Annotated in this window: 49 protein-coding genes; 20 read left to right on the plus strand and 29 right to left on the minus strand. The window is 45.9% G+C overall.

The window, feature by feature from the left end; all coding sequences use genetic code 11:
* Positions 1 to 83 precede the first annotated feature (83 nt).
* Positions 84 to 401 (plus strand): cyclic nucleotide-binding domain-containing protein, encoded by a 318-nt coding sequence (locus QUA13_RS08360; RefSeq protein ID WP_333197893.1) that lies wholly within the window; start codon positions 84 to 86, stop codon positions 399 to 401.
* Between the two features lie 72 nt (positions 402 to 473).
* Here QUA13_RS08360 and rimI read toward each other — a convergent pair whose 3' ends face one another.
* Entirely contained in the window at positions 474 to 1151 is a 678-nt protein-coding gene (gene rimI, locus QUA13_RS08365; protein WP_333197894.1) for a ribosomal protein S18-alanine N-acetyltransferase, read from the minus strand.
* Between the two features lie 178 nt (positions 1152 to 1329).
* Here rimI and lysA point away from each other — a divergent pair, with 178 nt between their 5' ends.
* The 3 genes from lysA (at position 1330) to QUA13_RS08380 (ending at position 4632) form a co-directional block, all read left to right on the plus strand.
* Positions 1330 to 2763 (plus strand): diaminopimelate decarboxylase, encoded by a 1434-nt coding sequence (gene lysA, locus QUA13_RS08370; protein WP_333197895.1) that lies wholly within the window; start codon positions 1330 to 1332, stop codon positions 2761 to 2763.
* A gap of 208 nt (positions 2764 to 2971) precedes the next feature.
* The gene (gene cdaA, locus QUA13_RS08375; protein WP_172185478.1) at positions 2972 to 3865 is read left to right on the plus strand and encodes a diadenylate cyclase CdaA; all 894 of its coding nucleotides are present in this window, start codon (positions 2972 to 2974) and stop codon (positions 3863 to 3865) included.
* A 20-nt stretch (positions 3866 to 3885) separates the two neighbouring features.
* Positions 3886 to 4632, plus strand: a complete 747-nt coding sequence (locus QUA13_RS08380; RefSeq protein WP_333191354.1) for an isoprenyl transferase — start codon at positions 3886 to 3888, stop codon at positions 4630 to 4632.
* Between the two features lie 314 nt (positions 4633 to 4946).
* On the opposite strand, the gene QUA13_RS08385 is transcribed toward QUA13_RS08380, so the two are convergent.
* From QUA13_RS08385 to QUA13_RS08410, 6 genes are all read right to left on the minus strand, one after another.
* Positions 4947 to 5219, minus strand: a complete 273-nt coding sequence (locus QUA13_RS08385) for a DUF3143 domain-containing protein (RefSeq protein WP_333191356.1) — start codon at positions 5217 to 5219, stop codon at positions 4947 to 4949.
* Positions 5220 to 5392: 173 nt separating this feature from the next.
* Positions 5393 to 5872, minus strand: a complete 480-nt coding sequence (locus tag QUA13_RS08390; RefSeq protein WP_172185484.1) for a DnaJ domain-containing protein — start codon at positions 5870 to 5872, stop codon at positions 5393 to 5395.
* A gap of 158 nt (positions 5873 to 6030) precedes the next feature.
* Positions 6031 to 6633, minus strand: a complete 603-nt coding sequence (locus QUA13_RS08395) for an HAD family hydrolase (protein ID WP_333197897.1) — start codon at positions 6631 to 6633, stop codon at positions 6031 to 6033.
* Between the two features lie 57 nt (positions 6634 to 6690).
* On the minus strand, positions 6691 to 7566 hold the full coding sequence (locus QUA13_RS08400; protein ID WP_333197898.1) for an Rpn family recombination-promoting nuclease/putative transposase: 876 nt from the start codon (positions 7564 to 7566) through the stop codon (positions 6691 to 6693).
* Between the two features lie 62 nt (positions 7567 to 7628).
* Positions 7629 to 9212 carry a chloride channel protein gene (locus QUA13_RS08405; protein ID WP_333197900.1) on the minus strand — a complete coding sequence of 528 codons (1584 nt, stop codon included), beginning with the start codon at positions 9210 to 9212 and terminating at the stop codon, positions 7629 to 7631.
* Between the two features lie 389 nt (positions 9213 to 9601).
* Positions 9602 to 11035, minus strand: a complete 1434-nt coding sequence (locus QUA13_RS08410; RefSeq protein WP_333197901.1) for a hypothetical protein — start codon at positions 11033 to 11035, stop codon at positions 9602 to 9604.
* Positions 11036 to 11108: 73 nt separating this feature from the next.
* Here QUA13_RS08410 and QUA13_RS08415 point away from each other — a divergent pair, with 73 nt between their 5' ends.
* Positions 11109 to 11723 carry a pentapeptide repeat-containing protein gene (locus QUA13_RS08415; RefSeq protein ID WP_333197903.1) on the plus strand — a complete coding sequence of 205 codons (615 nt, stop codon included), beginning with the start codon at positions 11109 to 11111 and terminating at the stop codon, positions 11721 to 11723.
* A gap of 632 nt (positions 11724 to 12355) precedes the next feature.
* Here the strand turns inward: QUA13_RS08415 and QUA13_RS08420 are convergent.
* Positions 12356 to 12748 carry a hypothetical protein gene (locus QUA13_RS08420; protein WP_333197904.1) on the minus strand — a complete coding sequence of 131 codons (393 nt, stop codon included), beginning with the start codon at positions 12746 to 12748 and terminating at the stop codon, positions 12356 to 12358.
* A 125-nt stretch (positions 12749 to 12873) separates the two neighbouring features.
* Positions 12874 to 14241: a glycoside hydrolase family protein gene (locus tag QUA13_RS08425; protein ID WP_333197905.1), complete on the minus strand. Its 1368-nt coding sequence runs from the start codon at positions 14239 to 14241 to the stop codon at positions 12874 to 12876.
* 499 nt (positions 14242 to 14740) lie between these two features.
* Here QUA13_RS08425 and QUA13_RS08430 point away from each other — a divergent pair, with 499 nt between their 5' ends.
* Positions 14741 to 18244 carry a WD40 domain-containing protein gene (locus QUA13_RS08430; protein ID WP_333197906.1) on the plus strand — a complete coding sequence of 1168 codons (3504 nt, stop codon included), beginning with the start codon at positions 14741 to 14743 and terminating at the stop codon, positions 18242 to 18244.
* Positions 18241 to 20646, plus strand: coding sequence for a carotenoid oxygenase family protein (locus tag QUA13_RS08435; protein WP_333197907.1), 2406 nt, complete (start codon positions 18241 to 18243; stop codon positions 20644 to 20646). Before QUA13_RS08430 ends, QUA13_RS08435 begins: the two co-directional genes overlap by 4 nt.
* 145 nt (positions 20647 to 20791) lie before the next feature.
* Here QUA13_RS08435 and QUA13_RS08440 read toward each other — a convergent pair whose 3' ends face one another.
* The gene (locus tag QUA13_RS08440; protein WP_333197908.1) at positions 20792 to 21307 is read right to left on the minus strand and encodes an isoprenylcysteine carboxylmethyltransferase family protein; all 516 of its coding nucleotides are present in this window, start codon (positions 21305 to 21307) and stop codon (positions 20792 to 20794) included.
* A gap of 2 nt (positions 21308 to 21309) precedes the next feature.
* Between QUA13_RS08440 and QUA13_RS08445 the strand changes: the two genes are divergently transcribed.
* Positions 21310 to 21435, plus strand: a complete 126-nt coding sequence (locus QUA13_RS08445; RefSeq protein WP_333197909.1) for a hypothetical protein — start codon at positions 21310 to 21312, stop codon at positions 21433 to 21435.
* 91 nt (positions 21436 to 21526) lie between these two features.
* Here QUA13_RS08445 and QUA13_RS08450 read toward each other — a convergent pair whose 3' ends face one another.
* A complete protein-coding gene (locus QUA13_RS08450; protein WP_333197971.1) occupies positions 21527 to 22471 on the minus strand; it encodes an aldo/keto reductase in 945 nt (314 codons plus the stop codon).
* Positions 22472 to 22621: 150 nt separating this feature from the next.
* Between QUA13_RS08450 and QUA13_RS08455 the strand changes: the two genes are divergently transcribed.
* From QUA13_RS08455 to QUA13_RS08465, 3 genes are all read left to right on the plus strand, one after another.
* Positions 22622 to 24055: a BCD family MFS transporter gene (locus QUA13_RS08455; protein ID WP_333197910.1), complete on the plus strand. Its 1434-nt coding sequence runs from the start codon at positions 22622 to 22624 to the stop codon at positions 24053 to 24055.
* 93 nt (positions 24056 to 24148) lie between these two features.
* Positions 24149 to 24979: an inositol monophosphatase family protein gene (locus QUA13_RS08460; protein WP_333197911.1), complete on the plus strand. Its 831-nt coding sequence runs from the start codon at positions 24149 to 24151 to the stop codon at positions 24977 to 24979.
* Between the two features lie 65 nt (positions 24980 to 25044).
* A complete protein-coding gene (locus QUA13_RS08465) occupies positions 25045 to 25209 on the plus strand; it encodes a hypothetical protein (RefSeq protein ID WP_333197912.1) in 165 nt (54 codons plus the stop codon).
* Between the two features lie 462 nt (positions 25210 to 25671).
* Here QUA13_RS08465 and QUA13_RS08470 read toward each other — a convergent pair whose 3' ends face one another.
* The 6 genes from QUA13_RS08470 to QUA13_RS08495 all read right to left on the minus strand — a co-directional run bounded on the left by QUA13_RS08470 (position 25672) and on the right by QUA13_RS08495 (position 30702).
* Positions 25672 to 26253, minus strand: coding sequence for an NAD(P)H-dependent oxidoreductase (locus QUA13_RS08470; RefSeq protein WP_333197913.1), 582 nt, complete (start codon positions 26251 to 26253; stop codon positions 25672 to 25674).
* 337 nt (positions 26254 to 26590) lie between these two features.
* Positions 26591 to 27238 (minus strand): retron system putative HNH endonuclease, encoded by a 648-nt coding sequence (locus tag QUA13_RS08475; RefSeq protein WP_333197915.1) that lies wholly within the window; start codon positions 27236 to 27238, stop codon positions 26591 to 26593.
* Positions 27235 to 28491: an AAA family ATPase gene (locus QUA13_RS08480; protein ID WP_333197916.1), complete on the minus strand. Its 1257-nt coding sequence runs from the start codon at positions 28489 to 28491 to the stop codon at positions 27235 to 27237. Before QUA13_RS08480 ends, QUA13_RS08475 begins: the two co-directional genes overlap by 4 nt.
* Before the next feature lie 52 nt (positions 28492 to 28543).
* Positions 28544 to 29419: a ChaN family lipoprotein gene (locus QUA13_RS08485; protein WP_333197917.1), complete on the minus strand. Its 876-nt coding sequence runs from the start codon at positions 29417 to 29419 to the stop codon at positions 28544 to 28546.
* Between the two features lie 549 nt (positions 29420 to 29968).
* Positions 29969 to 30331 (minus strand): cupin domain-containing protein, encoded by a 363-nt coding sequence (locus QUA13_RS08490; protein WP_333197918.1) that lies wholly within the window; start codon positions 30329 to 30331, stop codon positions 29969 to 29971.
* 95 nt (positions 30332 to 30426) lie between these two features.
* Positions 30427 to 30702: a hypothetical protein gene (locus QUA13_RS08495; RefSeq protein WP_333197920.1), complete on the minus strand. Its 276-nt coding sequence runs from the start codon at positions 30700 to 30702 to the stop codon at positions 30427 to 30429.
* Between the two features lie 160 nt (positions 30703 to 30862).
* Between QUA13_RS08495 and QUA13_RS08500 the strand changes: the two genes are divergently transcribed.
* From QUA13_RS08500 to QUA13_RS08520, 5 genes are all read left to right on the plus strand, one after another.
* Positions 30863 to 31501, plus strand: coding sequence for a peroxiredoxin (locus QUA13_RS08500; RefSeq protein WP_172185516.1), 639 nt, complete (start codon positions 30863 to 30865; stop codon positions 31499 to 31501).
* Between the two features lie 127 nt (positions 31502 to 31628).
* Entirely contained in the window at positions 31629 to 32213 is a 585-nt protein-coding gene (locus QUA13_RS08505; protein WP_333197921.1) for a Uma2 family endonuclease, read from the plus strand.
* Positions 32214 to 32248: 35 nt separating this feature from the next.
* The gene (locus QUA13_RS08510; RefSeq protein ID WP_333197923.1) at positions 32249 to 32833 is read left to right on the plus strand and encodes a Uma2 family endonuclease; all 585 of its coding nucleotides are present in this window, start codon (positions 32249 to 32251) and stop codon (positions 32831 to 32833) included.
* A 65-nt stretch (positions 32834 to 32898) separates the two neighbouring features.
* The gene (locus QUA13_RS08515) at positions 32899 to 33873 is read left to right on the plus strand and encodes a cysteine synthase A (RefSeq protein ID WP_333197925.1); all 975 of its coding nucleotides are present in this window, start codon (positions 32899 to 32901) and stop codon (positions 33871 to 33873) included.
* Between the two features lie 134 nt (positions 33874 to 34007).
* The gene (locus QUA13_RS08520) at positions 34008 to 34307 is read left to right on the plus strand and encodes a (2Fe-2S) ferredoxin domain-containing protein (protein WP_333197926.1); all 300 of its coding nucleotides are present in this window, start codon (positions 34008 to 34010) and stop codon (positions 34305 to 34307) included.
* A 14-nt stretch (positions 34308 to 34321) separates the two neighbouring features.
* Here QUA13_RS08520 and QUA13_RS08525 read toward each other — a convergent pair whose 3' ends face one another.
* The 3 genes from QUA13_RS08525 to QUA13_RS08535 all read right to left on the minus strand — a co-directional run bounded on the left by QUA13_RS08525 (position 34322) and on the right by QUA13_RS08535 (position 36791).
* Positions 34322 to 35554 (minus strand): hypothetical protein, encoded by a 1233-nt coding sequence (locus QUA13_RS08525; RefSeq protein ID WP_333197927.1) that lies wholly within the window; start codon positions 35552 to 35554, stop codon positions 34322 to 34324.
* Between the two features lie 170 nt (positions 35555 to 35724).
* A complete protein-coding gene (locus QUA13_RS08530) occupies positions 35725 to 36006 on the minus strand; it encodes an HNH endonuclease (RefSeq protein WP_333197929.1) in 282 nt (93 codons plus the stop codon).
* A gap of 161 nt (positions 36007 to 36167) precedes the next feature.
* A complete protein-coding gene (locus tag QUA13_RS08535) occupies positions 36168 to 36791 on the minus strand; it encodes a cytochrome c oxidase subunit 3 (RefSeq protein WP_172185526.1) in 624 nt (207 codons plus the stop codon).
* A 6-nt stretch (positions 36792 to 36797) separates the two neighbouring features.
* Between QUA13_RS08535 and QUA13_RS08540 the strand changes: the two genes are divergently transcribed.
* Positions 36798 to 36995 carry a hypothetical protein gene (locus tag QUA13_RS08540; protein ID WP_333197931.1) on the plus strand — a complete coding sequence of 66 codons (198 nt, stop codon included), beginning with the start codon at positions 36798 to 36800 and terminating at the stop codon, positions 36993 to 36995.
* Between the two features lie 49 nt (positions 36996 to 37044).
* Here QUA13_RS08540 and ctaD read toward each other — a convergent pair whose 3' ends face one another.
* The 4 genes from ctaD to QUA13_RS08560 all read right to left on the minus strand — a co-directional run bounded on the left by ctaD (position 37045) and on the right by QUA13_RS08560 (position 42010).
* Positions 37045 to 38850, minus strand: a complete 1806-nt coding sequence (ctaD, locus tag QUA13_RS08545) for a cytochrome c oxidase subunit I (RefSeq protein ID WP_333197932.1) — start codon at positions 38848 to 38850, stop codon at positions 37045 to 37047.
* Positions 38851 to 38928: 78 nt separating this feature from the next.
* Entirely contained in the window at positions 38929 to 39930 is a 1002-nt protein-coding gene (locus QUA13_RS08550; protein WP_333197933.1) for a cytochrome c oxidase subunit II, read from the minus strand.
* 222 nt (positions 39931 to 40152) lie between these two features.
* The gene (locus QUA13_RS08555; protein ID WP_333197935.1) at positions 40153 to 40914 is read right to left on the minus strand and encodes a class I SAM-dependent methyltransferase; all 762 of its coding nucleotides are present in this window, start codon (positions 40912 to 40914) and stop codon (positions 40153 to 40155) included.
* A gap of 82 nt (positions 40915 to 40996) precedes the next feature.
* Entirely contained in the window at positions 40997 to 42010 is a 1014-nt protein-coding gene (locus QUA13_RS08560; protein ID WP_333197936.1) for an LD-carboxypeptidase, read from the minus strand.
* A 73-nt stretch (positions 42011 to 42083) separates the two neighbouring features.
* Here QUA13_RS08560 and QUA13_RS08565 point away from each other — a divergent pair, with 73 nt between their 5' ends.
* The 3 genes from QUA13_RS08565 to QUA13_RS08575 all read left to right on the plus strand — a co-directional run bounded on the left by QUA13_RS08565 (position 42084) and on the right by QUA13_RS08575 (position 46944).
* Positions 42084 to 43517 carry a carotenoid oxygenase family protein gene (locus QUA13_RS08565; RefSeq protein WP_333197937.1) on the plus strand — a complete coding sequence of 478 codons (1434 nt, stop codon included), beginning with the start codon at positions 42084 to 42086 and terminating at the stop codon, positions 43515 to 43517.
* Between the two features lie 713 nt (positions 43518 to 44230).
* The gene (locus QUA13_RS08570; RefSeq protein ID WP_333197938.1) at positions 44231 to 45052 is read left to right on the plus strand and encodes an SDR family NAD(P)-dependent oxidoreductase; all 822 of its coding nucleotides are present in this window, start codon (positions 44231 to 44233) and stop codon (positions 45050 to 45052) included.
* A 137-nt stretch (positions 45053 to 45189) separates the two neighbouring features.
* A complete protein-coding gene (locus QUA13_RS08575) occupies positions 45190 to 46944 on the plus strand; it encodes an asparagine synthase-related protein (protein WP_333197939.1) in 1755 nt (584 codons plus the stop codon).
* Between the two features lie 139 nt (positions 46945 to 47083).
* Here QUA13_RS08575 and QUA13_RS08580 read toward each other — a convergent pair whose 3' ends face one another.
* From QUA13_RS08580 to QUA13_RS08600, 5 genes are all read right to left on the minus strand, one after another.
* Positions 47084 to 48388, minus strand: a complete 1305-nt coding sequence (locus QUA13_RS08580) for a hypothetical protein (RefSeq protein ID WP_333197940.1) — start codon at positions 48386 to 48388, stop codon at positions 47084 to 47086.
* Between the two features lie 20 nt (positions 48389 to 48408).
* Positions 48409 to 49638, minus strand: a complete 1230-nt coding sequence (locus QUA13_RS08585; protein ID WP_333197942.1) for a decarboxylase — start codon at positions 49636 to 49638, stop codon at positions 48409 to 48411.
* 138 nt (positions 49639 to 49776) lie between these two features.
* Entirely contained in the window at positions 49777 to 51636 is a 1860-nt protein-coding gene (locus tag QUA13_RS08590; protein ID WP_333197944.1) for an asparagine synthetase B family protein, read from the minus strand.
* A gap of 33 nt (positions 51637 to 51669) precedes the next feature.
* A complete protein-coding gene (locus QUA13_RS08595; protein ID WP_333197946.1) occupies positions 51670 to 52293 on the minus strand; it encodes a DUF3859 domain-containing protein in 624 nt (207 codons plus the stop codon).
* 239 nt (positions 52294 to 52532) lie between these two features.
* Positions 52533 to 54602: CHAT domain-containing protein (locus QUA13_RS08600; RefSeq protein ID WP_333197947.1), on the minus strand; the 2070-nt coding region annotated here is incomplete at its 5' end.

Consider the following 54602-nt stretch of genomic DNA (forward strand, 5'->3'; position numbering starts at 1 on the left):
GAAGAAGTTTTATCCCTCTGTGGTTGGGACTATATCCTTGAAGCTATATTAAGTGCAACTTCATAGTAAATTGGTATAATGCTTTGTACATTATCATTGCGGGTCAGGCTAAGGTCACAGTCACGAACAAGTTGGGCATGGAGTTGGAGGTAATGAATATTTTGCGCGGTGAGTTTTTTGGCGAGATGGCACTGTTTAGTGGGGAACCGAGTCCGGTATCAATCGTCGCCGTTGACGATTTGCAAGTTATTGTCATCTACTCAGATGCTGTAAATACGATGATTGAACGTCAACCCAGCTTAGGGCGCGAGATAGGTCAAATTATCGAAGCGCGGAGCAAAGCGGTAAGTATGGCCGTGCAGGCAGATGTTTCTTCCCATGCTGAAGTTGATTCCCTATGAGAATTTTGAACTAAATTGATATCGAGCAACCAATTATTGGTCAATGCAAGTTAAAGGCCCAATAAATTACATTCAAAACTCAAAACCATCGATCGCCAAATGCCAGTTTTTCTGATGGAGCCGATCGCAAATTTGCACTTTTTCAACCGCTAAATATTGCTGGAATTCTGGTTTCTCTATGTTGTTGCGCCACATTACCAGAGCATCTTCTCCGGTGTCTTCGTAGTATCGTTTCCGCCGTCCAGCCTCTTTAAAACCAAATTTTTGGTAAAGAGACACTGCGGCTAAATTAGATTCACGCACTTCTAAGGTTGCCCGTTCTAATTGTCTGTAGTGAGCCTTTTTTAGTAAATCCCAAAGCAGAGCTTGTCCTAAACCCTGACCTTGAAAGCGAGGATGAATTGCCAAAATTGTAATGTGAGCTTCTTCTAAAATTGCCCACAGGCAACCCAAACCGATGAGAGTTGGGGTAAGTTTTGAGTTGGGAGGTACTGGCGAGGAACTCTCAACACTGAGCGGTTTTGAGTTGAGAATGCTGTTGGGTTCGATCGACTCGAATTCGCTGTCGAATCTTTCTGATTTGCCGACCTCGGTTTCCGATGCCCACAAACCCAGTAAATCACTGTTAGGACTGTCTAACTCGCGTCTGTAGCCTTCGATCGTCCAAAGTCCGCCAAAACAGAGCCGATCGAGTTCTACTGCACTGTTGAGCTGTTCGGCGGCGAGATGTTTAATTTGTAGAAAACGCACGGCTGTAAATTGTACACTGGAAAACACGGTAGCGATTAGCTGTTTGTTGCTAGTTGTGAGTCATGACTCACAAGTCTCCAGACATTAGTCTACTGCCAACGACTGCTGATTAATGACTGCCGACTGCTGACTGCTGATTAATGACTGCTGACTAATAACCTAGGATAGTTATTGCGCGATGGTATCAACTCAATCTTTCGGGGTGGAATCGGGACTTAAGTATCTGTCTGAGTCTCAACAAGCCCTGCAACATCGATCGCCAAATCAAGAACTGTTACCGCTGACAGCCAGCGTTAACAGCAGCGATCGGTTGGAAATCGGAGGCTGCGAGGTGACAGCCTTGGTGGAGCAATTTGGCTCGCCGTTGTACATTTTAGACGAAGAAACGCTGCGGGCGGCTTGCACCCAGTACCGGGACGCTTTCGGGCGTTACTATCCGGGCGCATCTCAAGTGATCTATGCTTCTAAAGCTTGGAGTTGTTTGGCAGTTTGCGCGATCGCAGCTTCGGAAGGTTTAGGCATAGATGTCGTATCCGCCGGAGAAATCCACACAGCACTGCAAGCCGGTGTCAGTCCCGACAAAATCTACTTCCACGGTAACAACAAGTCCCGCGAGGAACTCCAGCTAGCTGTCGAAAACGGCTGCATTACCGTAGCCGACAATTGGCGGGATTTAGAGACTCTAGCAGAGTTGGGACAATTGGGTGTCAGCAGCCTCACAGGTGGGCCGACACGAATTATGGTGCGGTTTACTCCTGGAATTGAGTGTCACACCCACGAGTACATTCAGACGGGTCAAATCGATAGTAAATTTGGCTTCGATCCCAACTCGCTCGATCGAGTATTTACTTTCATCAGCCAACAGCCGTCATTATTTTGCGTGGGGGTGCACGCTCACATCGGCTCTCAGATTTTTGAACTGCAACCCCATGACGATTTAGCCGAAGTCATTGTTCAGGCCTTGACTAAAGCACAGAGCTATGGTCTGCCAGCAACAGAAATTAATATTGGCGGCGGGTTGGGCATTCGCTATACTGAAGCGGACGATCCTCCCAGCATTGAAGATTGGGCTCGTACAATTTGCTCCGCAGTGGTAGCAGCTTGCGAGCGGCAGCAATTGCCATTACCAAAATTGCTTTGCGAACCGGGTCGATCGCTCGTCGGTACAGCCTGCGTCACTGCTTATACCGTTGGCTCTCAAAAAGTCATTCCGGGAATGCGGACGTATTTAGCTGTAGATGGAGGGATGTCGGACAATCCGCGTCCTATTACCTATCAATCAGTTTATCGAGTCCTCGCAGCCGGTAAAATGTCTGCTCCCTTAACGGAAACAGTGACAATTGCTGGGAAACACTGCGAATCAGGCGATGTTCTGATTAAAGATGCCAAATTGCCAGAGTGTCGGGCCGGAGATGTCCTCGCGGTTACGGCTACAGGGGCATACAATTACAGCATGGCTTCTAACTACAACCGAGTACCCCGACCGGCAGCAGTTTTAGTGAGAAATGGGGAAGTTAACACGATTATACAGCGGGAAACTTACCAGGATTTGCTAAGGCTTGACCGCCTTCCTGAACGACTCGGAGCTCAAAAGTTAAAAGTTAAAAGTTAAAAGTTAAAAGAAAGACAATCCATCTTTACTTAATGATGATTGCTTTTTCACTTTTAAATTTTGCCTTGTTCAGTCACGCGATTGGATTGACACTCCCCGGTCTAAAAACACGGGGATTTTCAGCATATTCCTTATAACAACTGTTCATGGTTCACGGGTTCGAGTGCATCACGGTTCGCGGTTCACAGGCGGTAGCGTTCGATGAACCATGAACAATCAACAATCTGGCTTTGACTTTGCCCTGGTTCAGTCCTTATTGATTCAAGGGATCGATATTGGACTGGTTTTTGCCCTTGCGTATTTGGTGCTCGTCATTGTGGGCGAGCGCAGAACGCTGTGGATGGTACGGGGATTTATCATTTTGATGCTGGCGGCGGCGGTGAGCAACTGGGCTGGATTGAGGCTGTTGCACGTTGCCCTCAACAGCTTGGTGACTGGTTCGGCTGTGGCAATGGCGGTAATATTGCAGTCGGAGTTTCGCCGATTTCTAGAACAATTGGGTCGGGGGGAATTTCGGCAATTGTTTGGACGCGATCGCCGACCAAATCCCGAACCGGACAGCGTAATAGATGAAATTGTGGACGCTGTAAAAGAACTTTCGCAAAACCGCACGGGCGCTTTACTAATTATAGAAACAGATTCTCCGATCGACGATCGAGATTTTTCGGTGCCGGGATTAAAGCTAAATGCAGAAGTTTCTAAAGAATTGTTGCAGACAATCTTTCAGCCGCAAACTTTGCTGCATGACGGAGCTGTTTTGATTCGAGGTTCGCGGATCGTGTCGGCGGGGGTAATTTTGCCTTTGTCCGATCGCAGCGCGTCGCGGCAGTTGGGAACCCGCCACCGGGCGGCGATGGGGATTACGGAACGGGTGCAAGCTTGCGTGTGCGTGGTGGTGTCCGAAGAAACGGGTTCTATTTCTTTAGCCCAGATGGGAATGTTAAATCGACCTTTGACTAGCAGCAAACTTAAGGAATTGCTGGAAGCAAAGCTGTTTCCGTCGGAGGGAGAAAGAGCTGTGGCTCCAATTCCGATCGGCAATCTCGGACGCCAGATAGGATTGAAGGGAGTGACGCTATTAAAACGGATACTGCGCCGTTAGTCGGGTAATCGGGAGAAACCATGAGTCAAGGAATTTGCTTGGAAAAGTTGCCGGAGGATCTGCAACAAGAACTACTGCCTAAGCACATAGCAGTGATTATGGACGGGAACGGGCGCTGGGCTAAGAATAAGGGGTTGCCGCGGATTGCGGGACACCGCCGAGGAGCTAGCACTCTGAAGGAACTGCTGCGGTGCTGCAAAGATTGGGGGATTCCTGCTTTAACGGCCTATGCTTTTTCGACGGAGAATTGGGGGCGGCCGGCTGGGGAGGTGGATTTTTTAATGAGTTTGTTTGAGGGTAAGCTGCGCCAAGAATTGCGGGAGATGGTGGACGAGGACGTGCAAATTCAATTTATGGGGAATTTGCAGGCTTTGCCGAAGTCTTTGCAGGCGGAAATCGAGCGTTCTGTGACGGCAACTCAGCACAATCAGGGAATTCTATTCACTGTGGCGACGAATTACGGGGGGCGTCAGGAGATTGTACAAGCTTGTCGGGCGATCGCCACTCAGGTGAAAGAGGGGAAGCTGCAGCCGGAGGAGATTGATGAGGTTTTATTTAAACGCTATTTGTATACTGCTGATGTTTGTGACCCGGATTTGCTGATCCGGACGAGCGGGGAAATGCGGTTGAGCAATTTTCTGCTATGGCAAATGGCTTATTCGGAAATTTACATTACTGAGACGCTGTGGCCGGATTTTGATCGATCGGAGTTTCACCGCGCTTTGTCTGATTATCAGCAGCGCAGCCGCCGATTTGGCAAAGTGTAACGATTTGGGATTTGGGATTTTAGATTTTTTGGTTGATTTTTCAGTTTTCAAGTAGGTGTGGATTCTGAGGGAGCATCTCCATGAAAGTAAAAAACGTTTTTACGACCGGCGAGCGTCCCGCACAGCAAAATACAGCAAGCGTCCCACTCGCAATCCCATGTAAATGCTTGCACGGTTGATGCTTCTTACCTGGATTCCCTATCTAAAATCTAATACCAATTCCACTCATCTCCCGCTCAACATAACGATTTTAGATTTGAGATTGGAGGACAAATCTAAAATCTAAAATCTAAAATCTAAAATCTAAAATCTAATTACGGGCCGGAGAAAACGGCAGATTCAATGTCCTGACGCGAGAGGGAGTATTTGAAGGCTCGCTGAATATCTTGGCCGTCTGCTCCAGCATTGATATAACGGATGGTGAGTTGGTCGATATCGAGGGAGAGTTCTGCTTTCCAGGTAGGTCGATCGATCTGCCAGGAGTGGAGTTCTTGCCGGTCTTGCTGGCAGCCGCGGCTGATGAGCCACTGCTCGATTTCCGGTAGCGGATGGTTGTACAAAGGAGTGTCAGCGGAAGGAAGAGTCATGGGATTTTAGATTTTAGATTTTAGATTGAGGATTGAGGATTGAGGATTTTAGGCTTGGGATTGGGGATTTGGGATTTTAGATTTTAGATTTTAGATTTTAGATTGAGGATTGGGGATGGGGATTTTAGGCTTGGGATTGGGGATTGAGGATTGGGGATTTGGGATTTGAGGCTTTAATTGCCGCGAATTAAGCCGATCGCGATCGCCAGTACCAAACATCCGATTAAGCTAGCTCCCATGATAAACAGAGCGAACATTTCTCCGGGGGAAAGAGGTCGATCCGTGGGATCTAGGTAAGCGGAGTTGTAAGTTTTTTTGCCCGAGCCCGAAACCGGAGTATTGAAGCCTGGGGGCGGCGCAATCACGTTCAGGCGAGAATAGCCTATTTTGAGGTCGTAGGCGAGGCGACGTTCTGGGTTGCTGAGGGTGGCGTAGGCGTTGTTGAGCTGCTGAAATTTGGCGGTGGCGACTGCGGGCGACAGGTCGGTGGTATCGGGATGGTAGAGTTTGCTCAGTTCCCGGTACGATCGCCGAATTTCGATCGCAGAGGCTGAAGGATGCAGCCCTAACAAGCTGTAATGAGTGGAACCCAAGGGGGTTTTTTCGGGTATTTTTTGACTTTTGTTTTTTGCAGTTGCCTCGTTTCCTGCCACCGAAGCCCCTCTCTGCCTATTGTTTATAATTTTCTATCTATTTTAGCCCAGAGTTGAGGGTAGCGCCACTGTCTGCGATGTCGAGGGGTTGAGGGCGGGCGAGATCGGCGACGGCAAGTAACATCAAACTCAGCACCAAGATATTCATGCCGTCCGCTTCATCGATTTGTTATGCGACTTGACGAAGTGTTTGAGATATCTGACTCACCGATCGATTGGGTAAGCCGATTTCGCCAGAACCTTTTCTCGACACTGCGGATATTTTCTTCATATCTGAGTTGATCCAAGTAAAGCAGCAAATACTTCAATTCATTATCCGTCTCATCCCCCTCAAAGGGATTTACTCGCACCAGATTGCCATAGCTGCGCTCCCACTTTTGAGGCGTATCATCTACTGCAATGATTGATTCTAGACGATACCCTTTGCGCTTGACCTTTTTTAGATTTTTGCGATTGTAATATTCAAACCATTCAATATCGTAAGCAACTGTGCAGCGATCGCTTGCCCACACAAACGATAAAGTTTTAGGATTTTTAAAGATGGCTGACACAATTGCGATCGCATAAGACGGCGTAGAAGATGTCCAAACTGCCACCTCAAACCAGTCTAAGCAATTTTTCAAAAAGACATCAAGAAACGGTCGTTTGTAAATGTGATAGGGCTCTACTAAAAAGTCAGCTTGCCGATGGAGAGATGCTTCGGTAGCATAAATTAAAGTTTCATCAAGATCGAGGATCAATAGTTTTTTGGGAGCATCCATAATCAAAAATTGTTCATCACTATGTCTGACGCCAATCCTGTACCCAATTACTTTAAGCTATGAATCGCCCGAGCGCAAATTTTGCACATCCTCAACGCTAAGCCCGGTAACTTTGCCGATCGTGGCATTATCTAGCTGTGAAATTAATTGTCTGGCGATCGCGATCGCCTTTTCTCGCATTCCTTCTTCTCGTCCTTGTTCTATGCCTTGTTCTATGCCGTCCTGAACAGCTTTAATAATTGCTCCCTGTTGGTCATAAATAAACTGTTCTCTTCTGTCCAAATCTTCCACTTCCTCTCTGCTCAAACTGGCTTGATTCGCAATATTAAAAGCTTCATGTATTTCTGGTATGCTATCCATTGTTTCTGGAACCGATGTCAGACTTCTCGCATTTTTCATAAAATAAATCCATTTGTCTGCTAAAGTTTCAAGTTCCTCCTGTCCTTTGGTAAACTTTGGCAACTCTACAAACACTAAATCCAGCTCGTTTTCGGGATAAGTCAAATTTGTATTGACTTCTTTGAACACAAACCTGGAAATAAATTCTGGGCTGTTAGGAAACATTTCAAAATCAGTAATTGTCAGAGCAATTACTGGCTTCAGCATTCGATATCCTTGGGCTGCTTCCAATTGAAAAGCGTAAGTCTTCGCTGCATTGTACAAAACTCGTTTCCCAAAAGACTGGACGTTGAGCACTTGCATTTCAATAATTACTAAAGTGCCATCGTTGAGTTTTGCTTTCACATCCAGATAAGTATCTTTCAAACCTTCAAGTTTTGGAGGAAGATTCGGGTTGATAATTTCTAAGTCTTCAATGGTGGGATTGCCTTCATAAATTAGAGCGTTGAGAAAGCTAATTAGAATGTCTTTGCTTTCTGAGGAACCGAATATTTTTTTGAATGCGTAATCGGTTTTAGGGTTGATAAATATCATAGTTGTCAGATTTAGCTTTGAGGTTATTGGTTTTGTGACGAACCAACGGGATTGGATCAGGGTCAAACTGCTGATTTTGTTTCAGGTAATGGTTTGACATTTTCCGCCAAATGTGCATTGGCGATCGCCAGCACAGGCTCATCGTCCCTGTGTTCGTCATCAATGGGAATTTGGCAAGAAATCAGTTCTGTGACGATGCGATCGCCCAGAACATCTTCCCAATCCTGCAACTGTTCTCTGGCTTTGATCGGTGTATTGATAGCCACGTCTACGCCCATTTGCTGAAGGTTGAGGCTGTGGGCTGTCGATCGGCGGTTGACACACTCCACCAGCCAAACGCTCAATCCGACTGCTGCCATCAAAGGCAAGACAATTCGATAATCGCGGGTTAATTCAAACATCAATAGGATGGCTGTCAGCGGTGCTCTGGCACTGCCGGCGAGCACGGCGGCCATTCCCACCATTGCGTAGGCGGGAGGGCCGGCGACTCGATCGCTCATTGCCGGCAGCATTTCCAAAAAGAGGCCGTAAGCCGAACCCAGGGAAGCTCCCAAAAACATCGCCGGAGCGAAGATACCGCCCACTAAACCACTGCCGAGGCTGATTGCTGTCATCGCCAGTTTGACAAACAGCAGCAGCAGCAGCAAAGGCAAGGAAAATTTAACATCTTGGAGCATTGCTTGGACTGTTTCGTAGCCGACACCCAAAATTTGAGGAAATTGCAGGGCGACTAAGCCGACGCAGGCCCCGCCGATGATGGGCTGAAGCGGCCGGGGCAGTCGTCCGAGCCAAGCAAATCCTCGGATTTTGCCTTGAAAACAGCGATCGGCTAATTGAATTGCTTCTGTGTAGGCTAGAGACACTCCGCTCGCCAAAAGTCCCAATCCCATGTACAGAGGCAGTTCTAGGGGGCTGCGGACATCGTATATCGGCAAAGAAAAAGCAGGCTGAGCTCCCAAGCAGATTTGAGCGATGAGCGCCGAAACTACGGCGGAGAGCAAAACAACGCTGACTGACGAAGTGGCAAAGGTGCTGCCGAGCACGACTTCTAAGGCAAAGAATACTCCGGCGATGGGAGAGTTAAACCCGGCGGATAAACCTGCTGCTGCTCCGGCACCGAGGAGCAAGCGCTGCCGTTCTGGGGAGAGCTGCAAAACTTGAGCCAGCAGCATTCCGAAGTTGGCGCCGATTTCGACGCTGGGGGCTTCCGGGCCGAGGGAGGCGCCGGTGCCGAGAGAAACTGAGGCTGCCACCATTTTGGTGATGGGTTTGAGGGGGGAGAGTTCTTGCAGGCCGCGGGTGGCTGCAATTAAGGAAGACATATTCGGGCCAAAGTCCCGAAACCGCCACCGCATCAGCCCGATCATGACTCCGCCGAGGGTGGGAATGCAGGCTAGCGTCCAAGAGCCTTTCGAGGCGATCGCCCCCATGAAGTCTTCCAGCATCAGGCTGTGGATGAAGTGGATGAGATAGTGAAAGGTGACGACGCCTGCGCCCGTAACTCCCCCTATGACTAGGGAGAGGATGAGCAGGAGGGTTTCTGGGCTGGGGTGCAGGCGGTTGAATAGCGGGCTTAGGCGGGAGGTTTGGGGAGTTGCTGCGGTTGGCCCGGGTGGCGGCAGATCCACAGGAGGGGTGACTCTCATTTAGCGGTTAATTCTTCTGTGAGAAGTTAGATAAATATTACATTTTATTTCTTTTTTTAATTTTGAGTGATTTTACGGGAATTGACAAGTTAATTAAGGCGTATTTTAGGGGGGGAATTTTTGGGGCTGGCGGCTGGGGTGGAATGACCGATTAAGAGAGTCAGCACATTTGGCGCGATTGTATTCTGAGTTACATTCAAACTTAGATAGACTCTCGCGATCGTGCTAATTAAGTATATTTACAGTGTTGGCGCTTAGGGCGATCGCATCAGTGAACTTGTAATATCGTATAACTCAGTGAAACACAACATTCCGATTAAAGAATTGGTGATTTGAGATTTTACCTTAAAACCACAAATCTCAAATTTCAAATCCCTCGCGCATAATATTCAGATCGGTTGTTGAGTGGGCGGAATTCTTGGTCTGGATTTGGCGATCGACATTAGCGGATCGCCGATGGTGGTGACTTTCCAGGGAGGGGATTCTAGCTGGCGTGCTGCGATTAAAAAGGGTGCCCCTCGCTTCAGGCGATCGACCATTAATTTAGGTGGAATAAATGCAGATAAAAGAGGTTCGTTGACGCTGCCAATATATGCGTAAGCACCATTTTGTAGCCACCTTGCGGCAACGGTGTTTGTGTCATCTGGGGCTGCTGCTGACCAACTGTGGATCATGTGGATTGCTGCGGGAAATTGGAGTTTTGGTATGTCCTCGACAGAAGCGTCGCCGTTGCCGACTTGAAATGATTTTGGATAGCCTTTGGAATTCATTAATATTAAGTCAAATGTCCACGGTTTTGAGGCTAAACTCCGCCACTTTTCCAAGCTAGATTCTGGTTTCTGCACTATTTCGACATTCAAACCTATGGTATTTAGTCCGCTAGCTGCTTCCTCCATTTCATATTTTCCCCAATTTCCTTCCTTGGGGTAACTGTCATAAAGCATGGCGGTTTCGGTATCGAGAAATAACGCGCACATGGCTTGATAGATCGATCGTACTTCCGAGCCGTAAATCCAGCCGACAGCCGCCCAGCGTTCGCCGTTCGGGTGCCGTCCCAAACCGTCGGTAACGGCTAGTTGTTCGTCTGGTTTTTCAGGGGATTGATATTTTACGGCTAGTTGGCGTACAATGGTTATTGTGTCGATCGGATCTGCGAGTTGAGAGTAAAAATATCCGGTTGATTCGACAGCTTTTGTAACTGCTGTTTGCAGAGTTTTCCACTGTGTGTTATTGAGGGTATCGTTGGGTTTTCCGAAGTTGCCTTCTAGAAATACTAAAGGTTGACCGTGAGCGGCTGCTAAGGCAACTGCTGCTGAGCGTGCGGGGTCGTTTTCTGATGTGATTACTACTCCTGGGGGTTCCCAGCCGAGTTGCGTCCATTTTGCTTTTAAGGTTTGAGTATCGGTGGCATTCCAGGCTGCTGCTGCGGCGTTCCGCATTAATTGTTGGAGTTTTTGACCTTTTGGCAGTTGCTGTTTGATGCTTGGCAAACGCACTATTTCTTCGGGTTGAAAGCGCTGCAAAAACATGGGCGCATATTTTTTGTCTTCGATGAGAATAGGCCAGTTTCCTTTGAGATTCCATTTTTGGATGGCTGCTAAGAATGTGGCTTCGTCGGGTACTAAAACTATGCGGTTGACTGTTGGTATGTTGTCGCGGAGGATGGCTGCTCGGAGGCCTGTTTGAATTGGCCAGGGTTCTTGTTTGGCTGAGGCGGGAAGTTGAAAGGGTTTTGTGAAAATGCGATCGCACCCGATACCGATTCTTGCTAAGATGGAGATCAGGGCGATCGCGAGTAATTTAAATTTTAACTGTTTTTTCATAGGGGCAGGGGGAGGAATGAACTAGGTTATAAATACGAACAATTATCGAAATATTTTTAGGGGCTGCAAGCGGATGTTTCGAGGCGCGGGACAAAATAAGATTGTAAGTGCGATCGGGGTGGCAACTTTTAGTATTATTGCCTTAGCAACTACAGGTTTAATAATTGTCGCAGCGAACCGTTCCTCAGTCAAGCATCAAGTCCGGCAATTGCTGACAGCTAGGGAATGTCAAGGTTGCAATCTTTCCGGGGCGAATTTGAGCGAAGTTTTTCTGGAAGGCGTCAATTTAGAAAAAGCCAACCTGAAAGATGCCAATTTGTGGAGCGCGCATTTGGTAAATGCTAACTTAAAACAGGCAAATTTGGCCGGGGTTTACCTGATCAGCAGCAATTTGGCTGGGGCAAATTTGGAGGGAAGCAATCTAGAAAATGCGTTTTTAGAGGATGCTTATTTGGGAGGGAGTAATTTGAGAACTGCTAACTTAAGAGGTGCTTTTATGAAAGGTATTTTTCTCGCTAACGCTGATTTGGAAGGGGCGAATTTGGATGGTGCTAATCTGTGGATGGCTAATCTGGAAAGTGCTAATTTGAAGGGTGCTAATCTGAGAAATGCTTTGCTGTTGGATACTAATTTGGCAGGGGCGAATTTAAAGGGTGCGGTGATGCCTGATGGTACGCCACACGAATGAAAGTCAGTTGACCGTTGACAAGAAAGCTGTCAATCGATTTTAGATTTTAGATTTTAGATTGAAGGATTGAAGGATTGACCCCACCGATAAATTCGGGGGGCAAGTTTCATCGGATACAGGTTTTTTATTTCTGGACGGATGAATCCGGGGGCTTGTATCCTGGATGCTTTCGGTCATGAGTCATCAGTCAGGGGAAAGAGCGATTCCCTACCCTTCGGGAACCCCTACGGGAAGATAGCTTCGCACGCGCGGACTCTTCACCTTTATTTCCGTTATTTGGTGAGGAGATGAAGGAGTGACGAGGTGCGATCGGCATCCTAAAAGATATTACAATTTTACTGCCCGCGTCCTGGTTTGCAATCTACGAAACCTAATGCCTCTGTGTCGAGAAAACTGGCGTTCGCCATCTCAATAACTGCTGCGATCGGGTATTCAATTTCAGCACCACGAGCAATTAGAGTGGCTTGAATTAGAAGGGCGATTCCCTACCCTTCACCGAAAGCACGCGCGTTCGGGATAGCTTCGCTTCACGTACTTGCAACCTTCTTAATTCAAAGAATCAACCAACTCGATCGCCCTGTCGGTGAGAAAAGCCGCTGCGATACTCAAATGCTGAGTTTCACTTGTAAGTATCATTTTTGTTCCGCGTCGGATGTAGATGGCATTTTAATTACTAAATCTCCTATCATCAGTTCTGCTTCTATAAAAGCTTGGGCTAAATCTTTAACAGAACTTTCACCTTCACGAAATCTAATGGTTTCGGCTTTTAAGTGTCTTTGGGCTTGACGAAATCCATTACCTTTTGGTCCAACACCTGTCGTCTCAAGGATAGCCACTGAAGCTGCGCTTAGTCCAGCAAAAATTTTTGTCCTGAAACTTCCTAGTTCGTCGATAAAGGTAGCGACAATTATTGATGAGAGTACCGAAGTTACTCCTAAAATTACAGAAATAGAGTGCAATATTACGGCAGAGCGATGCCATCTAGTGGTTTGACTCTCCATTTTTTCAAGCATTTCTTGTGTCATACATTTAACTATTTATTCACTTGTTGTCGATCTAGAGGAAAGAGCGATCGCACCTGCATCCTTCCTCTCGCGTTATGTGGTGATTAAAGTTAGGATAGATGAAACTCTACCCTAACCAACAATATCTACAGTCCCCAGTCCACAACTAACAGGCGCGGATCGTACTTGCGGAGCAATTCCACAAGTTTTTTCAAATCATCAATTGTAGTAGCACACACGCAGCCTTCACTACCCGGACTTATACCACTTTGAATCCAGTTCCAATCTGCATGAAAGCCGAAGGCATCTCGACAACCAATCTCATTTAGCCGACAACTTTCATAACGCTCTTTCGATTTAACAAGAGGTACCCATACAGGTCCGAGTCCATTTCCATTTATCGGGTGTGCAGCGTGGTAATTGTCTTTGCCACCTGCCCAATCGATATCCGAAATATAGTAATTGTCTTGTGGAATAGGTGCCAGATTGCCCGGTTGACTTTCCGGATCGTCCCACATTAAAAAGTTCTGAGCCCTCGCTAAACCAGAAATAACTTTTAATGAATCAACAACTACATTCCCTTGAGGATTTACGAAGTCGAGTTTGCACAATTTAAGTCCTTCGTAGGCTTCTCCTCGCGTGCGTGTGAGACGGCAGTATACACCCCCATCTATTCCAGATGAATTGACAGATATCTCTTTGCGCGCGCGCTTGAGAGCATTCTCTATAGCCCTCCTCGTTTCTGGACCTACCTTTCCATCAACTCGGCTGAGAACTTCGCGGGTTTGAAAAAGCTTGACTGCACTATCAGTAATGTCAGTAAATTCGTTAGGTTGAGAACCCAAACGCAGAAATTTGAGTCCCGCTAAAGCGCAGTTGAGAATGTAACAATCTTCTCCAACAAGTCCTTTTTCTAGGGTACGATCGAACAGTAACGGTACGGGAGCAGGTTTATAAGGCAATATTCGCTTCGGCGGTTGAGCCAAATCTGCTGGCTTTATCACAAAGCCTATTGCTAGATCTAAACCTAAAAAACCATCGCGCCGAAATAAAGTTTCTTCGTCGTTTCGACGATTGACCAATCCCTGCAGAGGTCTTTTTGTGCCATTATCTTCACCATGTACCCAACGATCGAACTCCTTGGCTGCTCCTTCATAATTGCCTTTGTTGAGCTCTCGCAATAGAGTTGACTCGCTGAATGCGCCTATGCCGATGTTGTAAGTGAAGGAAACCAAGGCATCAAACATACACTGTTTGAGTTTAAATTTGCACAATCGATCGACATCTTCTGCTTTTTCAGCAATCTCAATTTGCAACCATCGCTCTGCTTTTTCTCGTGTGATAATATCACCCTCTAAAATCGGTCTGTTGAGGTCCAAATGTTCGATCGAGCCATAACCAATTGTCCAAATACCAACAGGGTCTAGGTATGCTTGAATCCGTCCGTCAGGAAGCTCTTTATGGAGTCCTTCCCACTTTTCAATAAGTGCAAAGCATTCGTTAGAAGGTTTCATGTTTTTACTTTAGTTTCACAATTTTGAATTAGGTTTAACTTTGAAGTGAATTTATGGTAACTATCTCCAAAGTTGAGGGAATTAAACAAACACAATTTCAGGAATTTGCATCAATGTGTTTTCACCCCGTATGAGTTCTAGGGCTATCAGTCGGATAAGGGCGTGGTGTATGGTCGCGTATGCGATAAGCCAATGCCTTTTGACTGTTGATTACGATCGATCCTGCTATAAGCGTGGTAGAAGTACCCAAAACGAGAGCTGCAAACATGAGCGCAAGAAACCGTTTCATAAAATTTGTTCTCCTGGATGGGAAGTTTTTGAAGCTTTACAGGGAGTTAGAAATCTATTTTCAACCCCTTGTAATTCGCCTAGGTGATTGGTATCAGTGGCGATAATCTAATGAAACAGGAGTGCTGACTGAGTTCAAGACTGAGAATGACTGAGTTAGGCTGACTTTTGAGCAATTTCATCTAAAATGTGACTAGATTAAAAATTTGATATGCCACGATCGCTCAAAGTTCGCCCGGATTGCATAGGATTGGTCAAGTCATCGGTTAGGCGCAACGGCTTTCTCAGCCAGCAAGCGCTAGCCGAGGAGCTTGGTTTAGCTCGTTCTACCGTTGTCAATTTTTTGACGGGAAAACCAGTCGATCGCGCAGTTTTTGAAGAAATCTGTCTGAGGCTATCCGTAGACAGTCAAGCGATCGCCGAGATGGATTTTGATGCTTCAGCAACCGTTAGCCCGCAGCCAAGTAGAGATGCTGTTAAAAGATCTAGAGACTTAAGAGGTGCGCCCGATATCTCCGTTTTCTTCGGCAGAGAACGGGAGTTAGAAACGCTAACACAGTGGGTACTTCAGGAAGAGTGCAAGCTAGTTGCGGTGTTTGGGGTGGGAGGAATTGGCAAGACAACTTTGTCCGTCAAATTAACCAGCCAGATCGAAGAAAGCTTCGATCGCGTAATCTGGCGATCGCTGCGAAATGCCCCGCCCTTAGACTATCTCCTGGTCGATTTGATTCAGTTTCTCAGTCCCACCCCTATTGCTAAATTACCTGAAACATTGGACGGGCAAATTTTAAACCTACTGGACTGCTTGCAGCAGCGGTGTTTATTAGTTCTAGACAACTGCGAGACAATCCTTCTTGAAGGAACTCAAGCAGGAGAGTATAGAAGTGGGTATGAAAGCTACGGATCGCTACTGAAATGTATTGGAGAAACACAGCATCAAAGTTGTGCGATCCTGACTAGCCGAGAAAAGCCTGCTGAGTTAGTTCAGCTAGAAGGACCCAAATCTCCCGTGCGATCGCTGCGGCTTAACGGTTTAAGTCAAGTAGAAGGATATAGAGTTTTTGAAGTCAAAGGCTACTCTGGTTCAGCAGCCGAATTAAGTCCCCTGATTGGACGGTACGGAGGCAATCCATTGGCACTGAACGTTATTGCCACAACCCTTCAGGAATTTTTTGATGGCAATGTTGCTGAATTACTCAGACAAGAAATCCTTCTCTTTGGAGATATCGGGAAACTGTTGAGCGAGCAGTTCGATCGCTTGACCGATTTAGAAAAACAGATCGTGTATTGGTTGGCGGTTGAACGCGATTGGACACCGCTAGGCGATCTGCGCGAAAACCTTTTCCCGACAGCGATCGCCCGAGAGCTACTGGAAGCACTAGATTCACTGCAACGTCGTTCTCTAATTGAAAAACGATCGGGCTATTTCACCCTGCAACCCGTAGTGATGGAATATGTCACGAATCAACTGCTAGAACGAGTTTTTCAAGAAATTAAAACAGGTCGGTTATCTCTGCTTAATACAGTTGCTTTAATCAAAGCTCAGGCGAAGGATTTTATCAGAGAATCGCAAACACGATTGATTCTTGACCCCCTCATTAAAGAACTACAAAAATATTTCAGAACCGAAGCATCTCTGCGCCAGCGATTGGATACTTTGTTACAAGTGGTACGGCGCGAAGACGAACTGAAACTCGGCTACGCAGCAGGAAACTTGCTCAATCTCTATCGTTCTCTCAACTTGAACCTTTCGGGATATGACTTTTCTAACTTAGTGATTCGCCAAGCTTTTTTGCAAGAAATTGAGTTGCACGATGTCAACTTTTCGCACTCTGAGTTCATCGATTCGCCATTTAATCAAACCTTCGGTGGCATCCTTTCCATCCAGTTCAGCCCTGACGGGCAAACATTAGCTACAAGCAGCACGAATTGCGAAATTCAAATATGGCAAGTCACAGATAGGCAGCATCTTCTGACATTGCAAGGTCACACAAACTGGGTGCGAAATATTGCGTTCGATCGAACAGGTGAACTACTCGCTAGCGCCAGCGATGATGGCACAGTGAAAATTTGGGATTTACAAAAAGGAATCTGTCAGCGTACTCTTCGCGGACATGGCGATGGCGCCTACGGCGTTACGTTTAGTGCTGACGGACAAGTTATTGCTAGCAGCAGCGCAGATTGCTCCATTCGATTGTGGAATGTTACTGATGGAACCTATCTGGGCATTTTGGAAGGACATGGCGCCCCTGTCATCGCTGCTAATTTCAGTCCCTGCGGCAGTCTTCTCGCGAGTGGAAGTTTTGACAAAACGATTCGCATTTGGGATTTTAAAACAGGGCAACGTTTGCATATTCTAACCGAACATACCAACTGCGTAACGGGCTTAAACTTTAGCCCTGACGGACAGTGGTTAGCCAGCCCGAGTTTCGATCGCACCATCCGGATCTGGCGCGTTTCCGATTGGCAATGCGTCAGAGTTCTAGAGGGGCATACGAATTGGGTTTGGGGGATAAATTGGAGTCCTGACGGACAATTACTTGTAAGCTTTAGTGCAGACTGTACTGCAAAAATTTGGGATGTTACTGCAGGTGAGTGCTTGCGTTCTTTAGGCGGGCATCAGATCCAGGTGTGGAGGGCGGTATTTAGTCCCGATGGAGAAACCATAGCTACGGGCAGCGAGGATCAGACGATCGCATTTTGGGAGATTAAAACTGGGCATCGATTAACAACAATAACAGGATACTCCAATTGGGTACGACCTTTGTCCCTCAGTGCAGACGGTCAGTTTTTTGCTACTGGACACAAGGACAAAACATTGCGGATTTGGAATTGTGTCGATCGCCAATGCTTGCAGGAATTGAAAGCCCATGCAACCGGCATTGCATCGCTAGCTTTTCATGCCAATAACGAGTTACTCGCCAGTGGCGGACAGGATGCGATTGTTAAAGTTTGGAACTGGCGGCAGCAGAAATGTGTAGCTGTCTTGAAAGGGCATCGAGATGAAGTCTGGGGACTGGCGTTCAGTCCGGGTGGAGAAATTCTGGCTAGCAGCAGCTTCGATCGAACCATTAAACTGTGGCGATGGCACGATCGAACTTGTTTTGCTACTTTAACCGGGCATCGCGATCGCATCCCTGCACTTGCTTTTCATCCCAGCGGCAGCACGCTTGCCACTGGCAGTGATGACTCTACAATTAAGTTTTGGAATGTTTCCACAGGAGAGTGCTGCGCCACCCTAACGGGACATAACGGACGAGTGGGAACGCTTTCCTTTAACCCCAAAGGCGATCGACTCGTTAGCGCTAGCCTAGATCGAACGCTGAAAATTTGGGATGTTCAAACCGGAATATGCCTGCAAACGCTGCAAGGACATCAAGGATGGGTTTTTAGTGCGGTGTTTTTCTCTGACAATCAAACCGTTGCCAGTGCTAGTTCCGATCGATCCCTTAAAGTTTGGAACAGTCAAACAGGAGAATGCTTGAAGACTTTAGAAGGGCATACCAATTGGGTCTGGACGGTTGCAGTTAGTCCTGACGGTCGCCAATTAATTAGTACCAGTGAAGATGAATCCATCCGGATTTGGGATTTGCCAACTGAAACTTGTTTGGCAGTGCTAAAACCCAAACGTCCCTATGAAGGAATGCAAATCGCTGGAATCGGGGGCTTGACTTTAGCACAGGAAGCAAACTTGAGAGAACTCGGAGCAATATGAAGCCACAACAAGCACGATTCATTGGCGAACCTTGTAGGAAAAACTTTATACCTCGATCCGCAATTAAAGCAAATCGAGATGAAATTACAAATTTGGCGTTGTTCGTTCGAGAGTATGTCAGGAACGATCGAGAAGATTGGGAACTCGCTGCTGAGGGAGATGCAGTTAAACTACCTGCGGGATTGCACGGTTATGTTTTTGTTGTGGGTGCTTTGTTTCAAGCTGACGATCGACCTCAAGAAGATGGTACAGCAGTATTCACGGGCGATGGCATGATGTATCGTTTGGGCTTTGAGCGCGATCAAGCAATTCTCAAAACCCGAATTGCCAAAACGCCCTGCTACTACGCCGATCTTGCCCTTACTCCAGCCAGCGATCGCGCCCTCTGGCAGCCTGAAACTGCATTTTCCAAAAAGTATGGTCTCTGGTCTTACTTTGCAGCTTTTCGGAATGGAGGACCCAGCCGGTTTAGCTTCCTTTTGGGAGGTAGGAATCAACTCAATACGGCATTTCTGCGAGTTGGCGATCGCTTAATTGTCACGATCGATGCAGGTCGTCCCTATGAAATCGATCCTGATTCGTTAGAACTGATTGCCCCCATTGGATCGACCGATCGGTGGATAGGCATCTTGCCAATTGTTTCTCAACTTATTTCTTCAGTATTTCGCAGCTATCCGTTTGACGTATACATTAATTCCGCCCATCCTGTTGTTGACTTCACCCAAACAGATAGAACCGCAGAACCTGAAGTTGGTATCTTTACGACTAACTACTCAACAGGATACAACGGGCTATATCGAAAACCCATTAATTGGATATTTGACCAACTCAATCGATTTCTTAAAAGTGGAGCGAATGCTAACGAACAGTTCGGACGATTCACTGACTTAATTTACTACCGCTTTCCGAGTGAAGGCTCGAAGTCAGATGATGAAGTAGATTTATATAACGATCGATCTGGAAAATCTCAAGAACCCAGCTTCAAGCGCTGGCGTTTAGTTCTTGCAGATGGTCCGCAAAAAGGTCAACCTGCGATCGTCGAACAGTCTCTGCATCAAATTGCGATTACAGAACGCTTCATTATCCTTGCTGATATTGCATTCAAGATGGAGTTTTCTCAAATCTTTTCACCTTTCTTTTTGGGATTCCTAAAAAAAGATTTTTTCCAACAATTATGGGCGCTAGGCGCAGGTCTTCGCGCAAAATTTCTCCGAGATATTCTGCCTTTACCTCAAGGAATTTTGTATGTTGTCAAGCGGGAAGATTTAGAAAGTTCTCCCTATTTTGTTTGTGGGGATAAAAGCGCAGATAAACAAGAGGAAAATCAGCCACCTTCACCTCTACCCGCAAAGCAAATCATTTTGCCCTACGAGATTTCCCATTTTGCTGCTGATTACAGCAATCCCGATGGAAAAATTACCCTTCATGTCGGACATCCTAACGGTTGGGATGTAACTCAGTGGATTACAAAGTACGATCGTTCCGTTCCAGGAAAACCCTGTCTTCGCTCCGATTTAGAAGGAATACAGGTTGGTACGACCGACCTGGGAGCCTTAGCAAAGTATGTCATTGATGGCAACAACGGTGAAATTGAAACAATGCAAGTTCTTCGGGATACTGAAGCAACGTGGTCTCCTTCAATTTATACCCATAGCGAACTTTGCCGGGATGATATTAATAACTCAGAAACACAAGTTAAAAACATCTACTGGATTACTTGGGGATTCAGTTGGGAGTTAGTTCCACAGCAGATTTATGATGCTTATAAATCAAGAGAATATAGAGCGATTCCGATCGAGAATCTTCCCAATGGAGATAAGCCCCTGACTTTACTGCGAATCGATACTAAAACAATGAGTATTGCAGATGCCTTCCAGTTTCCATCAGGATATTTTGCCTCCTCACCTCAATTCGTTCCTAGTTCTGAACCATTAAACGGGAACGATCCATCCACACACGGCTTCATCGTTTGTACTGTTCTATCCGACGATCCAAATAACGAGACCCAAGCTTGTGATGAATTTTGGGTATTTCATGCCGACAGCTTTCAAAAACCCATTTATCGTTTAAGTGCTCCCCCCGATCCAAAGCCACTCAACTTGGCACTAACGCTACATACAACCTGGATGAAGGAGATTCGTAGCGAGCGCCAACGAGAACGGTATGCCGATCGCAGCGTTCGCCAACATCTACGCAGAAAATCCGTTTGCAAAGACTACAAATCTCGTTTGGAGAAAGCTAACAGCATTGTTTGTGAGTTATTCAACGACATTGTTTATGATTATTTTGTTGAGCAAATTGAAGAACTAAAGGCAACAGAGCTTTTGCAACAAAAAGACTATAAGATTAACCCTTTATCGAGCGTCCAGGATATTATATCAAATCCGGTGTCACCGGAATGATTAAACCCCAGAGTTTACCGAGTCTCCAGAAGAGAGAGATGAATCATTCCGATACTAACGGATTTGGTGTGATATAATTGCTAATTGCGATGACCGCGTTAAGTAATTACGATGCAACCGGATTAGATGAGCTTGCCCTGAACTTTTAATAAACTCCCGGAATTAATTTTTTGACTCGTTGGCGGTATTCAGAATACTCGGAATATTTTGCACTCAGCCAAGCTTCTTCGCGACGGGCTTTGATGTCGAAAAATATCAGTAAAATTGCAGTAGCAATTAAGTGCGAGAGGCTAAGTTGAAAAATTGTCCAAGCGAAAGCTGCTAAAATTAACCCGCCGTACAACGGATGCCGTACTATTCCGTAAATGCCTGTTTGGATTAATTCTCCATCTTCTCTGGGATAGGGTAAAGGTGTGAGGTTTTCCCCCAAATCTATCAGCCCTTTGACAATTAAAATTAATGCGCCTAAACCGAGAATACTTGCTAGAATCCAGGTCAGATAAATTAATTGAGTTGATGTGATTTTGAATCCCGGCGGTTGATAAACTGGCAAGATTGTAAATGCTGTGAGCAATCCTCCTTGCAGCAAAACTAAATATTCGCCGCGGCTGTTTTTGCGCCAGCCTTCGCGCGTGAAACCCCAGTCTGTTAAAATTTTCATAATTGAAGGAAGAAGGAAGTTCGGCAACGGATTCTGTAACGGATGTAACGGATGTCAGGAAGAAGGAAGAAGGAAGAAGGAAGAAGGAAGAAGGGAGAGGGCAGAAGGAAGAGGGGATGAGAAAGTAAACTGTAGGTTGGGTAGACTGAAGTAAAACCCAACCTACGGCGAACAGCGAACAGTCAACAGTCAACAGTCAACACTCAACAATTAACAAATTTATTCTCGCCAAGGACGTGTCATTAATTCTAATTGGTTGACTTCATCTTGGCTCAAATTCCAGCCTAATGCGCCTGCATTTTCTTGGGCTTGTTTGGCGGTTTTGGCGCCGGGAATGGGAATGACTCCGTTTTGGCATATCAACCAGTTTAGGGCAACTTGGGCGGGAGTTCGATCGCGCTTTTTGCCCATTTTCCGCAGCGTGGACATGACTAATTCAATTTTTTCGAGGCCGCTTTTGCTGAAGCGGGAGTCCATTTTGCGGGCTCCTGTAGGTGGTTCTTGGGCTGTGTATTTGTCGGTGAGCAATCCTTGGGCTAAGGGGCTGTAAGCTAAAATTGTGACGCCCAATTCGCGGGCTGCACTCACAATTCCTTGTTTTTCTACTTGCCGCGACAGCAAGGAGTACCGGACTTGATTTGTTGCTAGGGGAACGCCTCTGGCTGCTAGTATTTTGTGGGCTTGGCGCATCTGTTCTACTGAATAGTTGCTGACTCCTACTGCTTGAATTCTGCCTTGTTTTACTTCGTCGGCTAAGGCGTTCATCAGGGTTTCTTGACTTAGTAAAAAAGCAAACGGCCAGTGTACTTGGTAGAGGGCTATTTGTTGTACTTGCAAGCGTTTTAAGCTAGCACTCAAAGCGTCGGAAACAGATTTTCCTGTAATCCGCCAAGGTAGGGGGCCGAATTTGGTGGCTATTTGCACGGGTTGGGTGGTTTTTTTGAGAAACTGCCCCAGTAATTCTTCTGACAAGCCGTTACCGTAGACTTCGGCTGTGTCGAAGAAGTTGACTCCGCTGTCTAGGGATGTTTTGAATGCTGCTTCGACTTCGGCAGCGCCGTAGTTGCTGCCGTAGTTCCAAAATAGTTTGTCGCCCCAAGCCCAAGTTCCGACGCACAGGGGAATGACGGCTGGGCCGTTTTGTCCTAGGGTAATGGTTGTCACGGTTGGTAAATCCACAGTTATTGATTCTCTTTATTTTTATATGAATTTATACGAATAATCGCGATCGAGCTTCTAGCCGGGGGAGGAAACGCGGCTGGTGGCGATATCTCAGTTACTATAAATGCAAATGCTGTGTTTATTTGAATAGTTATGTCGATCGACCGTTTGCCAGATTCAAGATTAACAGATTCCGCGACTCCTGCTATCAAGAGAGTTACCCTGCTGACTATGTTCCGGTTGGGTTTGTTTCAGATGGGATTGGGCATGATGTCGATTTTGACGCTGGGGGTGCTCAATCGCGTGATGATTAAAGAGTTGGCGATTCCGGCTACTGTGGTGGCTGGTACGCTGGCCATGCACCAGTTTGTCGCCCCGGCTAGGGTGTGGTTCGGGCAAATGTCTGATGCTAAGCCTTTGTTTGGCCATCACCGCACGGGTTATGTGTGGGTAGGAAGCGTTTTGTTTGTGATTTCTGCTTTTTTGGCGGTACAGGTAATGTGGGGCTTGGGCGGCAGTTTGGAGGCTGTGGGATGGACGACTGCTACTTACGGTTGGGTGGGTTTGTTGGGTTTGATTTTTGCGCTTTACGGTATTGCTATTTGTTCGAGTTCGACTCCTTTTGCTGCTTTGTTGGTGGATGTTTCGGATGAGGAAGATCGATCGAAGTTGGTGGGTGTGGTGTGGTCGATGCTGATGGTTGGTATTATTATCGGGGCGATTATTAGCAGCGGTTTGCTGAAGCAAATTGATGGGGATGTGTCGCGGGAAGTGTTGCAGGCTTCGATTAACGGTTTGTTTGTGAAGGTGCCGGCACTTGTTTTGCTGTTGGTGGGGATTGCGACTTTTGGGGTTGAGAAAAAGTATTCGCGGTACGGGGTGCGATCGAGCGCAGTGAATCGAGAAGATAAAATTACTCTGGGAAGTGCGCTGCGGATTTTGACTGCTAGCCGCCAAACCGGTTTGTTTTTTACTTTCCTGCTGATTATGACAATTTGCTTGTTTATGCAGGATGCGGTTTTGGAACCTTACGGCGGGGAAATTTTTAAGATGCCGATTTCGGAAACTACTCGCTTGAATGCTATTTACGGTACTGGTGTGCTTTTTGGTTTGAGCGCCACTGGCTTTTTAATTGTACCGCGCATCGGCAAGCAAAATACGATTAGGTTGGGCTGTTTGTCGGTGGCGGCTTGTTTTGGTTTAATTATTTTATCTGGATTTACAGGAAATCCAATTGTGTTTAAGTCGGCTTTAATGTTGTTTGGTTTTTCTTCAGGTATTACAACGACTGGTGCGCTGAGTTTGATGTTGGATTTGACTGCTGCAGAAACTGCTGGGACTTTTATTGGTGCTTGGGGTTTGTCGCAGGCGATGGCGCGGGGTGTGGCGACGGTTAGCGGCGGTGCTATTTTGGATTTTGGCAGGAGTTTGTTTGGGGTGCCGATGTTAGCTTACGGGTTAGTTTTTGCTGTGCCGGCTGCGGGTATGATTCTGGCTGTTTGGCTGTTGGGTAGGGTGGATGTTGGGGAGTTTCAGGATAATGCTAAAAGTGCGATCGCCACTATTCTTGAAAATGAATTAGACTGATGTTTTGTCAGTTGGTCGGTGTCAGTTGTCAGTTGGCCTGTGGCAGTTGTTAGTTCCAATACTCAATAACCAATAACTAATAACGAATAACTAATGACTAATTTTTGGGATTCTATTTTAAGTTTTGCACGGGTTACTGTCGAGAGAGTCGGACAGAAGTTGTTGCAAGATTTCGGTTCCGTGCAAGCGGATGAGAAGGATGACGGCAGTTTGGTTACGAAATCCGATAATTGGGCGGATGCGGAGATTAGAAGTGCGATCGCATCTGCTTTTCCCACTCACGGGATTTTAAGTGAGGAAGGCGAACAGGTTTTCCCCGATACTGAATGGTGCTGGATTGTCGATCCTTTAGATGCTACAACTAATTTTGCTAGGGGAATTCCGATTTGGGGTATTTCTTTGGGTTTGTTGTATCGCGGAACTCCGGTTTTTGGCTGCGTACATTTGCCGCCAATTAATCAGTCTTTTCACGGTTTTTATGCACCTGATTTTGCGGGCGGCGTGTTTGACAATATGCCTCAAGGTGCGTTTTTAAACGGGCAGCAAATTCGGCCGACTGCTGATAAAATGAGCGGCAATCATTTTTTTAATTTGTGTTCGCGGAGTGTGGGAATCGGGCCTCATCTTCCGAGTAAAGTTCGGATGTTGGGCATGGCTAGTTACAATTTTTTGACTGTGGCTTCGGGTGTGGCTATGGGAGGGGTGGAAGCGACTCCGAAAATTTGGGATATTGCGGGGAGTTGGGTAATTGTGAAGGCTGCTGGTGCGGTTTGGTTGCCACTGGAATCCCCGGCTATTTTTCCGCTGGAAGTGGGGAAGAATTACGGCAGGATTTCTTATCCGACTTTGGTGATGAATCGGCAGGAGTTGGTGTCCGTGTTTTTGCCGTTTGTGGAGGCTTGGAAGAAGAAAAAAATGGGGTAATTTAGGTGAAGCGAAGCTATCCCGTCGGAAATCGAACAATTATTAAATAAAACTGCAGGGCAGGCGTGACGGAGGAGTCTCCCACGCCTGCCGTGCTGTTTGGAACAAATATACCGACCGATGACCGATGGTTCAAGTATGCCTACTCTTGTCTATTTCTGGCAATCTGCGATCGGGTGGTTTTGTTTTACGTCGATCGGGTGATGCGGTGCTGGTACAATTTGTGGTAACTTTTCCACTAGCTATTATCTCTAGGAAATAAAATTTTGCCCGTTTTCAAGTAGAGGCACAATGGAAAATACGTTTACTGCGGTGTTGGAAAAAGTAGATGAGTGGTATATTGGCTAGGTTGAAGAGTTAGCCTCTGGGAAGATACAAGAATAAACCTTGAAAGAAACTCGGAAAAGTCTGCGATTTGCGATCGCACTAATCTCGATAGCACAATTTCAGGGATTCACCAGCCGGATGATTTTCTAAGTGCAATTCTCAAGCGCGACTACTCGTTTTAGCAGGTGCTGAGTCGGGATATCCGGTGAATGTCATGTTAATTTGGGGGTGAGAATAACAGTCAATCGACTCTGATCGTTGCAATTCTGCGAGGCGATCGCACTTGATGCAGCCAGCAAAATAACAGACACTAGGATTAGGGACACAGCAATGTTGTGTCCCTACTGCAAAATGAATTTATTGCCTTATGCAATTAATTTCGACAGCACATTAGACAACTTAGCACCGAGATTCTCCACAGAGTCCTGCTGTTTGGGATCTTTCATCGTACCGTCAGCATTAAATGCTTCAAAAGCTTGGGGAACTGCTTTCTGATCGGGGAGCACCAATACGTTAATATTCCCCAGGATCGATCGCAAATGCACTAATCCCCGCAAACCGCCGATTGCGCCTGGGGAAGCACTCATAATTACCGCTACTTTGCCAGTAAATGCCACCAATCCCGGTTCACCCGGTGCTGGGCGCGATACCCAATCGATCGCATTTTTCAGCACAGGCGTAATTGAACTGTTATACTCAGGGGAAGCTATTAAAAACCCGTCATGCGCCACCATCAATTCCTTCAATTTCCGGGCATTTTCTGGCATTCCCTCTTTTGCTTCCAAATCTTCGTCAAATAGCGGCATCGGCAAATCGCGCAAATCTACATAAGTAACTTCTGCACCCGCCGCCGTAGCCCCAGCCGCCGCAACTTTCACCAGCAGTTTGTTGTAGGATGCTTCGCGGGTACTCCCGGCAAATGCAAGTATTTTTGGTCTATTGTTCACGGTATTTCCTAATATTTTGACAAGATAATCTTGAGATTTCCAAGCTAAATTTTAGCAAAGGAAGGCGCTCGCTGTCTCTTTCCTTAAGATATATTAGTTAAATAAATAGTCACCAATAAAAAACCGGGCAGGCGTGACGGAGGAGTCTCCCACACCAGGCGCGCGGTTTGTAGTAAATATAACCGACCGATGACAGATATGTAAAGTGTGCCTTGGTGTATCGAGTTTCTGCAATCTGCGATCGGGCGATTTAATTTTGTGCGATCGGGTGATGCGGTGGGGTAAAGTTTATATTAAGTCCGATGGTCGATCGCGCAATCTTTGGGTAACATTCAACTTAAGAAACAGCAAAATAATTTTTGAGAAAATACAAAACGGCATTACAAAAAGGCTGGTATCGCCCTTGTGCATTCATTTGTTGACAAACTTGAGCTAATAATTCTGCTTCTTGCTGTGTTATTCCTTCCAGTGCTTCAAGTGCTTGAATTCGTCCCTGTGTTAAGTCATAATGATTGAGTCCCAAAACTTTAATGGTTGTTTGAGCATCTTTTTGATGAGCTAAATTATTTGCAGTTGGCAGTATCTCACCAGTGCTAGAGTAATCAAAAAATTCTTCACAGTTGGCTTGTAGTGGCGAAACCCCGATCGCAAGATCCCCCTTCTTATGGCCACAATACTCTGGCCAACAATACTCTGGCTTATTTGTATCTCGGCCACAAGAACCTAGCATATTTGTGTAATCAAGAGATGATTCTGAATCAGTCTTGCTCTGGGGGGCTAGATGTTCAATATGGCTATTGGTTTTATCAACTCTCTGACAACAGTAGCAGCAAATGTAGCCTTGTTCACTTAGCAAAGAACTGTGTACTGAGTCTTTCTCAGGATTGCGAAAACTCTTGTAATTATAGTTGACACCAAGAGACTTCTGTGTAGTCTTCCAGTCGGAAAAAATTTGAGGTTCTTTCCCCTTTTGAATATATTTCATTTATTGAGAATTTCCTTGCGTTGAATTAGCCAATCTGCTCTCACAAATTCAGGATCTTCTTCTCCCATTTTGTGTGCTAATTCTTGGCGAAATTCCCGTGCATTTCCGAGTTCGCCCTTGTCTATCAAGCGAAACAATTCACGTAAATCTTCCTTAATTTCCTGCGGACGTTCTGGAGTTCCCATAAGCGTTTCTAGAATCCGATTGCTATCTTTCCCAAAGGATGGTACTCGCTCGATCGCAATTCCTTCAGATGTTGACCTCAAAAGATGAACCCATTTGAGATCGCTGATTACCTGTGGCGAATGGGTCGTAATTATAAACTGGCAATTTGGGAATGTTTTTTTCAGATTCGGAATAATCGCCCGTTGCCATTTTGGGTGCAAGTGGAGCTCAATCTCGTCAATCAAAACAACGCCGGAACCCTCAAGCGGATTGCAATCTGGATTCGGATTTGCGATCGCCAAACGCCTTGCTAAATCTCCTGCTAGTGCTAACAAGCATTTTTCACCATCGGATAGTTGATTGACGATCAGTTCCTCGCCTTGTTTGTCTGCAGTCATTCGCAACAAAGGCAATCGCCTAACCCGTAAATTTGAAAAGCCGTCTAGTAAGTTAGCGATCGCATCTCTGACTGCTTCTAGTTCGCGATCGCGATACTGATTAGAATTATTTACTCGTTCTTGGTTTTCGTAATCTTCCCGCTCTCTAAACCATTCAAAAAAGCGCCTAAAATCGATTTTCCCTCCCGTGAGAACCTCGTCATAAGCAGTTATCTGCTCAAACGAATGTTTCGTCCTAATTTTCAAAGGAATATCAAGTACGGCACGGTTAGTTGGGTAGTAAACAGCCAGAGGCAATGCTGCGTAAGAATTAGCATCTAACTGACTGTGTATGCGATCGACAACTCCTTTTAAGTCCCCCAGGTTGCTGCTAGTATCCTTGCTTCGCCCTTTCCTGACCTTGGTTAAAGACCATACCACTTCCGGCCAGTCATTGATTGAAATTGTAATTTCGTTGTGAGTTTCTTTGCATCCGTTTTTGATATCATCTTCGTTTAAAGAACGTCCAGAACTATTGGGAGTTTGAATTCGCTTGGTCAGCCAGGAGAGAAGAATAGCCAAACACTCAAGTATGCTGGATTTTCCCACACCGTTGATACCGATGAACACAGTCGGCTCATCTGTATCAAACTCCAGGGTCAAATCGCTGATGCCTCGGAATGAGTTCATTTTTAGACGCTTGACTTTCACGATTTGGTTCTCCCTCTGGCTTAGTGGGTTATATTTTTGAGATCATATCAAATCAATGCTTCCAAACAAAGTCAGCAATAGGTCTATCGGCTGATAAAGCAGGATTGTCACTGGAATTGAATAAAACCGATCGCACTTTTACATTCCCGACACCCAAACGCCTCTCGACGCGACTGGGAATGCCGTAACCGTAAATAATGTGTCCTTTACCCGCCAACACGACAACTTGATAGTCGGGATTGGCTTTGACAAATTCAGCTATTTTTTCTGCCATAGTTTCGTCCCACAAAACTTGGGCGTGCAAAAATCTTTCAAAAGCGGTACTATTTCCCTGTGCTGCCTTTTGGTGTTGCTGGTAAACTTCTAGCAGCAGTTGCCGGTATTCGGCGTTGTCGGTGCGAATTTCGGATATGGGGGGAATGTGCTTTTTTTCCTCTGCTGTGAGGCTTTCTAAACCTTGACTGGCAACTTTTCTCGTTACTTCGGATGGTGTATTCAAGGCGAGGACGGGTAGTTGATTTTCTTTGGCAAACCGCAAAATGGGGGCGTAAGATTCCCAGGGAAAACGCCACCTGCGATCGTACTCTGTTTGCTCGATTAATTGCTGTTCAGTCAGTTTACCTGCTAAGTAGTTGTCGATCGCACTTTGAAAGGGACGCTGAAACATTTCCATCGCGATCGCAATTTTCCGATTTTGCCGCTGCATTTCTCGGATAATCTTTAGTTGAGCTTGGTGGTCTTCGGCGCTATCGTGGGTTTCTCCCAGATACACGACTTTTGCCTTCACCAACTGTTGCAGAATCTCTTGGTTAGTGTAAGTCTGCCCAGGTTGAGGGTTCGCCGTCGTTTGCGCTGTCACTACACTGCTGCACAGCAGAAATATACTCAGCGATAAGGCGCACAGTTTGATGAGTTTGGTTGTTTTCATACAAATATTATGCCTGTTTCTCGCAGCAGCAAGCACAGCCGAACTCTACTATTTTAGCTGAGCAGCTAGAAAGCTCAATGCTTAATTTAACTTCATAATTATCCGCAGTTACTTCTAAGAATGTAAAGTTTAATTGCAGGTACTTGCGGTTCTAAAAGAAGGTGATAAATTAATAATATGAAGCGAACAAAAAGCTTCTCCGACAGATACCAAATCTAGATACCGCAGCGAAGTTCACAATAGAATCTAAGGAGTAAAACGCTGTCTAATCTCACATCTGTCTCATCAAAAAACAATAGCAGCACCCACCAACAAAGCTGATACTTCCTCAACTAATTAGAGGGGAGCAATGCAACCGAATCCGAGGATTATTGCAACTCCGCATCGAAGTTTAAAAAAGAGGAAATCACTCGGTACATATGGCTGGGTGCTGTTGTTGTTAAAAGAAATTTTCGGTTTGTGATGTTTTTTTCAGTAGAGGCAGAGCCTCTAGATAGGCGTTACCGGGCAGAGCCGGGTAACGAGCATAAAAGAAGAAAAACTATAAAATTACTGGAAAATTTTCTCGTCTTCCTTTCGCCACGCAGGATCGACAATACAAATAAATATTAGCGGCTCTGTGCCACAGTTGTAAATAAACTGTTTGGCGTTTGGGGGAATGTAAACTGCATCTCCGGGTTCCACGAATTGATTTTCGTCGTCGATGTGCATTTCTCCAACGCCGCTGAGGATGTAGTAAACTTCAGAAGTTGTCAGGGAGTGCAGCGCAGAAGTTTGTCCCGGTGGCAAAGTGGCGTGGGCTAAACTGTAACGCAAATCCACAGCTTGTTTGTCTGGATGCAGCAATTCTCGCAGTTGAGTACCGTCGCCAGCAATAAATTCGTCGCAGGCATTTAGCTTTTGAATTAGCATTCTTTCCACACTCCTGAAAAACTCTTTACCACAACTTAAGTTTAATGGAAAGAGCCAGAGATGTTAAGAAATATGTAAAGCTGCGGCCGGATTTTTTAACCGTAAATTCCCGAATGCCCTCGATAATCAGGACAGTCGATCGCATCTTCAGATAAAGCTATAGTAGGCTGAACGGGACACTTGAGGTGGTAGTCGCGGGTGAAAAATACGCAGTTAGCACAAGGGATTTGGTGCATCCGCTGAGCTCGGCGCATGGAGTCGGTGACAGTACGCCCGACGCTCCAACACAGCAAAAAAACTAAACCCCAGGCGGACACAAAACACAGCGGGACTAAAACAGGCTGTATTGCCTTAAGCAAAAAGTAAAGCATAGGAAGAAAATTTAGCGGTATAAGCCACACATACATTACAGTAGTGGAATTGCCGATCGATCGACCAAAAAGTTTAGAATCCTTTACAGCTCGATCGAGAAACCGGGCAATTATGGCATGATAAGGAACAGTCCTTAAATAAAATTAGAGGAAATCAGTTATGACTCTGCGATTAGGCGATACAGTTCCCAACTTTACCCAAGCTTCGTCTGAAGGGGAAATCAATTTCTACGACTGGGCAGGAGATAGCTGGGTCGTGTTGTTTTCCCACCCGAAAGACTATACTCCAGTGTGCACCACAGAACTTGGTGCAGTGGCCCGTCTAAAGTCTGAATTTGAAAAGCGGGGTGTCAAAACCATTGCCCTCAGCGTCGATGATGTGGATTCTCACATGGGCTGGATTAAAGATATTGAGGAAACTCAAAATGTCACCCTCAATTATCCGATTTTAGCAGATGGCGATCGTAAAGTCTCCGACATTTACGACATGATCCATCCCAACTCGCTGAACAACTTAACAATCCGCACAGTTTTTGTAATTGACCCGGAAAAGAAATTGCGTTTGAGCATTACTTATCCGGCTAGCACTGGTCGGAATTTTAATGAAATTTTGCGAGTAATTGATTCCTTGCAACTTACAGACAAATACAGCGTTGCGACTCCGGTTGATTGGAAAGATGGCGACGATTGCGTAATCGTACCTTCGATTACCGACCCCGCAGAGTTGGCAGAGAAATTTCCCAAAGGCTACACGCCTGTTAAGCCTTATTTGCGGATGACTCCTCAGCCGAATAAATAGGTTAAATTTACGCAATGTTTGCAGTCAGGACTTCAGTCCTTCCCTCTTTTTTGAGGACTGAAGTCCTCACTACCAACAGAGAAATTATGCAATCTTGTTTGAGACTTTAGATTTCAGGAAAGGCAAAATGCTGTCATCTCCGATCGTATTGCGAATGCCGCCAGAAATGCAAATGACAGACGACGAGTTTTTCGAGTTCTGTCAATTAAATCGCAACTTGCGAATTGAACGCAGCCAGCAGGGAGAAATACTATTATTGACTCTCGTTGGGGGAATCAGCAGCAACCGCAATGCTATTTTAACTGGAGAATTGGGAATTTGGACAAAGGGAGATGGAACTGGCATTGCTTTTGCTTCTTGTACGGGATTTACTTTATCGCTCGGCTCCGTGCGATCGCCTGATGCTTCCTGGATTAAACTGGAAAGGTGGAATGCTTTATCAAAAGCACAGGCAGAAAAATTTGCACCAATTTGCCCTGACTTTGTAGTTGAACTCAGACCCGATTTTGAGGACTTAAAGCCATTGCAAGAAAAAATGCAAGAATATATGAGAGAACCAGGAGTGCAGTTAGGCTGGTTGATTGACCGCAAAAATCGCAGAGTTTATATTTACCGTCCCGGTTTGCCAGAGGAATGTTTGGAGAATCCGGCTATAGTTAGCGGCGACCCCGTTTTGCCGGGATTTGTTTTGAATATGAGCGAGATTTGGTAAGCTTAATATAGGAGCAACGAGCGAGGAAATCAATTATGTTGACATCAACAATCGTATTGCGAATACCGCCAAAATTGCAAATGACAGACGACGAGTTTTTCGAGTTTTGTCAAATCAATAGTGAATTGCGCATAGAACGCAACAAATCGGGAGAATTGCTAATTATGCCCCCTACTGGTTCGGAGACGGGAAACCGAGAAGGTAATATATTTGGGCCGCTGTGGGTTTGGGCAGAACAAAATGGTACTGGTTTAGCGTTTACTTCGAGTACAGGATTTACTCTGTCAACAGGTGCAGAAAAATCGCCCGATGCAGCTTGGATAAAATTGGAAAGATGGAATGCTTTGTCACCAGAACAAAAGCAAAAGTTTGCCCCGATTTGCCCTGATTTTGTAGTAGAACTCAGGTCTGCTTCTGACAATCTCAAGCCATTGCAAGAAAAAATGCAAGAATATATGAGAGAACCAGGAGTGCAGTTAGGCTGGTTGATTGACCGCAAAAATCGCCGCGTTTATATTTACCGTCCTGGTTTGGCAGAGGAATGTATGGAGAATCCGGCTACAGTTAGCGGCGACCCCGTTTTGCCGGGATTTGTACTCAATATGAGCAAGATTTGGTAAAAGTGGTAGCAATAAATATCAACTTATTGTAAAAATTAATAATAGGATGCAAACACGCAAAAAATATGGATATTAAAAACGGCTTTGTAGGCACAATCGGCAACACGCCACTAATTCGCTTAAACAGCTTCAGCGATGAAACAGGCTGCGAAATTCTCGGCAAAGCAGAGTTTCTCAATCCCGGCGGTTCCGTTAAAGATAGGGCTGCTTTATACATCATCAAAGATGCAGAAGAAAAAGGCTTGCTAAAACCGGGCGGCACCGTTGTTGAAGGCACTGCCGGCAATACTGGCATCGGTTTGGCACACATTTGCAACGCTAAAGGTTACAAATGTTTGATCGTGATTCCCGATAACCAATCTCAAGAAAAAATCGATGCTTTGAAAACCTTGGGCGCTGAAGTTCGGACTGTTCCCGCTGTTCCTTACAAAGACCCAAATAATTATGTCAAATTGTCCGGAAGATTGGCTGCGGAAATGGAGAATGCAGTCTGGGCAAATCAGTTTGACAATTTAGCCAATCGCCGAGCTCATTACGAGACAACTGGCCCGGAAATTTGGGAACAAACAAACGGTAAAATTGATGTTTGGGTAACAGCTACCGGTACAGGCGGCACTTTTGCAGGCGTAGGAATGTTTTTGAAAGAAAAAAATCCTGCTGTTAGAATTGTCTTGGCAGACCCGATGGGCAGCGGGCTTTACAGTTATTTCAAAACTGGGGAAATTAAGACCGAAGGTAGTTCGATTACTGAGGGAATTGGCACCACTCGCGTCACTGCAAATATGGAGAATGCCCCGGTAGACGACGCCATTCAAATTGACGATACTGAAGCTGTGCGGGTGATTTACCAACTGCTGAGAAAAGAAGGGCTGTTTATGGGCGGTTCTGTGGGGATTAATGTGGGGGCGGCCGTGGCTTTAGCGAAGCAAATGGGGCCTGGACATACGATTGTTACGGTACTCTGCGACGGCGGGGCTCGGTATCAGTCGCGTTTGTTCGATCGACAATGGTTGGCTTCCAAAGGCTTGTCACCAGATTAATCGTAGGGTGCGTTGCGGCGCACCTTAAAATCTGGGCATATATCAAATTAGAGTATATATTTAGAGTATATATGCGCGCACATATTCCCATGCTAAAAAATAGCATATAGGTGGCAGACTGTCAAGTAAAAAACATGAAAATCATCGAATCTTCTAGGCGAGTTCTTGTTTGCCAAAACCGCACTTGTCGCAAGCAAAGTGCAGCAAAGGTACTGGCAGCTTTTCAGAAATTGTCACCATCAGAAGTCGAAGTTGTTGCTAGCAGTTGTTTGGGACAATGCGGCAACGGGCCGATGGTGTTGGTGCTGCCAGAAGAGGTTTGGTACAGCGGTGTTTGCCAGGAGGAAGTTGCGGCAATAACTGAGCAACATTTGCGGGTAGGAAAGCCCGTAGAGAGGATGCTTTACCGCAAGTTTCACCAGCTTTCTCATTAGTCGATCGCCCGCCTTTAAAATTCTTCCGCAAACAATCGGCGGAGAATTTCGGTGACTTCGGCGCAAAATCTGGCGTCGAGTTCGATCGCCAAGCGATCGACACTGCTGGAACCGCCTACAGCTTTTTCTGCCCGCAAAGTCATGGCTAAAGTTCTGAGTTTGGCCGGCTTTCCCGCCGCCTTCGGCCGCTCGTCAACAAACCGCACTAAAGCCACATAAACTGTTTCTAGGGTTCCCCTGATCGCGCTCAGTCCGTAACCCAATTTAGAGATAATTACTGGAGAAGTGATGAGGCTATCCATCCCCAAAGTTTTAATTGCTACGTCCACATATCGAGCGCTGTCATGTCCCATTGCTCTGACAATGCTTTCTAAGCTGTTCCACTGAGATGCTTTCATGCGCGATCGCTGTTCGATATGGAAGTGCCATCCTAACATCGAAATTAGCCTGGTCAAGTCATAAGCAGATACGGAATTACTTTGTTTGGTGCTGTTTACTGCGGCATTTAGCAGCAATTGTTTTTTGCTAATATCGAATATTTTTGGGTTGTTGAGATAAGGGATTTCGCCGTAATCGCCGCGAAAAATTAGATCGTTATTGCCAGTAGCATTCTTCAGCCATTGCTCTAGTCCTATGCGAGTATCGAAGCGTTTGAACATCGCGGCTAAGGAGTTTGAACTTGCTATATTTGAGGCATAGCTAATCATGTCTTTTGCTACGTCGTAAAAGTAAAAATCGTGTTTTTGCCCGTTGCCATCTCTAACAACGCAGTTGTCAATGTCGCAGTCTGGATATTTGCTATTTATTTGACTGACGATATTAAGGAGTGCGATAATTTTAGTGGCACTCCACTGCTCAGCATTGGTAAGTGCGTTTTTTCCCAGCCACTGCGCCTGAACTTTGCCGTCTACAAAAGTACCAATGCAAAGGCAGGCTTGTTTGATGTCTTCGTGGAGAAAATTTAAAGCTTGAGAGTTAATTTGAGGTAGTTCTCCCAGGCTGGGAAACGGGGTAGGTTTGAGGGGATTATTGGGGCCGGGAATAGAGCTAATTACTTTTAAGCCGTCGGGTTTCTGTTTGAGATAATCGGGATAGTTTTTAATTTCTTGTTGGTAAGGGGATTTTTCAATGCCCCTGTCTAAAAAAGCTAGTTTGTTTATGTTAGCTTGGGCATCTATTTCCATTTGGAGGTAGTTTTTGAAGATGCGCGCTCGGTCTTTTGCGAGTTCGAGGGAGGTGAGGTTCATGATAATAGTTGGCAGCTTGTTACCAATAAGTAAATCACTATACTAGGATTTACGCAAAAAAACCGGGTTGCTATGCAAAATTTTGGTTTGGAAAACGAAAATTTTATGAATAACCGGGTTTCAGACAGTAACTGCGTCCAGGACTATATATCTGAGCTCGCGCATTGCGCTCAAGCTTTTTTGCCGCGTACTTGAATGCGTTTGTCGGTTTTTTGTTTCTTAATCCAGGAGACAAATTTCTGGAGTTCAGGGTCATTTTTGAGCTTTTCGAGGGTGTTGAGCTCTTGGGCGAGGTGTTTGTTCTCAAATAGAGAGTGAATCTGGCGGTGACAGGCTGAGCAAATGTCTATTGTCGGGCTTGGGTCTTCGTTTTTCCGCTTGGTGTTTTGTTTGGGGATGAGGTGATGGGCAGTTAATGCTTCCATTTGTCGATCGCACAATTCGCACTGCATAATTTTCTCAATGCTGCTGGATAGGAGAATTGCTACTTTTAGTTTAGCGCGATCGGCTTTGATTCATGTGAATGAAGCTCGATCGCACTCTCCAAACAATAAAAAACCCCCAATTGGGGGTCATACAAATCTCTTGTGGCAGAGGCCAAAAGCCTCTGGGATCACAAAATATACAGCAACAAAAACAAGACAATCCAAATCACATCCACAAAGTGCCAGTAAATCTCAGTCGCTTCGATTCCGAAGTGGTGCTCGCTAGAATAGTGACCTTGCGCGCGCGATCGCCACACCACCGCCACCATCAGCAGCACTCCCAACGTAACGTGCAAGCCGTGAAAAGCAGTCAAAACGTAAAAGCAACTGGCATACAAATTCGTCGTCAAGCCAAACTCTAAATGAGTGTATTCGTAAACCTGACCGAACAAGAAAACTGCGCCCATAGCAATAGTTACGAGCAGCCAATTCCGCATTCCGGCGGCATCATTTTTTTTGATTGCAGTATCAGCATTGTGAATCACAAAACTGCTAGCAATCAAAATCACGGTATTAATTCCCGGCAGCAATAGCTCTCGCGCCGGCGTACCTTCAGGAGGCCACACGGGGGCCATAGCCCGATAAATCAAATAGGCGGCAAACATACCGAAAAATATCATGCCTTCAGCGCACAGGAACACAATTACACCTAACATTCGGTGGTCGGGATGCTCCACACCGTGTGCTTCTACATCAGCCTCGTGGTGGTAATTCAGGGCTGTTTTTGCCGGATCGATCGCTGGAATTTGCATAATAAATTGCTAGTTGGTAATGGGATGTTGAAGGAAGAAGGAAGTTCGGCAACGGATTCTGTAACGGATGTAACGGATGTCAGTCCGATGGAAGTCGGAAGAAGGAAGAGGGAAGAGGGGAAAAAATTTATCCCTACATCGCGGGTGTGCTGTTGCTGTCAAAAGTCATTAGTCCAAACTTCTCAATATTGCGACGAGCAATAACTAATAACTCATGACTAATGACTTTTGACTGATGACTGATGACTAATAACTATTCGCCATCTTGACTTTCATCAGCAGGAGAATCAACATCTATCTCTGATTCAGGAGCGACCAAAGTGGCAGTACCGCCAAAGAAAGTTGAAGCTTGAGCCTCCGCAATAGGAATTCCTGTTTTCTGGGCGTTGCGGGTGGCATTTTCCCTCAGCTTGAGCCTGAGACGTTCCCCTGTATTCTGAATTTTTTCCATGCCGTAATCGTAAGGCCCCGTTGCCAATACCGGCACTCCTTCAAAATTTTCGATCGGGGGCGGCGAAGTCGTCATCCATTCCAAACTCAAAGCTTGCCAAGGATTGTCACCTGCTTTCGGGCCGTACCTCCAGCTCCAAATCACATTAATGATAAAGGGGATTGTAGACACTGCCAGCATATAAGCACCGACAGTACAAATGACATTAATTGTGGTAAATTTCGGGTCGTACATTGCCACCCGCCGAGGCATTCCTTGCATCCCCAAAGCGTGCATCGGCAGGAAAGTTACAGTAAAGCCAACATAGGTTAAAACAAAGTGAACTCTACCCCAAAATTCATTAATCATCCGCCCCGTCATTTTGGGGAACCAGTGGTAAAAAGCAGCGTAAATTCCAAACACTGAGCCGCCAAACAGCACGTAGTGTAGGTGAGCGACGACAAAATAAGTGTCGTGAACGTGAATGTCGAAAGGTACGGAAGCCACCATGATGCCGGTGATGCCGCCGAGCACAAATGTTGAGATAAAACCCATCCCAAATAGCATGGCGCTGACAAGCCGGAGTTTTCCTCCCCAAATAGTTGCCAGCCAGCTAAATATTTTAATCCCAGTTGGTACGGCGATGATCATAGTCGTGATCATAAAAAACATCCGCAGCCAGCCGGGAGTGCCGCTGGTAAACATATGGTGCGCCCACACGATCAAGCCCAAAAAGCTGATTGCGAGACTGGAATATGCGATCGCCAAATAACCAAAAATTGGCTTGCGGGAATGCACCGGCAAAACTTCTGAAATTACCCCGAAAAAGGGCATAATCATAATGTAAACTGCCGGGTGCGAATAAAACCAGAATAAATGCTGGTAGACGATGGGATCGCCGTTGCCGGTCGGGTTAAAAAATGCCGTCCCCGCTAACAAGTCAAACGACAGCAAAATCAAAGCTGCGGCTAAGACTGGAGTAGCAATCAAAGTCAGCGCTGAAGTAGCAATCATCGCCCAGCAAAACAAAGGCATTTCATTGAGACTCATGCTCGGAACCCGCATGGTAAAGATGGTAACGGCAAAATTCACCGCCCCCAAAATCGAAGAAGTTCCGAGAATCAAAACGCTGAGAATCCAAATTTCTTCCCCGGCTTGAGCAGTAACTAAGCTCAAAGGGGGATAGGAAGTCCAACCCGCCTGCGGAGCTCCTACCAAAAAACTGCTCAACAGCAACACGCCGCCTACGGGAATCAGCCAAAAGGCGATCGCATTCAGCCTGGGAAATGCCATGTCTTGTGCCCCAATCATTAAGGGGATCAAAAAGTTAGCAAATCCGGCTCCGGCGGGTACGATCCACAGGAAGATCATCACCGTCGCGTGAACAGTAAATAAACTGTTGTAGAGTTCGGGGGGGACAAAATCGGAGTCGGGGGTGGCGAGTTCTGTGCGCACCAAAGTTGCCATCACGCCGCCGATTAGATAGAAAATAAATGTTGTGACTAGGTATTGAATACCGATGACTTTGTGGTCGGTATTAAAAGTGAAGTAGTCGCGCCAATGTCTATCGGCGGGCGCTGTTCCGCGAGCCTCAGTGTTTGCACTTTCTTGGAACTGTGCTTGTGTCATAGTTATTAGTCATTAGTTATTAGTCATTAGTTATTAGCTCAAGATAAAAGGCCAAGTGCCAGGAACTAATGACTATTTTTAGTGATGAGTTTGGTGAAGTTGTTCTAGGGTTTCGGAATTAATTTTTATTTCCCTGACGTAGGGAGCCAAAAATTCACCGTCTGACAATTCCCCAGGATTGACTGCAACTGCTTGCTCTAAGTTTTGACTGCTAGCAACTTGCTGGCTTTGCAGCCAACTGTCGAATTCTTCGGGCGCGTGAACGACTGCTAAAGCTTTCATCGCTCCGTGATAAGCGCCGCACAATTCAGCACAAACAACCCGGTATTCGCCGGTTTTAGTTGGTGTAAATCTCAGTTCGCTCGGTCGCCCGGGAATTGCATCTTGTTTGAGGCGAAATTCCGGCAGCCAAAATGCGTGCAGCACGTCTTGAGCTGAGATATTTAGCTGTACGTCGCGGTTGACTGGCATATGCAGTTCGCCAGAACTAACGCCGCTTTCTGGATAGCTAAAAATCCAGGCGTACTGCAAACCTGTGACATTTACAACTAAGTCTGCTGGTTTGTCTTCATTTTCTGGGGAAGCGCCTACGCCTAAAGCATAGAGTTTTTGAGACGGAATTTGAGGGGCGTTTTGGGGTGTATCTGAGAGTGTGGCTGCGATCGCACTTCCCCGCATTTTAGAGTGCGCTTGCATGGTGCCGTGGTCGTGATTGCCCATCGGATCGAGGCCTCCCATTGAGTTGTAAATCTCAAAACTGTAGACTCCGATTCCTAAAATAATCACCGCCGGCACGGCTGTCCAAAGAATTTCTAAGGGAAAGTTGTCATGCCAAGGTGGGCCATCTGTGTTGTCTCCTTGACGACGGCGATATTTAATTGCAGCAACGATGAGAATTCCTTGGACCATGATAAATAGTCCAGTGGAAATGGTCATCATTGTATTGAAGAGCGCGTCTATGTCGGATGCTTCGTCAGAGGCGGCGATCGGCATCAAACCGTGATTCTGCCCGTACCAGAGACTGATCAGAGTCACTCCGATGCCGGCGAGCATGGTGAGGATGGAACTTGGAATGTTCACGCTGGTACTTCTTAATAGCGACACTTCTTCGCTTGAAAAATGAAAGAAGCGCCTCTGGGTTATCAATTTTTAATTGTAAATGGTATTTTTAGTAAAAAGTCTATCTTAAGGGTTACTTAAGGCTTAGTATGTTTGACTGACCGATCGCCCGTACACACAAATACGTCTTTTGTACCTTGACAAAAGTGATAAAAAATGGTAAGCAATCGCTTTGTTTGGCTGCTAAATTTGAGATTGTTTCTCAAACACCATCAAATGCTGCTGGGGCAAGATATCTTTTGTCTCTTTCCATACTAAACCGACGGCTGCCATTTCTTTTTTCACCTGCTTCTGCGTCATTTTGTGCAAACCTTTAATGGGAATCATCGGGTTTTCGCCCCGATACTCGATCGATACCGTGCGGCCTCCCGGTTTGAGTGCTTTCACAATTCCTTGCATCATTTCTCTGGGATATGCAAATTCGTGATAAGCATCCACCATCACAACTAAATCTACACTGTTTTCGGGCAAATTCGGATTGTCAATACTTCCCAAAACTGGCTCAACGTTAGCAATATTTTTTTCTTGTTTATTCAAATTAATAAAATTAATCATTTCCGGCTGCACGTCAACTGCTAAAACCTTTCCTTGTGGAACTAAGGGAGCGATGCGAAAGCTAAAATATCCCGTTCCCGCTCCTATGTCGGCTACAATATCGGTTGGTTTTAAATCGAGATTGTTCACTAATCGAGCTGATTTGTCTTCCATGCCGCGAGACGGTCTTTCCAGCCAACTAGCGCCTTGATATCCCATGACTTGGGCAATTTCTCGACCCATGTAAAATTTGCCTGTGCCGTCGGGATTGTGGACGGTTCGCTGCTGATAAATGGTGTCGCCATTTGCGGTTTTACTTGCTGCTGCTGTGCAAGCGTTCTGCGATAACAAGCAAATTATTGTTAAGAGAATTGCTGTTAAGGGTTTAATTAATTGTGCGGCTTTTTTCACGATATTTCTGATTTTGTGTTTAATTTTTTCTCGTTTCTCGTTCCCTGGATATGCCTCGATAATATCGAGAATAGTTCAATATTTAGCTGACAGCGGATTCTAACAGTTTGATTGTACCCGAATTTGAGTCGATTTCGACTTGTTTGCCGATCGGCAAAGTGAACTGCTCCCGAATGTGCCCCACCATTGAACCATACCACGCAGGAATCTTCAAGGGGCGAATCTGGTCTGACAATACTTGAGGTAAGCTTAGGGACTCTTGGGGTTTTTCAGCTTCGCACTTGGTACACTGTCCGAAAATAAAACCTGATATTTTATCGAGAATGCCCGCTAATTTGAGCTGCGTCAACATTCTATCGATGCGATAAACCTCTTCGCCAACTTCCTCGACAAACAAAATACTGTTTTCCCATGTCGGTAAATATGCAGAACCCACCATTGCTGCGATTACTGATAAATTGCCGCCAATTAGTTTTCCTCTAGCTGTGCCGCGCCAGATTGTTTCAACTTGCAGGCTTTTGGAGTTTTGTAGCGTAACAGAGCCTCCCTCAAACAAAACTTTTTTGACGTAATCTACTGTAAATGGACTCCAACTTGAGGCACCTAAAGGGCCGTGAAAAGTAACTATATTAGTTTTAGCATAAATCGCCAATAACAGCGCAGTAATATCGCTGAATCCCATAATAATTTTGGGATTGTTGCGGATAATATTGTAATCTAGGAGCGGCAATATTCTACCGCAGCCCCAGCCGCCCATCCCGGTAAAAATAGCTCGCACTGAGTCATCGGCAAAGGCTGCGTTGACATCGGCGGCGCGATCGGCATCCTTGCCTGCTAAATAGCCGTAGCGGTCGTAAAAATGCTCTCCCAATTTAACTTTTAAACCCAGGTTATCCAGAACTTTGAAAAATGGCTGCACTTCTTTTTCGTAGTTGAAAGCGGCAGGATTGATTAAGGCTACAGTATCGCCGGCTTGCAGGCGGCGCGGCTCGATCGCAGTTTTGGGAGATAGGTTGGTTTGGGCGATCGGCAAAAGCTGAGTACCAATAGCAGTCAGCCCAAAAGTTCTCAGCAGAGCGCGGCGGCGGAGAGTCATAGCTGTTAGTTAATTTTTGCTATAATTGTATAGCAAAAATTATGTCATATCAGTTAAAACTTGCGAGTTTCAAATGAAAACCGACACTCAAATCTCAGCTAAAAAATCTTGGGCTCAAGCTTTAGCCCGTCCGGCTGCAGAGTTTCCGCTGACTCAGCTATTGGTTAAAAGCGGTAAAATTCCCGCAGGATTGCGCGGCACTCTCTACCGCAACGGGCCGGGACGTTTGGAACGCGGCGGCATGAATGCGGGACACTGGTTTGATGGCGACGGTGCAATTTTAGCAGTACATTTTACCGATGCGGGTGCTGCGGCTGTTTATCGCTACGTGCAGACAGCGGGATATCAAGCTGAGGAAAAAGCTGATAAATTTCTCTACAGTAATTACGGCATGACAGCACCGGGGCCTGTGTGGCTGCGCTGGAGAAAACCTGTTAAAAATGTTGCCAATACTTCTGTTTTAGCTTTGCCAGATCGGCTTTTAGCTTTGTGGGAAGCAGGCCCGCCTCACAGCCTCGATTTGCAAACCTTGGAAACTCGCGGAACGGACGATTTAGGAAGTTTAGAGAGTGGATATTCTTATTCAGCTCACTGCAAGCGCGACCCGATTACTGGGAATATTTTTAACTTTGGAATTACACAGGGTGCTAGTACAAAGTTGAATCTCTATAAAAGCGATAGTACAGGCCAAATATTCCAAAAAGCAACAGTTGCTTTAGATGGAATTCCGATGATCCACGATTTTGTTTTTGCGGGAAAGTATCTCATATTTTTTGTGCCGCCGATGCGACTAAAAGCTTTACCAGTTTTAGCTGGAATTAGCAGTTACAGTGAGTCTTTTGAATGGAAACCGGAGTTAGGAACGCAGATATTAGTTATTGACTCGGAAACTCTATCTTTAGTTAGTCGGGGTGAAACGGAACCTTGGTTCCAGTGGCATTTTGCTAACGGTTTTGTCAAAGAAGATGGTTCGGTGGCGGTTGATTTTGTGCGCTTCGCTGACTTTCAAACTAATCAGCGGCTGAAAGAAGTAGCGGCGGGTGAAACTCGCACTGATGCGGAGGGGACTCTGTGGCGGGTGCATCTCAATCCTCAAACTGGGAAAGTGACAGCAGCCGAAGAATTGTTGGATCAACCTTGCGAATTTCCGACGGTACCTGCTTCAGAAATAGGGCAAGACTCGCGATATATTTATCTGGCAATGTATCGGCCTGACGTTGATATTGTACCGGAACGTTACGGTGCGATCGCCCGTTTGGACACGCAAAGCCGCAATCTCACAATTGCCGACTGTGGCAAAAATCGCTATCCTGCTGAGCCCATCTACGTTCCAGATATTTCCTCGGAGAAAGGTTGGATAGTAACAGTTATTTATGACGGCAATTCTGACAGCAGCGAAGTCTGGATATTTGACAGCGACGGACTTTCGCGCGAACCTGTTTGCCAGCTAGAATTGCCCGGAGTCATACCTTTGGGCTTTCACGGCACTTGGAAATCTGCCGTATGAGAATTGTGTAAAGAAGTGTTGCGGAATATTTATTAAAAATTGTTGCCGCTTTAACTTCTAGTTGTTAAGGTATGTGTAGATAGGAAATTCTCATATCTAGGAGGTGTGGAATTGATCATCTGCATTGCTCAATTATCCTGTGCCAATTCGCGCGAATCCCCGGCGATTGTAAGTCGCGACTGCACAGGATATGGTCTGCCTCTGCGGACTAAAAAAAGAGGGGTAATTAAGCCCAAACGAATAACCAATCCAGGCGAATATTCCCGGCGAATTTATTCGCAGCTACACAGGCAAAGTCCGCCGACGCGGACTGAAAAAAACCAATCCCCGGCGAATAAATTCGCGGCTACACAGGCAAAGTCCGCCGACGCTAACTTAATAAAGAGCGGTACTAAAGCCAGCTTTGGCATGATTCCCGACTAGGTTTTCTCATCTCACGTTTGTCTGCTTGCATGAGGTTAAGTGACGAGATATTTGACTGATTCCTGGCAAACTAAAAGTTTAGTTCAACTCACGCGCACGTTAGCGATTCAACAGTTTTTGGTTTTGAGTTAACCCCACAAGTAAATGAGGTCTATCGAAACAAGATAGCCTTTCCCAAAATTATGGATTATGAGTTGTTACCGCCAAAACATTCAACTCATAACTGATAATTCACAACTCACAACTCATAACTCCGTGCTGCGGTGAGCATCAACCAAAAGGTTTAATCTATGCAACTTCAAGGAAAAACAGCTCTTGTTACAGGAGCTTCGCGCGGAATTGGGCGATCGATCGCCCTGGAATTAGCGAGACAAGGAGTCAAACGTTTGTTGATTGTGGCGCGCAACCGCAAGCAATTAATTGAACTGGCAGAGGAAATCGATGTTTTTGGCGCAGAAGTAGTGCCGTTAGCTTTGGATTTAACTCAGTCAGTAGCGGTGAATATTGCGATCGCCCAAGCTTGGCGAGATTTCGGCCAGATTCACCTGCTAGTCAACTGTGCGGGCGTCGCCCACCAAGCATCTTTCTTGCGTTCGCCACTCCCGTTAATCGAGGAAGAAATCGCCTTAAATTTGCTCGGAACCTACACAATTACCCGCTTGATTGCGAGGCGAATGGCGACTCAAAAAGAAGGAACAATCGTCAATGTTTCTAGCTTGATGGGAAAAATTGCCGCTCCCACAATGGCAACTTATTCTGCTACCAAATTTGCCATTTTGGGATTCACCCAAGCTTTGCGCAGCGAGTTAAGTCAGTACAATGTTCGAGTCACAGCTTTATTGCCCTCTCTAACAGATACCGACATGGTGCGAGACTTGGAACAATTTCGCTGGGTAGTACCCACAACTCCCGAAAAAGTTGCATTAGCACTTGTCGCGGGATTGCACAAAGATGCGCCGGAAATCTTAGTAGGATATCAAAGTCATCTAGCAGTTTGGTGTCACCGAATTGCTCCTTGGCTGCTGGATTTTGTGTTGCGGATGGCGACTCCAGAACTTCGGGATAAATCGCGGGGCCGCAAATTGCGGGAGGCTTTAGCTAGCGGGCGATAAACCCTTTTATGGGCGGGCAAGATGCCCGCCCCACAAAAAAACTCATTCTCAAAAACGGGCATCTTGCCCGTTTTTGAGAATGGTGCAAGATGTAAGTTATAGTTGATAATATTTATAATGATATTGAGTTGGCAAAAATGAGCGATAAAAAATCATTTTTTAATTATACAGGTAGCCAAAAACAAAAATCCTCTCTACCTCCAAATTCTCTGGTTGAATTAGCCTCAAATTGGCGGATAGCTTGGGGGAAAACAGACGCGATCGAAGATAATACAGCGTGGCGAGAAGGTCAAATTGCTATTATTTGCTCAAACCCAACTGTTCAGATAATTATAAGTCCCTCAGAAAAATTTGCAGTTGTCGGCGATATTTGGCTGAGCAACCGATTAGAATTGCTGGAAAGATTGGGGATTGCTGCGAATAGTTGGCAGGGGTGCGATCGCCAATTAGTCGCTCAACTGTGGGAACGCTGGGGCGTTGAATGTTTGCCGATGCTGGCGGGTATGTTCGCGTTTGCGGTTTGGGACAGAGAAGGGCAAGTTTTGCGGCTGGTGCGCGATCGCACGGGTGCGCGAACTCTCTACTACACTGATGTTGGCGCGACTCGCTGGATTTCTCCTCAACTGCGGGCGATCGCACAATACCATTCAAGGGCGATCGACCTCGTAGCGCTGCGAGATTACCTCTGCTGCTCCTTTGTTCCGGGCGATCGTACCCTCTGGCAGCAAGTGCGAGAACTGCGCCCAGGAACCGTTTTAAGCTTCCCTGACGAGACAATTTCCGCTTACTGGGAACTCCGAGAACAAGTTGTCGAGGCCGAACAATCTTTAGAATGGCACGGCGCGAGATTGCGCTCTCTTTTAGATGAAATTGTCCGAGAATATTTGCCTGCAAATCAAGCTGTAGGCGTCTTTCTTTCCGGCGGGTTAGACTCTAGCTGCATCGCCGCTTTAGCCGCTAAATTTCACGATCGACCAGTTCACACTTACTCAATTCATTTTGGTGCAGAATGCGCCAACGAATTAGAGTTTTCCAGTTTAGTTGCCCAACACTGCCAAACTCAACACCACATTTTAGAAATTACCTTTCGGGATATGTGGGAAAAATTGCCAGAAACGATGAGCTATTTAGACGATCCGATCGGCGACCCCCTGACAGTGCCAAACTTGCTATTAGGAAAATTGGCGCGAGAATCTGTCGAAATCGTCCTCAACGGCGAAGGTGGCGACCCCTGTTTTGGCGGGCCAAAAAATCAACCGATGCTAATTAACAGCTTGTACAATTCGCTCACTAATTTGGATGCGCTGCCAGCATATTTGATGTCATTTCAAAAGTGCGCTGCGGATTTGCCTCAACTGTTAAAACCGGAGATTTTGGCAGCGGTAAAAACAGAATCTTCGGTATTTAGTGCGGATTTGAATAGCAGCGGCAATTATCTCAATCGATTAATGGCATTAAATATTAAATTTAAGGGAGCAGACCAGATTTTGACCAAAGTTAACAACTTGACTCAAGCTGCTGACTTGCACGGGCGATCGCCTCTTTTTGACCAGCGAATAGTTGACTTGAGCATGACGATTCCGCCGGAATACAAACTCTCCGGAGTTGTGGAAAAAGCTGTGTTAAAACAAGCGGTTGCAAACCTTCTGCCCGCTGAAATTTTAGACAGGCCCAAAAGCGGGATGCTGGTTCCAGTACAGTTGGGATTTAAGAAGTTTTGGCAGCGAGAAACTAAGGGTTTGCTGCTGTCGAAAAAAGCTGCGATCGCTCCTTATTTCAACCAATCTTTGATAGGTCAATGGCTAGAGTATGAAGGAGATACCTGGGGGCGTTACGGCGTTAAACTGTGGCTGTTGACGAGTTTAGAAATTTGGCTGCAAGGTAATAAGTAATATCAAATCGGCTTAATTGCACATTATATCTGTAGGGAAACGGCACTGCCGTTTCCTTATCTGCACGGACACGGCAATGCCGTTTCCCTACCGCACAGGATATTTGCGCGGAGACGGCAATGCCGTTTCCCCACAAACCTCAACCAAAACTGTCAACAACATAAATAGAACTATCCGTGCCGCCTAGCAGAATCAAACTGCTGTCATCGCTGCCTAAATCTCGACTGCCGGCAATTCCTCGATTCAAAATTTGAATCAGTTTTTGAGGACTAAACGATTCCAATTCTACATAATTACCTAATTCCAACCACTCCAATTCTTCAGCGGATAAATCTTGGCGAATTGCTGGCGGTAACTGTACAGCATCTCCTGCATATTCCTGATAATTTAAAACAAGCATACTGTTGCCAGCCGCCATAATTTGCCGGGGCAGCAGTCCGATATCAATAATTAGCGCGCTGCTATCTGGGAACCAATTAGGACTGGTGCGCAGGTGGTCAACTAAACCAATTCCTCGGGGAGTGCAATCGTGCAAAGCGTACACTTTTAAGTCGGGATTTCGGCGCAGCATTTCCATAGTTGTGTCGAAGATACTTTGCGGATATCCGGTAATGCTGAGGACTGCACAGTTGTTTTCAAAGTGAAAATTGTTGGCGATTAAAAATTGGGCAATTTCTGGGCGATCGCACACAACTAATCTGTCAAAACTGTAAGCGCTGACATCAGGACTAACGGCGGTATTTCCATTTAGAGCGCGGGGAGGCGGCAGCAATTTAGTCATAGAGTTAATTGCGGTCCAAGTATTAAGCCAACCTTGAAACTGATTTAACTCAATAGTAAATTGTTGACTGTTTGCAGGTTTTTTGTCAATTTTTCTGCTTCCCAAATAGATAGATAGCAGTCCGATAGCAGAGCTAGCTAAAAACAGCGGAAAGGAATTTGATAACAGACTTACACCAATTCCACACACCAGAACTATTCCTCCCCAAACTTGCAAAGTCTTTGCAAAGTTCTGGCGTTGTTTGTACGGATATTTCCTAGAACGGCTAGCAGTAAAAGTTCCTGCAATCAATAAACAATTGATCGCAAACATTACCAAAATGAAAGCTATACTCCCTTCTGAAAATAGATTGGGTGTTAAGATAAGAACAAAGATACCCGAAACTATATTAATAATTACGTATCCTGGGATTGTGTAGAACAGTTCATCATTTTTTGGTCTCGATCGCTTGTCTAAAAGGTAAAATAACTGCTTCGGGGTAAAAAACAGCGTATCATTAACCGAAATATCTGCGATCGCCTTGGCAAACATGGGGTCAGTTATTTTGACACCAGTCATTGAAGTCGGTTCAAATGCAAACTTATGCCTGCATCGTACACAGCGGCCGCTATTTGCCGTGCGATCTTTTAAATTATTGTCAGTATGACAGTTAATGCACTTCATAAACTTCTCCTATTGAATATTCAAAAAACTTGATTTGCTAACAAAATGCTGTAACCTTCTCTTTGGCGAATCACGCGATGCTGGTTATTTTCTAACAGCACTTCCGCAGGTCTGGGGCGGTGCAAAAAGTGCGATGACATGGCATAGCCGTAGGCTCCCACATCTAAAATAGCCAGGATTTCCCCAACTCTCAAAGCTGGTAAATGACAGTTTTTTCCCAAATAATCCCGCGAATAAGTAGTATTGCCGCAAACATCAGTCAGATGTAGAGAATCCCGGCAATTCCAGGTATAAATCTCTCGATAACCGCCGTGAACTGACGGCACTGAAAGATTAGCAACAGTAGTATCCACGCCGACAATTTGTTTGGCTTCTTGCCATTTTGTCGAAACAACTTGAGCGAGCAAAGTAGCACATCCTGCTACAACCGATCGCCCTGGTTCAACTATTAGCTGAATTTCGCGATCGAGTTGGCTAATTTTGCTGGTTAATTCTGCTCCGAACAGTTCCCAGTCAAAGGCTGTACCCCCGCTGCGGTAAGGGTAGCCAAAACCGCCGCCAAAATCGAGATATTCCCAATCTGGCAATTGCTGAGCTGCGGCAATTATAGTATCAATTACTTGAGTAAAAGCTGCGGTAGAATTAGTGCCGGTACCGCGATAAAAATGCAATCCGCTGAGCTTTAATCCGGCTTTTCTAGCGAGGGCGATCGCCTCTGGGAATTCTGTCGATCGCACTCCAATTCGACTGTCTCCAGTTAGTTCGGGCAAATTCAGTCTCAAACCCAAACTAGGCGGTTCTAAAATCTGTTGGTTTTCCCTGAGAGATTGATAAACTTCACAGCACAACTGCAACTGAGCAAGACTGTCGAAATTCAGAGTTTTGACACCCCATTTGAGAACTTGTGCCATCTCATTTCGGTGCAAATTGCTGCCGCTGTAAACAATGTTATTGGGCGCAAAACCTGCCTGACTTCCTAAATAAATATCTCCCGGTGTATTGGCGTGCAGTCCCCACCCGCAAGCTTGAAAAATTTGCAGCAGTGCGATGTTGCCATTTGTCACGCTGGCAAAACAAAATTGAGTTCGCGGATAGGAAATTGCTTTAGTAATGCGGGCGATAGTCCGGCGCAAAATATCGCTTTGATAAACGTAAAGCGGGGAACCGTAGGTAGCTAATAACTCTTCGGCTAGGGAAAGAGTAAAAGGCGGTTCTTTGAGAATTGATTCGCGATCGGCGATTGTGGACATAATGGTAAAGTAGATGTTTGTTTAATTAGCAATTATCCCAAATCCAGCTTTAATACCTCACTTATGCTTTAGTCCGCGAAGGCTGAATTCGTTTGTGTAGACGCGGTTTTTACCGCCGAGAAATAAAGGGATTAGCGTTTATTCTGCCCACTGCTGGCGGTAATTCCAAACCGAGCGAGGCAACCAAAACGGATGATTCCAAGATTTGTTTTTCACATACTCACCTAAAATTTGCGATCGCCAAATTTGCCACATAATTAACAGCCAAATAATTTCGCCAATGCGGCGGCCTTGAATTCCCGCTGCGAACTTGCCGGACACAATTTGAGCAGCTAAATCGGGTTGCCAGCGTTTCTCTGACAGCAGCACGGCAGGGTTCAACCAATCGCCAATTTGATGCCAAAATTCATTAAAACACCAGGAGGTTAAGGGAACCCCCATACCCCGTTTTTCTCGCCAAACTATTTCCGCAGGCAGCCAATTTTCCACGGCTCGTTTGAGGATGTATTTCTCGCAAGCACCCCGCAAACACAATTCTCCAGACAGTTTAAACGTCCAGTCTGTTAAGGCAAAATCGCAAAAGGGCGATCGCACTTTCAGACCAAAAGCTAGAGCTAAATTAGCAGCGCGGGGATGGATGTTCTGCGCGCCTTTGAGCATCAACCCCGCGCGGCGGAGGCGGTGCAGCAAAGACCCGCCCAAAGCAGGATTAAGAGCCTCTAGCAGCCAATCTTGAGGGTGCAAATTCTGAATTTGAGTATAAATTTGCGGCTGGTAAACTTTAGTTTCGTATCCCCACATCCGGTGAAAAGTTCGCAGGTATTGCAGGGCAAAAGCTTCGTCTCCGGCAGGATTTGCAGCTTGATAAATACCCGCTGCAATCAGGGGTTTATTCGTCCATCCCGCAAATAACTGATCGCCGCCTTCGCCGTTGAAAACGAGATCGGTTTCTTGACTCGCAGCTTCATTTAAAAGGTACAGAGGCACTGTAACTCCATCGCCAAAAGGCAAATCTAAAGCTTTCACAGCAGAATGCAAAACTTGTTTAATCCGGTGCGGCCTGGCATCTACTTTTACTAAGGGAATTTTCAGCGAATAGGCTACTTGTTCAGCCCAAGGATATTCAGGAATTCCGGCTTCGCCAAAGTCGAGAGTATAAGCGCGCACTTTGACTCCGGCTTTTACTAATAAAGCTGCGACAACTGAGGAATCTAAACCGCCTGATAGAAATACTCCGACAGTTTCACTGCTGTTTATATCGGCAATTTGACGGTGAACTGCATCTTTAAGTAAGTTTTGCAATTGTGCGATCGCTTCTGCTTCGTCTTGTATTTTTTCTGAACTTTCTCCCCATTCCAACAAGCGTTTTGATTTTGGTTCAAAAATGACACCGCTATCTCGATCGCACTCCCAAGTCAATTCGGTTCCTGCGGGAACTGCGAATACATTTTTGACCGGAGTTAAAGGAGTTGGGACATAGGAAAAACAGCTATAGCCGTACAAACCGGGAATGCTTACATCTGGCTGTTCGCAAATATTTAACAGCACTTGCAAACTCGATGCAAACCAAATACTCTGCCCGATTTGCGTCCAGTAAAGCGTTACTCGCCCGAAGGGTTCCCTTCCCAAAATCAGGCAATTTTCTCGAACGTTTACCCAGACATCAGGTAACAGCAAACCGTTAGCTGACGGATATGTAGATAGTCCAGATGCTGAAAGGGCGGCGATTTGCAAAGTACGTGAAGCGTAGCTATCCCGCAGGGAATTGCTCTTTTTGGTCGGCAAGCTTGGCGCGCCATCGAGTTCGGTACTAGCAACATTCCAAATTGGATGATTTTCGCTGCCTGCGGTGGAAAAACTGGAAGAATCCTCGACTTTTTGAACTGGAATTTCTCTGGCAGACTGGCTGATAATTTTCGCCAGCAGCGCTTCTGATTTGTGGCGAGAATCGCAGCCCCAGTATCCTAAAAATTGACGCGGTTTGTTGGTGATTCCCATATTAAAATCTATCCATAGGCGAGTTTTTTATAATTATTTAACTTCAAAGGATGTACTGCCGATCGCACGACTTTCAACGAACATTTTAACTTGCCAATTTCCGGTAGCAGCAGCAGTACCAATTTGGTAGCGGCATTGAGTATTCCAGATAGGTTTGTCGATTTCGCGAGTCTGATAGCGGTTTTGTTTGACAACTTGACCGCTGGGGTCAATCCAATCGCAAGATAACGACAGTTTTTTCCCTATCGGTGCATCTTTTAACGTAGTACGGTAAAATATTTCAGGATTATTTTGGCGGGAAATAACTGTCAAATTGCCGCCATCATCCTGCACTGAAGTTATGCGGTTTTGTTGAATTGAAACGCGATCGATCGCTTGTCGGTTTTGCTGAATGTAGAATCCGGTAATTGCGATCGCCCCCGCCGCAGCCGCAGCCAATCCTCCTGCAATCCACCGATTTCGCCGCTGCTGCTGGGCTAGTGCTTCCCGGCGCTGCAACTGGATTAAAGCTTCATTTAGCAACTCTGGAGGCAAATTCAATTCCTGCAAAATTTCTTTGACTTCTTCGGAATCAAGTTCAGATTGCCGGAGGTTAGAAAGGCGTTCTACTTCAGCTACTATTTGCTTTAGTTGAGTTTGAGTCAGTCGATTTTCCATATATTAAGACGCGGTAGGAGTTTTTCATGCGACTTACTGACCCCAGTTAATTAACATTTTAAAACTGGCTGAGCTTCAAGTCAATTCATAAGTTTCATAATCTTGAGTTCATAAAAGTCATACAGCAGATTCCACTTTTATGAAATACACCCGGATCGCTCTTCGATCCCCGTAGGGACAGGGCATTGCCGTATCCCTACAAGGGCTATGTACTTACTTACCAGCAATAGTGCTGTATATCATTTCCACTCTCCTTGCAAGGTAAAAGCCGCCCAATAATAGGGAGACTTCCATTTTTCCTGCTGCATCATTTCCATCTGCGCGGCCCTCAAAGCTGCCGCAGGTGTTAACTTTTGTTGCAGCATTTTCTGATAAAACTTTTGCATTAACACAGCAGTTCCTTCATCATCTACACTCCACAAGCTCACCGCCACCCGCTGCGCCCCCGCATACATAAAACCCCTCGTCAATCCCACCATTCCTTCGCCTTTAACATTCTGTCCCATGCCCGATTGGCAAGCACTTAAAACCACTAAATTTGCCGCCAGTTTCAAGTTGAAAATATCCGTGAGGCGCAAAAAACCATTGACAAGATTGCCCTTGTCATCTACCATCGACATCACCATTCCTGACAGTTCGGGATTTTGGCTGTTGGCAAGGCCGTGGGTGGCTAAGTGAATAATTTGATAATTGACTAAATTTCCATCGGTAGCAGTAGTGCGACTGGCATCAAAATCAAATATTTGACGGCTAGAAGCTGAGGGGAATAAGCTGGATATTGTTTGGGCTTCTTGGCGGGTAAATGGTAGACGATCGGGGGGCCATTTTATCTCGGAAGCGCGAACCGAGCGATTTAAACCGAGGTTATTTGCTTCTAATTTTTCTGTTGTTGCTTGGGTGATTTTTCCTTTAATTCTTTCATCGTCTGGACTGAAAACAGGGTCTGCTAAAATTGCTAAAGTTTGGCTGGGCGGTTTTCTATCTCCGTAATTTTGCCTGAGAATAGCGAGAGTTGAGGCAGAAGGCAGAGTGATAATTTCATGTTCGGCAATTAAGGGAACATTGGTATTTTGTCCGGCGGTTTGGGGAAGAGTTAAAGCGGGAAAAGGGGTATAGTGCAGCACGCCGTCGGGAACAATTAATAAGCGTTTGTTTGCTAATTGGGCTGCGGCAGGCTGTAAAATTATTTGACCGAGATTTGCACTTGCTTGGGCAACTTTTTGGGGAATATTTCTCTGGGTTGGGCTAGTGACTGCGGTGCGGAAAGCCACTGCTGCTGTTTCTATGTCAACCTGTTTTGGTAATTCATAGCTGGTTAGTCCGGTTGATGTCACCACCCACAAATAACTGCGGTCTTTCCCGAGGGAATACTGCAATAAAATCGTGTTTTCATCGAGAATTTGTTTCTGAATTTCTGGTAGCGTTAAAGGTTGGGGTTGGGTGAGGGCAGCGTAGCGGGGGCTGGTACTACGAATTTGGGTTTGAATTTGCTGATATTGTTGCAAAAGTGCGAGGCGCTGTTTGTCGATTTCATCGATTTTAGTGGCGTTGGGGTTGGGGGGGCTGATTGTTTCGATACGCTGCTTTTCAATGGCATCGAGTTGCTGTTGCAAGCTCTTTTCCTGTTGCAGTAACTCGGAGGAAATACCTTCGCGAATGTTGGCGTTACTTTCTTGGAGAAGTTCGAGGAGGCTGCGAGCTCTCGAACGTTCGCTGGCTTCTAAGGCTTTGCGATCGTAACCGGATTTAGGATTAGTTTTGTGCAGTTGCATTAACAAATCGATGTAGAATTCGTAGTAGTTCTGGACTGTGGCAAAGTATGAGCTGCGGAGTTCTGGGCTGGCTATTTTGGTGCGGAGGTTTTCGATAATTTTGATAGAGGATTCAATGTCGTTGAGGGCTTCGGTAAGATTGTTTTGGTCGCGTTTGACAGAAGCGATATTGCTGAGGGTGGCGACTTCCCCAGAGCGATAGCCTGTTGCCCGGCTCAGAGGAAGCGACTGGATGTAATACTCTAGCGCTTTCTGTTTTTCTCCCAATTCTGAGTAGACACCGCCGATGTTGTTGAGGGTGACAGCTTCCCCAGAGCGATCGCCTGTTGCCCGACTCAGAGGAAGCGACTGGGTGTAATACTCTAGCGCTTTCTGTTTTTCTCCCAATTCTGAGTAGACTAAGCCGATGTTGCTGAGGGTGAGAGCTTCCCCAGAGCGATCGCCTACTGCCCGTCTCAGGGGAAGCGACTGGGTGTAATACTCTAGCGCTTTCTGTTTTTCTCCCAATTCTGAGTAGACTAAGCCGATGTTGCTGAG

Origin of the sequence: Microcoleus sp. S28C3 (genome assembly GCF_036700785.1) — a bacterium.
Taxonomy (GTDB): Bacteria; Cyanobacteriota; Cyanobacteriia; order Cyanobacteriales; family Microcoleaceae; genus Microcoleus; species Microcoleus asticus.

Coding starts and splice junctions, on each gene's coding strand:
- lysA (WP_333197895.1), top strand. CDS start 1,330: ATGGTATCAACTCAATCTTTCGGGGTGGAATCGGGACTTAAGTATCTG.
- cdaA (WP_172185478.1), top strand. CDS start 2,972: ATGAACAATCAACAATCTGGCTTTGACTTTGCCCTGGTTCAGTCCTTA.
- QUA13_RS08380 (WP_333191354.1), top strand. CDS start 3,886: ATGAGTCAAGGAATTTGCTTGGAAAAGTTGCCGGAGGATCTGCAACAA.
- QUA13_RS08385 (WP_333191356.1), bottom strand. CDS start 5,219: ATGACTCTTCCTTCCGCTGACACTCCTTTGTACAACCATCCGCTACCG.
- QUA13_RS08395 (WP_333197897.1), bottom strand. CDS start 6,633: ATGGATGCTCCCAAAAAACTATTGATCCTCGATCTTGATGAAACTTTA.
- QUA13_RS08400 (WP_333197898.1), bottom strand. CDS start 7,566: ATGATATTTATCAACCCTAAAACCGATTACGCATTCAAAAAAATATTC.
- QUA13_RS08405 (WP_333197900.1), bottom strand. CDS start 9,212: ATGAGAGTCACCCCTCCTGTGGATCTGCCGCCACCCGGGCCAACCGCA.
- QUA13_RS08410 (WP_333197901.1), bottom strand. CDS start 11,035: ATGAAAAAACAGTTAAAATTTAAATTACTCGCGATCGCCCTGATCTCC.
- QUA13_RS08415 (WP_333197903.1), top strand. CDS start 11,109: ATGTTTCGAGGCGCGGGACAAAATAAGATTGTAAGTGCGATCGGGGTG.
- QUA13_RS08420 (WP_333197904.1), bottom strand. CDS start 12,748: ATGACACAAGAAATGCTTGAAAAAATGGAGAGTCAAACCACTAGATGG.
- QUA13_RS08425 (WP_333197905.1), bottom strand. CDS start 14,241: ATGAAACCTTCTAACGAATGCTTTGCACTTATTGAAAAGTGGGAAGGA.
- QUA13_RS08430 (WP_333197906.1), top strand. CDS start 14,741: ATGCCACGATCGCTCAAAGTTCGCCCGGATTGCATAGGATTGGTCAAG.
- QUA13_RS08435 (WP_333197907.1), top strand. CDS start 18,241: ATGAAGCCACAACAAGCACGATTCATTGGCGAACCTTGTAGGAAAAAC.
- QUA13_RS08440 (WP_333197908.1), bottom strand. CDS start 21,307: ATGAAAATTTTAACAGACTGGGGTTTCACGCGCGAAGGCTGGCGCAAA.
- QUA13_RS08455 (WP_333197910.1), top strand. CDS start 22,622: ATGTCGATCGACCGTTTGCCAGATTCAAGATTAACAGATTCCGCGACT.
- QUA13_RS08460 (WP_333197911.1), top strand. CDS start 24,149: ATGACTAATTTTTGGGATTCTATTTTAAGTTTTGCACGGGTTACTGTC.
- QUA13_RS08475 (WP_333197915.1), bottom strand. CDS start 27,238: ATGAAATATATTCAAAAGGGGAAAGAACCTCAAATTTTTTCCGACTGG.
- QUA13_RS08485 (WP_333197917.1), bottom strand. CDS start 29,419: ATGAAAACAACCAAACTCATCAAACTGTGCGCCTTATCGCTGAGTATA.
- QUA13_RS08490 (WP_333197918.1), bottom strand. CDS start 30,331: ATGCTAATTCAAAAGCTAAATGCCTGCGACGAATTTATTGCTGGCGAC.
- QUA13_RS08495 (WP_333197920.1), bottom strand. CDS start 30,702: ATGCTTTACTTTTTGCTTAAGGCAATACAGCCTGTTTTAGTCCCGCTG.
- QUA13_RS08500 (WP_172185516.1), top strand. CDS start 30,863: ATGACTCTGCGATTAGGCGATACAGTTCCCAACTTTACCCAAGCTTCG.
- QUA13_RS08505 (WP_333197921.1), top strand. CDS start 31,629: ATGCTGTCATCTCCGATCGTATTGCGAATGCCGCCAGAAATGCAAATG.
- QUA13_RS08510 (WP_333197923.1), top strand. CDS start 32,249: ATGTTGACATCAACAATCGTATTGCGAATACCGCCAAAATTGCAAATG.
- QUA13_RS08515 (WP_333197925.1), top strand. CDS start 32,899: ATGGATATTAAAAACGGCTTTGTAGGCACAATCGGCAACACGCCACTA.
- QUA13_RS08520 (WP_333197926.1), top strand. CDS start 34,008: ATGAAAATCATCGAATCTTCTAGGCGAGTTCTTGTTTGCCAAAACCGC.
- QUA13_RS08525 (WP_333197927.1), bottom strand. CDS start 35,554: ATGAACCTCACCTCCCTCGAACTCGCAAAAGACCGAGCGCGCATCTTC.
- QUA13_RS08530 (WP_333197929.1), bottom strand. CDS start 36,006: ATGCAGTGCGAATTGTGCGATCGACAAATGGAAGCATTAACTGCCCAT.
- QUA13_RS08535 (WP_172185526.1), bottom strand. CDS start 36,791: ATGCAAATTCCAGCGATCGATCCGGCAAAAACAGCCCTGAATTACCAC.
- ctaD (WP_333197932.1), bottom strand. CDS start 38,850: ATGACACAAGCACAGTTCCAAGAAAGTGCAAACACTGAGGCTCGCGGA.
- QUA13_RS08560 (WP_333197936.1), bottom strand. CDS start 42,010: ATGACTCTCCGCCGCCGCGCTCTGCTGAGAACTTTTGGGCTGACTGCT.
- QUA13_RS08565 (WP_333197937.1), top strand. CDS start 42,084: ATGAAAACCGACACTCAAATCTCAGCTAAAAAATCTTGGGCTCAAGCT.
- QUA13_RS08570 (WP_333197938.1), top strand. CDS start 44,231: ATGCAACTTCAAGGAAAAACAGCTCTTGTTACAGGAGCTTCGCGCGGA.
- QUA13_RS08575 (WP_333197939.1), top strand. CDS start 45,190: ATGAGCGATAAAAAATCATTTTTTAATTATACAGGTAGCCAAAAACAA.
- QUA13_RS08580 (WP_333197940.1), bottom strand. CDS start 48,388: ATGAAGTGCATTAACTGTCATACTGACAATAATTTAAAAGATCGCACG.
- QUA13_RS08585 (WP_333197942.1), bottom strand. CDS start 49,638: ATGTCCACAATCGCCGATCGCGAATCAATTCTCAAAGAACCGCCTTTT.
- QUA13_RS08590 (WP_333197944.1), bottom strand. CDS start 51,636: ATGGGAATCACCAACAAACCGCGTCAATTTTTAGGATACTGGGGCTGC.
- QUA13_RS08595 (WP_333197946.1), bottom strand. CDS start 52,293: ATGGAAAATCGACTGACTCAAACTCAACTAAAGCAAATAGTAGCTGAA.